The 57,671-nt window shown below is 58.3% G+C and carries 38 protein-coding genes and 4 pseudogenes (1 of these 42 running past the window's edge); 21 read left to right on the top strand and 21 right to left on the bottom strand.

What is annotated here, in order from left to right; translation table 11 throughout:
* The 3 genes from HGP17_RS14705 to HGP17_RS14695 all read left to right on the top strand — a co-directional run.
* On the top strand, positions 1–138 hold the final stretch of the coding sequence (locus tag HGP17_RS14705; protein WP_168810157.1) for a HAMP domain-containing sensor histidine kinase. It extends 1,224 nt beyond the left edge of the window; only the last 138 of its 1,362 coding nucleotides appear in the window; its start codon lies beyond the left edge, outside the window; its stop codon occupies positions 136–138.
* A 99-nt stretch (positions 139–237) separates the two neighbouring features.
* Positions 238–1,755, top strand: coding sequence for a glycine betaine/L-proline transporter ProP (proP, locus tag HGP17_RS14700; protein ID WP_246704101.1), 1,518 nt, complete (start codon positions 238–240; stop codon positions 1,753–1,755).
* Between the two features lie 298 nt (positions 1,756–2,053).
* A complete protein-coding gene (locus HGP17_RS14695) occupies positions 2,054–3,784 on the top strand; it encodes a PAS domain-containing methyl-accepting chemotaxis protein (RefSeq protein ID WP_168810153.1) in 1,731 nt (576 codons plus the stop codon).
* A 123-nt stretch (positions 3,785–3,907) separates the two neighbouring features.
* Here the strand turns inward: HGP17_RS14695 and HGP17_RS14690 are convergent, their stop codons facing one another.
* The 8 genes from HGP17_RS14690 to HGP17_RS14655 all read right to left on the bottom strand — a co-directional run bounded on the left by HGP17_RS14690 (position 3,908) and on the right by HGP17_RS14655 (position 17,093).
* Positions 3,908–4,906, bottom strand: a complete 999-nt coding sequence (locus tag HGP17_RS14690) for an ABC transporter substrate-binding protein (RefSeq protein WP_168810151.1) — start codon at positions 4,904–4,906, stop codon at positions 3,908–3,910.
* Between the two features lie 110 nt (positions 4,907–5,016).
* Positions 5,017–6,354: a dimethylsulfonioproprionate lyase DddP gene (gene dddP / locus HGP17_RS14685; RefSeq protein WP_168810149.1), complete on the bottom strand. Its 1,338-nt coding sequence runs from the start codon at positions 6,352–6,354 to the stop codon at positions 5,017–5,019.
* A gap of 172 nt (positions 6,355–6,526) precedes the next feature.
* Positions 6,527–7,435: a LysR substrate-binding domain-containing protein gene (locus tag HGP17_RS14680; RefSeq protein ID WP_168810147.1), complete on the bottom strand. Its 909-nt coding sequence runs from the start codon at positions 7,433–7,435 to the stop codon at positions 6,527–6,529.
* Positions 7,436–7,834: 399 nt separating this feature from the next.
* Positions 7,835–10,372, bottom strand: a complete 2,538-nt coding sequence (locus HGP17_RS14675; RefSeq protein WP_348648941.1) for an HWE histidine kinase domain-containing protein — start codon at positions 10,370–10,372, stop codon at positions 7,835–7,837.
* Positions 10,373–10,769: 397 nt separating this feature from the next.
* On the bottom strand, positions 10,770–12,326 hold the full coding sequence (locus HGP17_RS14670; RefSeq protein ID WP_168810145.1) for a response regulator: 1,557 nt from the start codon (positions 12,324–12,326) through the stop codon (positions 10,770–10,772).
* Positions 12,327–12,328: 2 nt separating this feature from the next.
* Positions 12,329–12,889: a chemotaxis protein CheB gene (locus tag HGP17_RS14665; RefSeq protein WP_168810143.1), complete on the bottom strand. Its 561-nt coding sequence runs from the start codon at positions 12,887–12,889 to the stop codon at positions 12,329–12,331.
* Positions 12,886–13,731 carry a CheR family methyltransferase gene (locus HGP17_RS14660; RefSeq protein ID WP_168810141.1) on the bottom strand — a complete coding sequence of 282 codons (846 nt, stop codon included), beginning with the start codon at positions 13,729–13,731 and terminating at the stop codon, positions 12,886–12,888. The genes HGP17_RS14665 and HGP17_RS14660 overlap by 4 nt, the downstream gene beginning before the upstream one ends.
* On the bottom strand, positions 13,716–17,093 hold the full coding sequence (locus HGP17_RS14655) for a response regulator (protein WP_246704126.1): 3,378 nt from the start codon (positions 17,091–17,093) through the stop codon (positions 13,716–13,718). Before HGP17_RS14655 ends, HGP17_RS14660 begins: the two co-directional genes overlap by 16 nt.
* Positions 17,094–17,571: 478 nt before the next feature.
* On the opposite strand from HGP17_RS14655, the pseudogene HGP17_RS14650 reads away from it, so the two are divergent.
* The 3 genes and pseudogenes from HGP17_RS14650 (at position 17,572) to HGP17_RS14640 (ending at position 19,389) form a co-directional block, all read left to right on the top strand.
* A pseudogene (locus tag HGP17_RS14650) lies at positions 17,572–18,698 on the top strand (PAS domain-containing protein).
* Positions 18,695–19,121 (top strand): annotated as a pseudogene (locus HGP17_RS14645) (response regulator). The pseudogenes HGP17_RS14650 and HGP17_RS14645 overlap by 4 nt, the downstream one beginning before the upstream one ends.
* A 52-nt stretch (positions 19,122–19,173) precedes the next feature.
* Entirely contained in the window at positions 19,174–19,389 is a 216-nt protein-coding gene (locus tag HGP17_RS14640) for a hypothetical protein (protein ID WP_168810138.1), read from the top strand.
* A gap of 78 nt (positions 19,390–19,467) precedes the next feature.
* On the opposite strand, the gene HGP17_RS14635 is transcribed toward HGP17_RS14640, so the two are convergent.
* Together HGP17_RS14635 and HGP17_RS14630 are read right to left on the bottom strand one after the other, a co-directional pair.
* The gene (locus HGP17_RS14635; RefSeq protein ID WP_246704100.1) at positions 19,468–20,568 is read right to left on the bottom strand and encodes an ATP-binding protein; all 1,101 of its coding nucleotides are present in this window, start codon (positions 20,566–20,568) and stop codon (positions 19,468–19,470) included.
* Complete coding sequence (locus tag HGP17_RS14630) at positions 20,552–21,256, bottom strand: response regulator (protein WP_168810884.1); 705 nt, start codon at positions 21,254–21,256, stop codon at positions 20,552–20,554. The genes HGP17_RS14635 and HGP17_RS14630 overlap by 17 nt, the downstream gene beginning before the upstream one ends.
* Before the next feature lie 429 nt (positions 21,257–21,685).
* Here HGP17_RS14630 and HGP17_RS14625 point away from each other — a divergent pair, with 429 nt between their 5' ends.
* The 6 genes and pseudogenes from HGP17_RS14625 (at position 21,686) to HGP17_RS14600 (ending at position 36,761) form a co-directional block, all read left to right on the top strand.
* The gene (locus HGP17_RS14625; protein ID WP_168810136.1) at positions 21,686–22,432 is read left to right on the top strand and encodes a BPL-N domain-containing protein; all 747 of its coding nucleotides are present in this window, start codon (positions 21,686–21,688) and stop codon (positions 22,430–22,432) included.
* Between the two features lie 139 nt (positions 22,433–22,571).
* Positions 22,572–22,823: pseudogene (locus HGP17_RS14620) on the top strand (hypothetical protein); the annotation flags it as partial.
* A 195-nt stretch (positions 22,824–23,018) separates the two neighbouring features.
* The gene (locus HGP17_RS14615) at positions 23,019–32,882 is read left to right on the top strand and encodes a YDG domain-containing protein (protein ID WP_168810132.1); all 9,864 of its coding nucleotides are present in this window, start codon (positions 23,019–23,021) and stop codon (positions 32,880–32,882) included.
* Between the two features lie 744 nt (positions 32,883–33,626).
* Positions 33,627–34,178: an invasion associated locus B family protein gene (locus HGP17_RS14610; protein ID WP_168810882.1), complete on the top strand. Its 552-nt coding sequence runs from the start codon at positions 33,627–33,629 to the stop codon at positions 34,176–34,178.
* A gap of 196 nt (positions 34,179–34,374) precedes the next feature.
* Positions 34,375–36,138 (top strand): ShlB/FhaC/HecB family hemolysin secretion/activation protein, encoded by a 1,764-nt coding sequence (locus HGP17_RS14605; RefSeq protein WP_348648940.1) that lies wholly within the window; start codon positions 34,375–34,377, stop codon positions 36,136–36,138.
* 128 nt (positions 36,139–36,266) lie between these two features.
* Complete coding sequence (locus tag HGP17_RS14600; RefSeq protein ID WP_168810128.1) at positions 36,267–36,761, top strand: invasion associated locus B family protein; 495 nt, start codon at positions 36,267–36,269, stop codon at positions 36,759–36,761.
* A 112-nt stretch (positions 36,762–36,873) separates the two neighbouring features.
* On the opposite strand, the gene HGP17_RS14595 is transcribed toward HGP17_RS14600, so the two are convergent.
* Genes HGP17_RS14595 through HGP17_RS14565 form a run of 7 tightly spaced genes read right to left on the bottom strand, consistent with a single transcriptional unit; the run spans position 36,874 to position 43,168 of the window.
* Positions 36,874–37,512 (bottom strand): HD domain-containing protein, encoded by a 639-nt coding sequence (locus tag HGP17_RS14595; RefSeq protein ID WP_246704099.1) that lies wholly within the window; start codon positions 37,510–37,512, stop codon positions 36,874–36,876.
* Between the two features lie 12 nt (positions 37,513–37,524).
* Positions 37,525–38,169 carry an HAD hydrolase-like protein gene (locus HGP17_RS14590; RefSeq protein ID WP_168810124.1) on the bottom strand — a complete coding sequence of 215 codons (645 nt, stop codon included), beginning with the start codon at positions 38,167–38,169 and terminating at the stop codon, positions 37,525–37,527.
* Positions 38,169–39,269 (bottom strand): ABC transporter ATP-binding protein, encoded by a 1,101-nt coding sequence (locus tag HGP17_RS14585; RefSeq protein ID WP_168810123.1) that lies wholly within the window; start codon positions 39,267–39,269, stop codon positions 38,169–38,171. Before HGP17_RS14585 ends, HGP17_RS14590 begins: the two co-directional genes overlap by 1 nt.
* 11 nt (positions 39,270–39,280) lie before the next feature.
* Complete coding sequence (locus HGP17_RS14580; protein ID WP_168810120.1) at positions 39,281–40,540, bottom strand: extracellular solute-binding protein; 1,260 nt, start codon at positions 40,538–40,540, stop codon at positions 39,281–39,283.
* A gap of 29 nt (positions 40,541–40,569) precedes the next feature.
* Positions 40,570–41,415 (bottom strand): carbohydrate ABC transporter permease, encoded by an 846-nt coding sequence (locus HGP17_RS14575; protein WP_168810118.1) that lies wholly within the window; start codon positions 41,413–41,415, stop codon positions 40,570–40,572.
* The gene (locus HGP17_RS14570) at positions 41,412–42,335 is read right to left on the bottom strand and encodes a sugar ABC transporter permease (RefSeq protein WP_168810116.1); all 924 of its coding nucleotides are present in this window, start codon (positions 42,333–42,335) and stop codon (positions 41,412–41,414) included. Before HGP17_RS14570 ends, HGP17_RS14575 begins: the two co-directional genes overlap by 4 nt.
* On the bottom strand, positions 42,332–43,168 hold the full coding sequence (locus HGP17_RS14565; protein ID WP_246704123.1) for an MBL fold metallo-hydrolase: 837 nt from the start codon (positions 43,166–43,168) through the stop codon (positions 42,332–42,334). Before HGP17_RS14565 ends, HGP17_RS14570 begins: the two co-directional genes overlap by 4 nt.
* A 176-nt stretch (positions 43,169–43,344) precedes the next feature.
* Here HGP17_RS14565 and HGP17_RS14560 point away from each other — a divergent pair, with 176 nt between their 5' ends.
* From HGP17_RS14560 to HGP17_RS14540, 5 genes are all read left to right on the top strand, one after another.
* A complete protein-coding gene (locus HGP17_RS14560; protein ID WP_168810112.1) occupies positions 43,345–44,244 on the top strand; it encodes a LysR family transcriptional regulator in 900 nt (299 codons plus the stop codon).
* Between the two features lie 874 nt (positions 44,245–45,118).
* Positions 45,119–45,538, top strand: coding sequence for a hypothetical protein (locus tag HGP17_RS14555; RefSeq protein ID WP_246704098.1), 420 nt, complete (start codon positions 45,119–45,121; stop codon positions 45,536–45,538).
* Between the two features lie 501 nt (positions 45,539–46,039).
* Positions 46,040–46,228 carry a multicopper oxidase domain-containing protein gene (locus HGP17_RS34020; RefSeq protein WP_168810878.1) on the top strand — a complete coding sequence of 63 codons (189 nt, stop codon included), beginning with the start codon at positions 46,040–46,042 and terminating at the stop codon, positions 46,226–46,228.
* A 40-nt stretch (positions 46,229–46,268) separates the two neighbouring features.
* The gene (locus tag HGP17_RS14545; RefSeq protein WP_168810110.1) at positions 46,269–47,795 is read left to right on the top strand and encodes a tyrosinase family protein; all 1,527 of its coding nucleotides are present in this window, start codon (positions 46,269–46,271) and stop codon (positions 47,793–47,795) included.
* 32 nt (positions 47,796–47,827) lie between these two features.
* Positions 47,828–48,283, top strand: coding sequence for a hypothetical protein (locus HGP17_RS14540; RefSeq protein WP_168810108.1), 456 nt, complete (start codon positions 47,828–47,830; stop codon positions 48,281–48,283).
* 131 nt (positions 48,284–48,414) lie between these two features.
* On the opposite strand, the pseudogene HGP17_RS14535 reads toward HGP17_RS14540, so the two are convergent.
* From HGP17_RS14535 to HGP17_RS14525, 3 genes and pseudogenes are all read right to left on the bottom strand, one after another.
* Positions 48,415–48,668: pseudogene (locus HGP17_RS14535) on the bottom strand (NAD(P)-dependent oxidoreductase); the annotation flags it as partial.
* Positions 48,669–48,771: 103 nt separating this feature from the next.
* Entirely contained in the window at positions 48,772–49,509 is a 738-nt protein-coding gene (locus HGP17_RS14530) for an SDR family oxidoreductase (protein ID WP_168810106.1), read from the bottom strand.
* 695 nt (positions 49,510–50,204) lie between these two features.
* Positions 50,205–50,843 (bottom strand): glutathione S-transferase family protein, encoded by a 639-nt coding sequence (locus HGP17_RS14525; protein WP_168810104.1) that lies wholly within the window; start codon positions 50,841–50,843, stop codon positions 50,205–50,207.
* Positions 50,844–50,974: 131 nt separating this feature from the next.
* Here HGP17_RS14525 and HGP17_RS14520 point away from each other — a divergent pair, with 131 nt between their 5' ends.
* Positions 50,975–51,892: a LysR family transcriptional regulator gene (locus HGP17_RS14520; RefSeq protein WP_168810102.1), complete on the top strand. Its 918-nt coding sequence runs from the start codon at positions 50,975–50,977 to the stop codon at positions 51,890–51,892.
* A gap of 715 nt (positions 51,893–52,607) precedes the next feature.
* On the opposite strand, the gene HGP17_RS14515 is transcribed toward HGP17_RS14520, so the two are convergent.
* On the bottom strand, positions 52,608–53,177 hold the full coding sequence (locus HGP17_RS14515; RefSeq protein WP_205925990.1) for a TetR/AcrR family transcriptional regulator: 570 nt from the start codon (positions 53,175–53,177) through the stop codon (positions 52,608–52,610).
* 226 nt (positions 53,178–53,403) lie between these two features.
* Between HGP17_RS14515 and HGP17_RS14510 the strand changes: the two genes are divergently transcribed.
* The 3 genes from HGP17_RS14510 to HGP17_RS14500 all read left to right on the top strand — a co-directional run.
* Positions 53,404–54,153 (top strand): glucose 1-dehydrogenase, encoded by a 750-nt coding sequence (locus HGP17_RS14510; protein ID WP_168810099.1) that lies wholly within the window; start codon positions 53,404–53,406, stop codon positions 54,151–54,153.
* A gap of 130 nt (positions 54,154–54,283) precedes the next feature.
* Entirely contained in the window at positions 54,284–54,631 is a 348-nt protein-coding gene (locus HGP17_RS14505) for a hypothetical protein (RefSeq protein ID WP_168810097.1), read from the top strand.
* 1,074 nt (positions 54,632–55,705) lie between these two features.
* On the top strand, positions 55,706–57,671 hold a 1,966-nt coding region (locus HGP17_RS14500), incomplete at its 3' end, for a putative Ig domain-containing protein (protein ID WP_205925989.1).

The following is a 57,671-nucleotide window of genomic DNA, read 5'->3' as shown; positions in this document are numbered from 1 at the left end:
GAGACTGTCCCAGGCCATGGCTTCGGCCTTAGTATCGCAAAGGAACTCTCCGAGCTCTATGGCGGCTCCATCAGCATCCCGTCTGGTCAAGATTCCGGCCTTGTCGTCGTCATTGGTCTTCCCCTAGGAAAGGCCTGACCCCACCTTGAGGATCGCGTGTAAAAGGAACCTTTAGCTAATTCAAGCATTTGCCTTCGCCCTCTAAAAGGGCGATCCAGCATGATTAGAGGCCCAGGCTTGAGCGCACACCGAAATTCCAAAGCACTTACCATCAACGACATCACCGTCATCGAAGACTCCAAACTTAAGAAAGCGATCACCGCAGCTGCTCTTGGCAACGCGATGGAATGGTTCGATTTCGGCGTCTATGGCTTTGTGGCAGCGACCGTCGGCAAGGTTTTCTTTCCCGATGCATCGCCGGCAGTTCAGACGGTCGCTGCGCTTGCGACCTTCTCCGTGCCGTTTCTCGTCCGGCCGCTGGGTGGTTTAGTCTTCGGTGTGATCGGTGACAAATTCGGACGACAGAAGGTCCTGTCCCTGACGATCGTCATCATGGCAATCAGCACCTTCTGCATCGGACTTATTCCCAGCTTTGCAATGATTGGACTTTGGGCACCGATCCTCCTTCTGATCTGCAAGGTTGTTCAGGGCTTCTCGGTCGGCGGCGAATACACGGGTGCGGCTATCTTTGTCGCGGAATATTCACCGGATAGACGTCGCGGCTTTCTTGGCAGCTGGCTGGACTTCGGTTCGATCGCCGGTTTCGTGTTGGGCGCAGGCCTGGTTGTGGTCCTCAGTGCCGCAATGAGCGAGGCCAATTTCATCGCGTGGGGCTGGCGCTTCCCATTCTTCCTCGCGGCCCCGCTCGGCTTGGTCGGTTTATATTTGAGACACGCCGCCGAAGAGACGCCCGCCTTTACCGAGCGCCTGCGCGCCGAGAAGGAGGACAAGGATGCTCTGAGGGAGCGCCCGATGGTCCCGTTCATGGAGATTATCAGGAAGCATCCTCGTTCACTGGCTATTTGCATTGGTATGGTGCTCGTAACGAACGTCACCTACTACATGCTGCTGACCTACATGCCGACCTATATGGCGAAGACCCTCGGCTATAGCGAGGATCATGGTGCTCTCATCATCGTTGCCGTCATGGTTGGCATGTTGTTCGTACAGCCGCTTGTCGGATTTCTAAGCGACCGCATTGGCCGGCGTCCCTTTCTTGCTGTCGGCAGCGCCGTCGTTCTGCTGCTCTCACTGCCTGCGTTTCATCTGATCGCAAGTGGCAACACCATCGGTATCTTCTTCGGGCTATTGATCCTTGCCGTCGGGTTAAACTGCCTTGTTGGTATTCTTGCTGCAACGCTGCCGGCGCTCTTTCCTACCCGCATCCGCTACAGTGCACTGGCGATGTCCTTCAATATCTCGATCGTCGTCGCGGGTCTGACGCCCACAGTGACCGCCTGGCTAGTCGAGGCGACAGATAATATCTACATGCCCGCCTACTACCTGATGATCGCGGCAACGGTCGGCCTGATCACGACTATTTTTCTGAGAGAAACCGCAAACCGACCGCTTTACGGCGATACGCCCAATGCCTCCAACCGGAAGGAAGCAAAAGCCCTTCTTGCCGAACATTATGCCTATATCGAAGAGAGTGTCGAAGAGATCGACGATGCGATAAACGATCTCAAGGAACAAATGGACCTTCTCCAGAAAAAGCGCGACAATCTCGGGGGGCAGCATCCGAAGCTCGCCTGAGCGGCCCGCCCGTCGAGCCGCCGTTCTGCCTCCAGCGCCGACAGCAGTGGGATAAGCCTTGACTGAGAGAACTCCCGTGCGCGTGTTCAAGCTCCACATCAATGAACCATCTTATCGGGGCGCTATTCGATAAGATTAACGGCTTTAGTTGTGTCGATTTCCGCGTATCTCAACAATTATTTGATATTATGATTTAATATACTGAAATACAAATACACTATTAAGTATGATTTAATGGAGGAGGCGTAGATATATCAACATAACTTCAAGGCTGGCGCATTTTATTGAGGGATGCTCAGTGAATATACTTGATCGTGGTGCCAATGCGGTTGCGGTTCTAGCGGCTGTTTCCAGATCCCAGGCGATGATCGAATTCGATCTCTCGGGCAACGTCCTCACTGCAAATGCGAATTTCTGTCAAACGCTCGGATATGAGCTCGACGAGATCCTGGGCAAAAACCACAGAATATTCGTCGAACCCGGCTATGCCGCTTCATCCGACTACAAGGCATTCTGGTCGAAACTTGCCGCGGGCAACTTTGACCGGCAGCAATACAAGCGGATTGGAAAAAGTGGCCGGGAAATCTGGATAGAGGCGTCCTACAATCCCGTTTTCCGCCGAGGCAAACCGGTCAAAATTGTCAAGATCGCGACCGATATTACCTCGCAGAAGATGAAAGCCGTTGAAGATGCGGGAAAGATAGAAGCTCTTTCTCGAGCCCAGGCTCTCATCGAGTTCACGCCGGGTGGAGACATCCTGACAGCCAATGAAAATTTCCTCGCTTCCCTGGGCTATTCTCTTTCTGAGATCCAGGGAAAGCATCATTCGATGTTTTGCGATCCCTCCTACACCGCATCGGATGCCTACAAGCAGTTTTGGACAACACTCGCTGCCGGCGGTCTGGTTGCCGATGAATTCATGCGATTGGGCAAAGGCGGCCGCAAAGTTTTTATCCAAGCCTCCTACAATCCGATATTCGATCTCAACGGCAGGGTATTCAAAGTCGTTAAGTTTGCCACAGACGTCACCGGCCGCGTCGAGAATGTCGAGCGCCTTGCCGATTGCTTGACCAGACTTTCGGACGGCGACCTCTCGCAGGAGATCGAAAAGCCATTCATTCCTTCGCTGGAGAGGCTACGCACTGATTTCAACAGTGCTTCCAATAAGCTCAGCCGAGCAATGACTACGGTCGCCGACAATGCCCACGCAATATCGTCGGGTTCGAATGAAATTCGCACAGCCGCAGACGACCTCGCCAAACGCACGGAACAGCAAGCCGCATCGATCGAACAAACGGCCGCCGCTCTGGAGGAAATTACGCGGACAGTCAAAGATTCCAGCCGTCGTGCCGAAGAGGCGGGTGGCTTGGTTGGCAAAGCACGCAGCCATGCGGAGCATTCGGGTGGGGTCGTGCGCAATGCGATCGGTGCTATGGACCAAATCGAAGCGTCGTCCCGTGAGATTTCGAACATCATCGGCGTTATCGACGAAATCGCTTTTCAGACAAACCTTCTCGCGCTCAACGCCGGAGTCGAAGCGGCAAGAGCAGGGGACGCGGGGAAGGGATTTGCGGTTGTCGCGCAGGAAGTGCGCGAACTCGCACAAAGATCAGCAAAAGCGGCCAAGGAAATCAAGGTGCTGATTACTGCGTCGGGCGCGCAAGTGTCAAATGGTGTTGCGCTTGTCACAGATGCCGGCGCTGCCTTGCAGGAGATAGCCGCCCAGGTGCAGGAAATCGATCTCAACGTCGTGGCGATTGTCGAGGCCGCCCGCGAACAGGCAACGGCTCTCGGCGAAGTTAGCCAAGCCGTGAACACTGTTGATCAGGGAACTCAAAAGAACGCGGCTATGGTGGAGGAGCAGACTGCTGCTAGCCACAGCCTTGCGCGCGAAGCGGCGGCGTTGTTCGATCTACTTGCGCAGTTCGAGTACGATGGGGTTCAACGAAGATCGGACCATGCAAGATCCCGGACGCTTCGCCCGGTATCTTCAGCCTCAGGTCGGCCATTGGCGCATAAGACCGCGTAAGATCGGCAGGCGCGGGGCAGGCTTGGATGCAGCGCAAGGTGCCGATTTGATTGTGGCGAATAAAGCCGTATTCCTGAACAAAGAGAGAGCCGCTGGCGTTTGCAGTGGCTCTCTGCGCACTTGTCAAAGAGCCGCCTTGACCTTTCCGGCGACATCCGGCGGCAACCATTTTGTCCATAGATCAGGGTAGGTATGAAGGAAATATTTAGCCCCATCTTCATTGGTGCCCTGGTTTGCGTCCATCCAGGCCAATATCTTGCCGACGGTCTTGTTGTCCCACTTACGGGTTTTGAGATAGTCCAGCGCCACGCCCGCGCGCTCCGCGAACTGTTTGGTGACCACTGTCAGTACGATCGAAATCGGATAGGAATTCACCTTGGGATCGGGGCAGTCCGCAACCGCTGTGCACCGGTCCCATTCCGCTTTGTCGTTGGGTGTCCCGAAATCGAGTTGCACCATATCGTACTTGCCCATGATCGTGGTCGGTGCCCAATAGTATCCGAGCCATCCCGTCTTCTTCTCGAACGCGTTCGCAATTGAACCATCGAGTGCGGCAGCCGATCCTGTTTCGACGAGATCGAAACCCTTTTGCTGGGCGCCAAGTGCCTTGTAGAGGTTGCTTGTCACGATCTCGCAATTCCAACCAGATGGACAATTCATGATCGCGCCGTGCGACGGATTTTCCGGCGCCGGGAACAACTCCGGATGTTTAAGGGCTTCCTGCACAGTGGTGATCTCAGGATGCGCATCGGCGATGAATTTCGGGATCCACCAACCTTCCACGCCGCCGTCACTCAAGAGCGGCGCAACCTCGATCAGGCGGCCTTCCTTAACCGCTTCGTCCAATGGCGTTCGAACAGCATTGATCCACATCTCCGGCGCAACATCCGGTTCGCCTTTTTCATTCATGGATGTGAATGTCGGCATGGTATCGCCGGTGACCAGCGACACGTTACAGCCATAGCCGTTCTCCAGGATGATCTTGTCGACATGCGCGGCAACGCCTGCGGAACCCCAGTTCATTTCGGCTATCGACACATTGCCGCAATCCGCCGCCTGGCTGACATCCGCCGACGCCCAGGCGCCGACCACAAACATCATAAATGCGATGAACCTGTACATTGATCAACGATCTCCAGTCTTGGTTTCGGAAGTTCAATTCTTTCTGGCCAAATACGGTTGCCAAAGCTGCGTGAGCTCGCAGTCTGGTCCGCCCTTGATGTGGCTGAGGTCTAGGACAACAGTCGGCTGTCGAAGGGATAGCGCGTTAGGTCTTCGTATCCGGTCTCGGTGATGAGCACCTGGTCCTCGAGCTTGATGGAGAAGTCACCACCCTCGGGGCTTACGAGAGCTTCAACGCAGATGGTCATGCCGGGCTCCAGAGCGGCGTCGAAGGCACCCTCCACCCACGCATCCGGGTAGGGTACGAACGGCCACTCGTCGCAGAGGCCTACGCCGTGCATTTTGCAGGAGTATTTCTGCTTCCAATAGCGGTCTTCAAGTTGGTGGCCGCCATGCGTGAGTTCCTTGATCGTGACGCCCGGCTTGAGCATCGCCATGTTCTCGCGGATATGGTCAACGGCGTGCTGCATGGCAGAGACCATGGCGTTGCCCGGGCGCGCATCGCCAATCCACCATGTGCGAGAAATGTCCACGCACATGCCGTAACAGCCGACGAGATCGGTATCGAAGGCGACGATCTCATTGTTGCTGACGATTCGCGGCCCACACTCCTGGAACCAAGGATTGGTTCTCGGTCCCGACGTGAGGAGCCTCGTCTCGATCCATTCGCCGCCACGGCGAATATTGCCTTTGTGAAGCTCGGCCCAGATATCGTCCTCGCTGACATCTCCGTTCGGAACGTTCGCTCGGGTGAAAGCTTCCATTTCCGACAGCGCGTTCTCGCAGGCAACATGGGCGCAGCGGATCGCGTTGATTTCGTCCTGCCCCTTGATCGAGCGGGCGCGTTCGGTCAACGCCTCTCCTTCCATGACCTCAAAGCCGGCTCTTTCCAGAGCGCGCAAGCCATGAACCATGATCTTGTCGACGGCAATCCGTCTGTTCGCGCCGACATGGGAACGCATGACCTCGTCAACCTGGGCTGCGAAGGTGCCGGCGTCGTGCTCTGTGGCGTCGCCGCAGACATTGTAAAAGAAAGAGGCACCGTGCCTGAGCTCTTTGACGAGCGGATTATAGGTCACCAGGAACGGCGCCTGCCTGTACTCCCACATGACCATGTGACCATCGGCGCAAATGAGACAGGCGCGAAACGGATTGTGGCTGTTCCAGAGCTGCATATTGGTCGTATCGGTTGCATAGCGGATATTGAGGGGATCGAACATCAGCAAGCCGCCGATGTCCTTGGAGACTAACCCCTCCACTAGGCGCCGCCAGCGGAAATCGCGCATTCGCGCGAGGTCGGGCAGCACCAGCCCGGCAGCTTCCCATTCCCGGAAGGCAAGTTGGGTTGGGCCAATTTCGATGCGGTCGTTGTCGTTCGGCGTACCGTCACCGAGACGATCTCCCCGCGAAGGATCGATTTTGCGCCGATTGCGGAAATAGTCGTCCATGTTCAGTCCCCTCGACATGACGCCGTATCCATGTGCCGGCGTCTTTTTCTTCAGGGAATGATTGCTGAGCGCGAAGGTGCCGACAAACGGTGATTTCTCGGCCTATGCATGTGTTTTTGGAATGTATAAGGCCGATGAATTGTCCTTGAGGGGCCGCAGTCGGCGAACGAGATCATTCGTCGTTGAACTGCACAGTCTTGCGGATCATGAAGTCCACGAAGGAGGACCGGACCTCCATATCATGCTCGTCATCCCGGGCCCTGATGAAATAGCCGCGGTCGTAGCCCACTGTTATTGGAAATGGGGTCGTGAGAATCCCTGCGGCGAGGTCATCCCGAATATAGGCGTGGTCACCGATCCCGATCCCGGCTCCCTGCTTGACGGCCCTCAACACCAGATCAGCGGTTTCGAACACCAGACCTCGTTCGAAGGGCACGTTCGGATAGCCGGCGGCGGCCAGCCATTTCTTCCAGTCGCCGTATCGATCCTCCCATTGCTGGACATGCAGAAGCGTGGCCGAACGTAGCATCTGCTCGGGCGTGATGCCTGAAAGCCCTGCTGCATAGGCGGGGGAGCAGACCGGTACGAGGCGCTCGGTAAAGAGAAGCCGCGACCCGCGCCGGCGGCGTCTTGCATACGTGAATTCGATCGCGACATCGACTGTGCCGCCATCCAGCGCTGTACCTTCACTATCAACTCGCAGCCGGATTTCTGTGGCGGGATGCAGCTTTTGAAACTCGATGATGCAGGTCGTACCCCAGCGGACAGAAAAGGTTGGCGGCATCGCCACCGTCATGATCGATCGGTCCGTGTGTGTCGATGCTTCGCGCACGCCCTTCTCGATCTCCAAGAACGCGATTCGCCAGTGTGAAAGTAGTATCTGCCCTTGGGGCGTTAGTGCCAGGCGCCGTGTGAAGCGTTCAAACAGCGGAAAGCCCAGTTGCTCCTCCAGACTTTGAACCTGACGGCTCACGGCGCTCTGTGTCAAATGCAGTTCCGCGGCAGCCTTGGTGAAGCTCAAATGCTCGCCCGCAACCACGAAGCATCGCGCTGAATTCAAAGATGGAATTCGCCAGCCCATTCTCATCCCCACATTAGTTTAGCATTCCCGATCCTCATTCATAGAAAGCTTAAGCGTGTGTTGTCCAACGGCGTTTGATGCGCAAAGCAATCGGGCAGATTTTGTGTGTCGCATTTCGGTGGGCGAACAAGTCTCGCGCGGCAGATCGTGATCGCGGTTGGCTGGCTCGGCCTGACCGCGCTTGCTAACATGTCTGGTCGGGTCATGGACTGTGCTGCGTATCGAACGCAAAGCCGACAACAGCCGGATGGACGGCCTAGGTGCGCACGCGACTGCCGGCCACGCCACAGGCTGTGAGCCGGTGAAATCCGCCATAGATTGCTATTGATTGATGACGGATCGTCGCGTTTACAAATAGCCTTTCGGCATCGAGCTAAAGATCAACCAACTGCCTTGACATCATTGCCGGATCAGTTGGCTGAGCTGGGCCAGAATTGCTTCCTTCAAATAGGGTTTTCGCACGACGGGAGCATCGGCAAACAGTTCTTGGACTGCTCCGTGCTCGCCATAACCCGTCGCAAACATGAATGGAATGCCTCGATCAACGAGGAGTTGGGCGATCGGCTCCGACGTACCATCGCCGAGATTGACATCAAGAATTGCAACATCGGGCAGAGGGCTCGAAGAAAGGCAGGCAATCGCGTCCCGCGAGGACGTAACGGTGGCAAGCACAGTCAGGCCGGCATCATCAAGAATTTGTTCAAGGTCCATGGCGATGAGCATCTGATCCTCGACGACCAGGACCGACTTGCCGACGAGATCGACCGGAGGCGCGTTGAAAAGAGGCCTCTCGGTGGAAATCTGCGCGACTTGGCCACCCCGCAAGGAAATAAAGCGAGGCGGTATCCTAAACTTCGCGATGACGCCGTCCGGGTGATACTGGACATTGCTCTCGCCGCCGAGATCGAAAGGCAGGCTCCGGTCGACGAGGACCGTGCCGAAGCCGCGACGGCTTGGAGGCGTCACAACCGGGCCATGGCTTTCAGTCCAGACGATATCGCAAGCCCCGACTGCGTCGACATTCCAGTCAACCTCGAGCCTTCCCCCTGGGCGCGACAACGCACCATACTTCGCGGCGTTCGTCGACAGCTCATGCAGGACCAAGGCCATGACCGAGAAGGAGCGCGCGTCCATCCACACTTCGGGACCATGAAGTTCGATTGCAGTGGTCTTCAGTTGATAAGGTGACAGTTCGGCGTCCAGCAATTGTCTGAGCGCACCACCACCTTCGCCACGTATCACTTGGTCGTGGGCAACCGACAGGGCTTGTATCCGGCCGCGCAGTGCCTCGACATACCCCGTCAGCGATGCGCCCGCGTCTGTTGGGGCTGCAACCAAGGATTTGATCACCGCGAGGATGTTCTTAACACGATGATTCAATTCATCGTTCAACATGCGTTGCCGGACTTCCGCTTTCGCGCGTTCGTCAGCCAAAAGTTCGGAATGTTGAAGGATAACGCTTGTCAGCGTCGTACGCGCGGCTTCGCCAATCTCGCGCTCGCGTTCTGTCCAGGGCAGAGATTGCTGATGAACGGTTTGTTTCCAGATCGCAAAACTCTTGCGTGGCGTCAGCCTTTCTCCCAAGGGACCCGTTTCGTATGCCTTCTCCGGATTTCCTGCCCAGTCCAACGTTTGCACGACTTCCTTGCGAAACAGGAAAGCGTAGTCGCGGGGACGCTGCGACAACGGTATCATGAATATGCCAGAGGCTTCGGCGGCATACTCGTCCGCCCCCGGCACCATCGTTGCGAGAGCGTGCGTTGCCCAAATGCCTCCGTCAGCAACGGTTTGTGCGAACCGGGCGAGGGCTGGTACGGCGATATCGGGGGGTGTGGTGCCCTGACGGGTCAGCTGACCATCGAGCCAGATGGCCACCCCGTCTGCGGCGATGAGGCGAGCGAAATCGTCGATGCGTTCACGCAGAAGGTCATTGATATTTTCAACGCGCGCAGCCTCACTTAACAAGCCGTCGAGCGTAGAGCGGGCGATGGTCGCCGACTCCAGCGTCTGCTTGTGTCCGAGGGCGTTGAGATGCAAGGAGAAAAAATCGCCGAACATTTCGGCGGCAACGCGCTGCGGCATTGAAAGCGTGCGCGGACTGTAGTGATGGCACGCGATCATGCCCCACAATGCGCCGTCGATAATAATTGAGATCGACATCGAGGCGCTGACACCCATATTGCGAAGATATTCGCAGTGAATCGGTGACACGCTCCGCAGATGGGCAAAAGACAGGTCGAGCGGTTCGCCGGAATGATCAAGTGCAGGAACGATTGGCACAGGCTTGAAGTTCGCATCCGAGATGATCCGGATTTTGTTCTTGAGGTAGAGGGCGCGCGCCTGTTGCGGGATATCTCCGGCGGGAAAATACTGACCAAGAAAGCTCTCAAGGTGCGGACGCTTGGCTTCGCTGATTACCTTTCCAGCGCCATCCGGGCCGAATTTATAAATCATCACCCTGTCGTAATTGAGCAAGGCCTGAATGAGGCGTGCCGCGTCTCGGATCAGACGCTCCGTGGACGTGACTGCGGCGATGCGATCGGCCATCGTTCTCGAAAGATCGAGAGGCTCTCCGATTGCACCCTCGGCAGGTTCGATTTCGATGATCGTATAGCCCTTGAAGCGGTGGACGGCGAGGTCGAATTGACCATCGCCTATCTGCCGTCCAAATAGGAGGGCTGGCCGTGCCCCTTCCTGGCTTCGAGCCAAAGCGTTGCGCAGGTCATGACCGACTGCTTCCCCGACAATATCTGTCAGCGCGCGGCCATTGAAATTATCCTCCAAACCCAGCATGCCAGGGGCGTTCACGGAATGACGCATGACTGTTTGGACAGCCATATCGCACGCGATCAAGCAACCGTGCGGTTGAATGCTGCCCGGGATATGAATGGGTTCGATATCGCAATTGGTGAGATCGACGGCAGCGGCTTCAGTCACGTTGGTCCTCCGTCAGGCAAGCACCGCGACCGAACCAGATTTCAGCCTGGAAAAGGTGCGGTCACCAGGTTGCCATTATATCCCTGTCTCGCCTACGAGTTTTGGAGATTGATATCAAGGGCTTCCTCCCCTTACGCCCGTTGACTTTCGCCGCGTCCCACAGGGGTCGATTGTACTTTAGTCGTAGGTATCCGCTTCGTATCGTCGCAATAAACCAACGGTCTCGGTCATGTCAGGGGCGAGTCGGTTTGTGGGGGACAACAATCATGGCTCTTCATACAGCCGTGAGTGCTCTTGTCAGTCTCCTGCAAGAGGCACCATCGCGTGGGCGGCGCTGCTTCGCATTATTGAGTTGAACAACAACCTCATCGACATGGTCTAGGTTACCTTATCGAGCTCAATCGTGTGGTGCGACGTCCGACAATACTTTTTGCAGGTCTGAAAGCGGCACCGGCTTCGTCAGATGAAAGTTGAAACCGGCGTCCTTGGCTAAGGCCTTGTCGCGCTCCTGTCCCCAGCCGGTCTGCGCGATGATTGTGATATGTTCGAACAATGGGTCCTTCCGGAATGCACGGCAAACGTCATAGCCGTCCATTCCTGGCAGGCCGATGTCGAGTAAAATGGCGTCCGGCCGATATTGCTTGGCGAGCTCGAGTGCTTCTTGTCCGTTATGTGCTGCCTGAAATTCGTGGCCAATATCCTCAACCATCATTCCCACTGCGTCTGCGATCAGGGGATTGTCGTCAACGACGAGGATTTTCAACGGTCGATGAGTATGCGGTGATGTGTCAGCTAAAAGCACATCACTTTGTAGCGACGCCGCCGGTGGCGTGGCTAAAGGTAGCCGGACGGTGAAAGTGCTGCCCCGGTTGACGCCTTGGCTCGACGCACTGACGGAACCTCCATGCATTTCAACAAGCTGCTTAACCAGCGCCAAGCCGATGCCGAGGCCGCCTTGTGACCGCTGGCGATGGTCTGCGACTTGCGTGAAGAGCATGAAGACTTCGTTTTGCATTTCCTCCGGAATGCCGATGCCGTTGTCCGAAACCGTTATGACAGCTTCACGAACCGCTGTTGCCAAGGACAATTTGATTCTTCCGCCCGTCGGCGTGTATTTGGCCGCATTATTGAGCAGATTCGAAATCACCTGCGACAACCGCGTTTGATCAGCTTCGATCCAGCAGTCGTCCGATGGTATCTCCAGATCAAGGACCTGCCCGGTCGTTTCGATCAAAGGGGTGCTTGCTTCGACCGCCGAATGGATGACCTGGCTGACCTTGATCGTCTCTTTGCGAAGCTCAATCTTGCCCTGGCTTATTCTGGATACGTCCATCAAATCGTCGATCAAACGCACGAGATGGTTCAGTTGTCGATCCATCATATTTCGGTTTTGGGCCGCCGTGTCTCGATCCGGATTGCGGCGAAGCATGTCGAGACCCGCGCGCAGGGGTGCCAGCGGATTCCGCAGCTCGTGGGCGAGTGTCGCCAGAAATTCGTCCTTGCGCCGATCGGCATCCTTCAGCGCTTCTGCTTGCGCCTGGAGCTGATCGCGTTGTGCTTCGATTTGCTGTCGTTGCAGATAAAGCTCAAAAAATACGTCCGTTTTGCTGCGCAAGACATCGGGCTCGATAGGCTTTTGGATGAAGTCGACCGCACCGGCCTCGTACCCTTGAAACCGGCGTTTTGCGTCGGTGCTGCCTGCAGTGACAAAGATAATCGGGATTCGCCTTGTTCTTTCATTGCCACGCATCAATTCGGCGAGCTCGAAACCGCTAAGACCAGGCATTTGGACGTCAATCAAGGCAAGCGCTACGTCTTGTTCAAGAAGAACTTCCAACGCTTCGTCACCCGAGCGAGTTTTTAGAAGCGTCAGACCGTCTCGACGTAACAGGCCCTCGAGCGAAAGGAGGTTTTCCTCAAGGTCATCGACGAGCAGAAATTGAACCGGCGCCATGCTTAGGCCTCTCGCAGGAATGATGTGATTGAGGCCAAGGGCAAGATGTGAGCCGATGAAACGGCATCGATTGCAGCTTTTGGCATCGTATTTTGAAAGGCCTCTTCTGGATCTTGGGCAATTGCGATGCCTCCGGCATCCGCTACGGCCTTCAGGCCCTTGGCACCGTCCTCGTTCGCGCCAGTAAGGATGATGCCGATCAGGGCCGGGCCATATGCCTCGGCTGCCGTTTCGAAAAGGACATCGATCGACGGCCTGGAGAACAATTCCGGCTCATCGCTCGATAAAGCGATCGATTTATCGACCTCGACGAGCAGATGATAGTCCGGCGGAGCAAAATAGATGGAGCCGCTCCTAATCGGCTCCTTGTCTTCCGCTTCGATGACCCTCAATACGCATTTGCTCGCGAAAAGCTCGGCGAGGACACTGCGTTTGTCGGGCGGAATGTGAACCACGACAATTATCGGCACTCTGAAATCGGCCGGCAACGCCGGAAGGATGACGGAGAGCGCTTCAAGCGCCCCGGCCGATGCGCCGATCACAACCGCCTCGATCTGGCTCATAGGCTTGTCCTTTGGTAAATTTTCTCTTCGCGGACAAAATCCGAGAAGCCGTTTGCGTGCGATGAGAAACGGAGGCTTTCCTTTGCGCCCAACCCGAGAAAACCCTTTCGCATCAGGGAATCTTTAAATAGCCCGATGGCGCGATCCTGAAGCGGTCGATCAAAATAGATCATGACATTCCGGCAGGAGATGACGTTCATCTCTCCGAAGACTGCGTCGGTCACCAGGCTGTGGTCCGAAAAGACGACATGCCGGCGAAGGGTTTTGTCGAATGCTGCGTGTCCGTATCCTGTTTTATAGTAGTCCGACAAAGAGGACTTACCGCCGGATTTTCGATGGTTTTCGGTAAAAAGCTTGATCCGGTCCAGATCGTACACGCCGGTTTCGGCGATCTGCAGTGCGTCCTGATTGATATCCGTCGCATAAAAGATCGTTCTATCCTCCAGACCTTCTTCGCGAAACAGGATAACGAACGAATAGAGTTCCTCGCCGCCGCTGCAGCCAGCAATCCAGATCTTGAGCGACGGATAAGTCCTCAAGTGCGGAACGACCTGCTCACGGATAGCCAGAAAGTAGGATGGATCGCGAAACATCTCGCTTACCTGAACGGTAAGATAGCCAAGGAGGCGTGGCAGCATGGTCTCGTCGTGCAACACGCGCTCCTGAAGAGCTGAGATCGTGACAAAACCCATCTGATCGCGTGCCTGCCTTAGCCGCCGCTTCACTGACGCCATGGCATAATTGCGAAAATCATAATGGTAGCGCACATAGAGCGCCTCCAGAAGAAGGCGAATTTCGATGTCCTCGACCAATTCAACGGACCCGGTCAACGTGGCATCCATACACGCACCAACGATAACAGTTTCTCGACATCAAGTGGCTTTGCCATATAGTCGTCGGCACCGGCATCAATGCACCGCTTTTGGTCGTCTGGCATAGCCTTGGCGGTTAACATGATGATGGGCAGCCGCTTCCAGTGCGGGCTCTTCCGGATTGTCCGTGTGGCCGTCAAACCGTCCATCACGGGCATCATGACGTCCATCAGAACGAGATCGATGCGCCCCGCCGCATCTTCGGTGGACTTTTCCAGAGCGTCGATCGCCTCCTGACCATTGCGAGCAATCTGAATGGTTGCGCCGCGAGGCTCGAGAACGTTGGTCAAGGCGTAGACGTTGCGCACATCGTCCTCGACGACGAGTATGCGCCGGCCTTCGAGGAGGGCGTCCCTGTGTCGGGCCTTGCGGATCATCTTCTGCTGTTCATCCGGCAAATCCGAGACGACCTGATGGAGGAAGAGTGAAACTTCATCAAGCAGGCGTTCCGGGGACTTGGCTCCCTTGATAATGATAGACTTCGAATAGCGGCGAAGCTTCTGCTCCTCGTCCGCAGTCAGAACACGGCCAGTGTAGACGATGACCGGCGGGAAAGAATGCGTCTCGTCCTGGCTGATCGTCTCAAGCAAGACGTAGCCCGATGCATCGGGCAGCGATAGATCCAAAACCATGCAATCGAATGTCTGATCTTTGAGAAGAGCCAGACATTCCGCGGCGGTCCCGGCAGTCATGGTTTCGACGTCATCAGATGCCAAGAGCTTGGCTACAGCCTCTCGTTGCACCTCGTTGTCCTCGACGATAAGGACGCGCCGAACACCTTGGGTGAGCTTCTCTTTCAGTTTTGCCAGAACCTCGACCAGATGCTCGCGTTGAACGGGCTTCAGCATGTACCCAATGGCGCCAAGCGAGAGAGCTGTTTCCGAGTAGTCGCTGGCCGAAACGATATGGATCGGCACATGGCGTGTCCGGACATCGCGCTTCAGGCGATCCAGAATGGAAAGGCCCGATTGATCTGGAAGCCCAACGTCGAGAACTATGGCGCTCGGCATGAATTGTTGAGCAAGGTCGAGTGCGTCCTGGGCCGTTCCGGCAACCAGTGAGCGAAAACCCATTTCGCGCGCCAAGTCGCGCAGAATTGTCGCGAAGCTATGATCGTCTTCTACGATCATCAAGGTTCGCCGGCTGTCGGCCGGCATTGCCCGGTCGTCATCGACGATTTGTCGCGTTGCTGCGGGCGGCGCCGGGATAGGGGCCGCTATCGCATGGCCCGGTTGCGGAACCGCGCTCGAAACGGCATCTCGCGGGACGACCAGCGCCGGATCATAAGATTGAGGGATCGTCAGCGTGAAAGTGCTGCCCTGACCCTCCTGACTTTCGACTTGGATCTTTCCGCCCAACAGGCGGACAAGCTCGCGCGAGATCGACAGTCCGAGCCCCGTACCGCCATATTTACGGCTGATTGTCCCATCCGCCTGGTGAAACGCATCGAAAATCCGCCGTTGCTGCTCGCTGGCGATGCCAATCCCTGTATCGCTGACCGCTAAAATAATCTGCCCATGGTCGGAGACGGTGATCGAGAGGATCACGTTACCATGTTCGGTGAACTTGAATGCATTCGAAAGAAGGTTCTTGAGGACCTGCTCTAATCGCTGGAGGTCGGTCTCGATGATCGGCGGGCATTCCTGCGCGACTTTTACGTCGAATCCCAAACCTTTGTTCCTCGCGACAGGTTCAAAGACTTGGCGCAGGGTATTGGCTAGACGCTCGATGGACACAGGTTCCGGGCGAACATCGATATGACCGGCTTCAATTTTTGAAAGGTCGAGGATATCATTGATAAGATTGAGGAGGTCGTTTCCAGAAGACTGAATGGTCTGAGCATACTTGACCTGTTCGGCCGTAAGATTGTCATCCGAATTGTCGGCAAGCAACTTCGCGAGAATCAGCGACGAGTTGAGTGGCGTCCTCAATTCGTGAGACATGTTGGCGAGGAAATCCGATTTGTACCGGCTTGCCTGCTCGAGTTCACGTGCCTTTAACTGCGCAGAGGTATTGGCGCGCTCGAGATCGTCGCGCTGGGTCTCCAGCTGCTGGGCCTGTTCTTCAAGCTGTGAATTCGTTTGCTCCAATTCCACTTGCTGCTGCTCGAGGCGTGCTTGGGATTCCTTAAGCGCGCGGCTTTGCTCCTCAAGCTCCTCGTTCGACACGCGGAGTTCCTCGCTTTGAACTTGCAGCTCCTCCGATTGACGTTGGGTTTCCTCCAGGAACTTCTGTAACTCATTTCGATAGCTTGCCGAACGGACGGCGGTGGCAATCGTGGTCGACGCCTGGTCAAGGAACGCCAAGATTCGCTCGTCGACTGATTGCACAAAACCGAGCTCGACCACGGTATTGACATTGCTGTCGATCGCCGACGGAACGATGACGAGATGTCTGGGCTTGTTGCGGCCAAGAGCGGAGCCGAATTCGAGGTAGTGTTCCGGTAGGTCGGCGACGATCACCGGACGTCCCTCAATGGCCGCATGTCCCAACAATCCTTCGCCGGGCTTGATTTGCTCGGGTAGCTCGACGTTAGCCGGCACACCGTAGGTTGACGCGCGCCGGTAAGTGTCACGGTCGCCGACGAAAATCGCGCCGGCGACGGCGCCGACATATTGCGCCAGATAGGCAAGAATACTATTTCCCAGCTGCTCCGTCCGCTGATCGCCCATCAGGGCCGACGCCAAACCCAGGCTGCCGGCCTGTAGCCACTCTTCACGTCGTCGAATAAGCGTTGCTCTGCGAATAAGAGTGCCGACTGCCATCGTCAGGAGGATGCCAAGGATGCCGGCAGCGACGCCGCTGACCAGGCTCGTAGTATAGGCGCTGTTCATCTCGTTTAGGCGTTGCGCCCGAAAATTGACCTCTTCCTGAGACATGGTGGCTAACTGGCTGCGAATTGCATCCATTTCCACCTTGCCGCGATCGGAATTGACGACAGCCAGCGCCGCCTCGATGCCGTTGGTTTTACGAAGCTCTATCGTCTGATTGAGTTCAGCAAGCTTGGCGTCCACATGTTGTTTCAGCACGGTCAGACGCTGAACCTGCGTGGGGTTGTCGCTGATAAGCGCTCCGATGTCCTCCAGCTTCTGAGGCATCGTATTCAAGGCCTTGTTATAGGGATCGAGATAGCGTGTGTCGTTGGTCAGGAGAAAACCTCGCTGGCCCGTCTCGGCGTCCTGCGCGTCCGACAAGAGCTCATCGAGGGAAATGATGATCGAATGCGCCTTGACGATCGCATCGGTGTTCCGCTGCAAAGTCTTGAGGTTGAAATACGCAATCGCACCAGTAATCAAAAAGAATATGATCGCCCCAGCCAAGGTAAAGGTCATGATGGGGTCAAGCCCAAGACCTCGTTTGGAAAGGCCTTGCGGTGATGTCTGCGGCATGAGTTCCTCTGGGACGAGCGCGATACGATTGAGATTTAGCGCGTTGTTGGAGCGCAAGATAGTGCGACAGGATGTGTGTTCAAGAATAAATCCACGCAAAGACGAGCCGCAGAAGCCGTATCTTCCGAAGATCTTAATTCTGATCGGGGAGTGTCAATCAATTCTTTTCCGCTGATCTCCTCGACCAAAGGTGCACAGACTTCACCGAGTCAGTCGGTATCTTTCCAAAACGTCGACTGACTCGGGATTGGCTGATGACACGGCGATTGTCTTGCTCCCGTTCACTCTGCGTAAACGAAGGCAATATGCAAAGACAAGCACAGACGTCTTGAATGTCGCCTACCCATATTTGACGCGACATCTCGGGAACCTATTCTTCGACGGCGTCTTATTGCTTCGGGACAAGACGGCCAGGATGAAGATGAAAGAAAAGGACCAGCATACACGCGATGCTCGCAATGCGGGTAGGCAACTCCTCGCCCGGCACGTGAGCGAAGACCCTTTCGCCGCTGCCTTCAAAGCGACGCGTATGCCGATGATCGTCACCGATCCAAATCAGGGCGACAACCCGATCATCTTCAGCAACGAAGCGTTCAGCAAGCTCACCGGCTACACCGATGACGAAACCATTGGTCGCAACTGCCGCATCCTACAGGGGCCGGATACGAACAGCAAACCGTGTCCAAAATTCATGAGTCAATCGAAGCTGGTCGCGACATAGCTGTCGATATCTTGAATTATCGAAAAGACGGAAGTCCGTTTTGGAATGCCTTATTCATTAGTCCCGTTCGGGATGAGGCAGGCAAGATCGTATATTTTTTCGCCTCGCAGCTCGATTTCACCGATGTCAAAAACCGGGAAGCCGATCTGGCGGTCGCGCGCCGTGAAGCGGAGGCCGAGGTTGCCAAACAGACTGCGAACCTGCGTTCGGCGCTCCATGCGCGATTGCTTCTTGTCCACGAGGTGGACCATCGGGTGAAGAACAACCTGCTGACGATGGCATCGATCGTTAAAATGCAGGCCCGTGTGACGAAGGACGACGGCCGACGAGAGGCGCTCATGTCCGTGCTCAATCGTATCGAGGCTTTGAGCACAGTTCAACGAAAGCTCTATACCCTGGATCATGTCTCAAAGTTCGACATGTCGGAATTCACGCGTGAGCTCGTCACGGACCTTGTCGATGCGACCGGTCGCAAAGATATTCGTCTCTCCCTCGATCTGACTCCGCTGCTCGTCCCCGCCGTCAAAGCGACGCCGCTCTCTCTAATCGTCAACGAACTGGTGGGTGATGCAGTTCGCCGTGGTTTAAATGACGGCGGCGGCGATATTCATGTCGTTGTCCGGCGGCTCAACGGTCACTTCCTTATCCGCTTCGAAGATACATCCGAACCCGTGGAACCCGACAGCGAAAGCGCTGAGCTTGGCGGTATGTTGCTTGCGGCGTCGGCTTTGCAGCTCGGCGCCGAAATAAAAAGAACGCATGAAGGCAAGAAGACGATTGTCGATGTCGTATTGCTCGTCGGCGACTATCAGGAGAGCACGCATTGAAAGTCATGATCGTAGAAGACGAAATGCTGTTGGCCATGGAGCTCGAAAGCGAAGTGGAGATGGCAGGTCATGAGGTTACGGGGCTTGCCATGAGCAGTACTCAGGCGCGAGAGCAGATCGGCACGTCGAAGCCCGATTTCGCGTTTGTCGATATTCATCTCATGGACGGCCCAACCGGGCTCCAGGTTGGCCGCGAGCTGGCGGCAGCCGGCATCTGCTATGTATTCGTCACCGGCAATATCAAGAAGATCCCCTTGGATTTTGCGGGAGCTCTCGGTGCGATCGAAAAGCCTTATACGATGAATGGCATGAAAAAACGCGCTTGCCTATGTTTCTGCAATCATCGAGGGCGAAGAGGGCGGCTCGCCCCCTGTCAGCCTTGTCTTAGCGGAAGATGTGAATGTCGGCAGACGCTTTGGCTGAAGCGATTGAAGGCGCACGCCAGGCGTGGGGTTGATGATATCGGAGGAAAGAAATGACAGAGAACCAGAGCATACTGAAAGAGGTGAAGCCACGCTTGCTCTCCTTGGTGAGCGAACTTGTTGAGAAAGGCGCAGAGCGAAACGCCGTCATCTACATGATCGAAAAGGAATCGTTGCAGCTTCGCCATGCCATCGAGTCCGGCCGATCCGGCAACCTAGATTTTGATCGCCAGATCGAGGAGCCTGCTAACGATTGGCCAGCGAGTTGAATTTGATTCCTGGTGCGAAGTTCGAGAAATAAACTCTACCATGGTCTAGGTCATTGCCCTGGGCGAGAACGGTGTCGCTCATAATCCATCATGCGTGCCAATTTCGAGCTTGGGCGTGTCGGGCGTGTCATCGGTCGGTAGCCAAATCTCGATGGAGGTACCTTTTCGATCATTAGGAAAGGCGGTCGCATCGCCGCCGTGCGCTCTTGCGAGCGCGCGAACTATGGGCAACCCGAGACCTGAACCGCCATTGACCCGCGCTCGAGACTGCTCACTTCGCCAGAACCGATCAAACATGCGCCCCGTTGCCTCCAATGAAAGGCCGGGTCCAGTATCGGAGCAAAGGATAGATGCTCTGCCTCCACTGACGCTTGTCTTTATCGTTACGATGCTGCCCGGTGCATACCGACGAGCGTTTTCAAGGATTGCGAACAAGATCTGACGGATCCTGGCTCTATCGGCCATCACGGCTGCGCCCGCTAGGTCAGCGTTGACAGTAATAGCAGCGTTGGACAAATCGTGTTCGATCGCGTCGATGACGGAGCGCACTTCCTCGGCGAGATCGATCCGTCCAAGCTTGAGGTCCAATTGGCCGGCATGGAACACATCGAGCGTTCGCAGATCTTCAACGATGCGTGTCAAATCGTCGACATGGGTGATCAATCGTTCATAAAGCTCCTTACTTGGATGGAAGACGCCGTCCAAGAGCCCTTGGAGCCGTCCCCTCAATATGGTCAGGGGCGTGCGCAGTTCATGGGCGATTGCCGATTTCGAATATTCAAGTTCTGCTTCGGCGCTTTCCAGGCGCGAAGCCATTGTGTTGAAGTCAATCAGCAGAGTTTCAGCTTCTCCAAATGATCCTCGAACGGCTTTGGCGCGTGCGGAGAGGTTTCCACTTGCGATCGCGCGCGCTGCCGCGGCAACACTTTGGATGGGGCGAAGCAGGACTTGCGCCTGTAACCATCCAACAAAAGCTGCCACCGTTAAACCGACAACCAGAATGACGCCGAGGACAATGAAGTCAGCAGTGTTCCAACGATCCGTGTCGGGAATGTCAGGGAAAAGCCAGTCGTAAACAAAGGTCCAATAGACATACCAACCAAAGTGGATCACCGCGAATGCTGCGACCGTCAAGGCGCTCATCACGCGAAAAAGCTGCGAATTAAGGCTTCTGGCCATGGCCATCCGTTAACTTGTAGCCGACCCCGCGGACACCCGTAAGGATAGTTCCGGCCCCGGCGATGGTCAGCTTGCGGCGCAGGTTGCTCATGTGGCTGTCCACCGTGCGCGTGAGAGCGTCACCCTCTGGAAGACAGGCATCGATCAGTTCCGATCGTTCAAAGACGCGGTTTGGAGTTCCGGCCATATAGGCGATAAGCCGGAACTCCGTGCGGGTGAGCTCCAGTAAAATTCGTTCAAACGGGCCATCGATTGATGCCTGATAGGCATCCGGATCAATCAGGAGAGGCCCAACTCGGATTGTTGATCGCGAATGCCCGCCCGTGGCTCGGCGCAGTACCGCCTTCGCGCGTGCAACAACCTCTAAAGGGTTGAACGGCTTGACAACATAATCATCCGCACCGATGCGAAGAGCCTGCAGCTTGTCGAGATCTTCAGCCAAGGCGGTCGCCATGATAACGGGTGTGTCGCCGCGCCGGCGGATGGTAGCCAAAACCTCGTATCCGTCTTGGACAGGGAGCTTCACATCGAGGACTACGAGGTCTGGTTTCAAACGCTGATGGTGAGAAAGTCCGGTGGCGCCGTCCCGAGCGCTGACCGTGCGAAAGCCTTCTCGAGAGAAGTAGCTTTCCAATATCTCCACGATTTCCGGTTCGTCCTCGATAATGAGAACAAGGCTGTTGTCCATGCTATGCTTCACTGTTGATGACGCTGCAACAAAAGAAGAAACCCAAGCGAAGGTCAAGCGTACGGCAATCTCCTCCACCAAACCTCCACACTCCCTCCACTCAAGATGCACGCAAATGACAAAGATGACCCTGTGCATCTCAGGAGCGGAGCCGCAATGACCGTAAAACACGCAACGATAATCTGCATCCTCGTTGTCGCGACTGGCCTTGGCCTTTCGGCCTTCGTCAGCAAGGGTCGCGCGCGCACATGCGGCGGGCTCTGCGATGCATCAGCCATGATTTGCCGTTGCGACATGAGTCGATGAGCGCACGTCAAGCCATCGACGACGCTTCCTTCACATGTTGGCGAGGCAAGCGTCTCAATTCAATCCGCAGCCCCGGGGAGCCCAGCACTTTACGGACATTGCTTACCAGAAAGAGATCGGTCGATGCATCATAACGTTTCAAGATTTGCCTTTGTTGTCGTTCTCGGTGCTGCGATTGCGCCATCGAACGTGAATGCAAATTCAAACGTCGTCAGGGTAGCTGTCTATCGCGGGCCGGCTTCCTGTGACGATTGCTCGGAAACCGCCAAAAAAGCCATCGAAAGCCTGGGAGCCAAATATCGCGTCGACTTCGTTGGGGCGACAGAGAAGATTGACATTACGTCGGCAAATCTCTCGCTTTACGATGTCTATGTTCAACCCGGCGGTGGCCAGGATATTCCAGCTGCGTTCAACAGTCTCGGGGACAAGCGTGTTGAAGCTATTCAACGATATGTCGCGAGTGGGGGCCGCTACCTCGGCCTTTGTATGGGCGCGTATCTTGCAAGCGGCTCCGGATTTGGCTTGGTTCAACAGGAACTGGATTCTGAAATCGGGCGGCCGGGTTTTTCCGTCAAGACAATCGATAGCACTGCAATAAGGGTTCGCTGGGCAGGCAAAAGCGAACCGATGTTCTATCAAGACGGACCTTATATGATGAAGGCAAAGGGAGATCCTGGTTTTCGGTCGATCGCGACGTACCAAAACGGCGACATCGCTGCTGCCCGCTATTCCTTCGGCAAAGGCGTGGTCGTCTTAAGCGGTCCTCATCCAGAGGCCGACAAGAGTTGGTTCGAAGAGGCCGGAATGCCTCTCGAGAAGGCACCCGACAACAAGATCCTTATGTCACTTTTCAAAGAACTCGATCGCTGAGCTAAGCTGATATAACAGGCCAGTACAATGGCCTGTTATAAGCAAAAAGGCGGCCCCCGGCTGACGTGTCGCAAGGGCCGCTCAAGCGTTCAGATCCGCTTTTAGATGAGAAATGGGCTTCTCAAATTAATCTTGGGCGCATGTCAGCCGGAAGATGGCGGCAGCCGAACAGATCGGCGGCATTGGCTGGACGGGAACCGGGAGCCAGTCGCCGATGTGGATCTCGCGCGGCCTTTACGAGGAATATGGAAGAGCGCAGGCGCACAAGCTGCTGATCCTCGCTGCCGCAATTGCAGGAGCACGGGCGTCGCCCTCTCTTGTGGCAAGCTTTGGGGACTCATTCGAGTTGCAAAGCTTACTTGAAAACGCCGCGCCGCTGACGTCGAGCTGAAGCAGGTCGCGGTAGGTATCAGAAATGGACGCAGACAACGGCCCAGAATCTACCTAGCGTCCCCTTCACTTGGATGAACCGATTGATCGGCTGGCCCGGCACGCCTGCCGATTCCCTAGGTTTCAATGAACAACATTCGATGGAACGGGCCGCCTGGCATGGGCCGGGGAGGACCTTCCATCCAGGACGACGACAATGACCCGACAGACGACCCGCATGACGCTCTCGCACAAGACCCGTTCGCACCAGATCAGGCTGGTGGCGCTCTTGGCTTCAACGGCGCTTGTGCATTCGACGGCGGTGCTGGCGCAGTCGTTGCCGACAGGCGGCCAGGTGGCGGCCGGCAGTGCGACGATCGGGTCGCCTTCGGCCGGGGCGCTGACCATCAATCAGACGAGCGGCAGCGCCGTCGTCAACTGGCAGAGCTTTAATGTCGGCAAGGGCAACCGCGTCACCTTCGTCCAGCCGGATGCCAATGCAGCCATCCTCAATCGTGTCACCGGCCAGACGACGTCGACCATCGCGGGGCAGATCAAGGCCAATGGCCAGGTCTACCTGATCAATCCGAACGGCATCGCCATCACCAAGACGGGCACGGTCAAGGCCGGCGGCTTCGTCGCCTCGACGCTCGGCATCTCCGACGACGACTTCATGGGCGGCAAGCGGACGTTTACCGGCAATGGCGCGTCTGCGCCGGTGACCAATGCCGGCGCGATCACCATCAACCGCGGCGGCTATATGGCGCTGATCGGCGGCACGGTTGCCAATACCGGCACCATCACCGTGCCGATGGGCAAGGCGGCACTCGGATCGGGGGAACAGGCAACGCTTGATCTGTCCGGTGACGGCTTCCTGCAGGTGGCGGTCCCGACCAAGGCCGGCGGCAAGCAGGCGCTGGTTGAGAATAGCGGCAGGATCGTAGCCAGAGGCGGCACGGTGCAGCTGACTGCAGCAGCGGCGAGGGACATGGCGCGGCAGGCTGTCAATATGTCGGGCACGATCGAGGCGAAGGGCGTCTCGGGGAGAAGCGGCGACATCATCCTGTCGGGCGGCGATGGCGAGGTTGAAATCACCGGCAGGCTCGATGCCAGCAACAGGCATGGCGCCGGCGGCAAGGTCCAGGTGACGAGCCGCAAGATCACGCTGGCCAATGCGAAGATCAATGCGTCGGGCAAGAGTGGTGGCGGCACGGTCAATATCGGCGGCAACCGTCAGGGCAAGGGACCGCTGCAGCGGGCCGAGACGCTGACGGTCGACGCCAATACGGTCATCAATGCCGATGCGGTCAACACGGGCAATGGCGGCAATGTCGTCTTGTGGTCGGACGATCTCACCCGCTTTGCCGGCACGATCACGGCGAAGGGTGGCGCGCTCTCGGGCAATGGCGGCGAGGTCGAGGTCTCGGGCAAGGCGCTGCTCTCCTATACCGGCCTCACCGATCTGACAGCCACCCATGGTTCCTTCGGCAACCTGCTGCTCGATCCCTACAATGTGACGATCTCGACGGGCACGGACAGCAACTCCTCGGGCTTCACGGCGTCAGGCAATGACAGCATCATCAACGTCAACACGCTGACCAATGCGCTGGCGACGGCGAATGTCACGGTGACGACAGGCTCGTCATCGGATGCAACCAATCCGCAGGCCGGCACCATCACGGTGGCTGCGCCGATCAATTGGAGCGCGCTCACCACACTGACGCTGGCGGCGGCCTCGGACATCAACATCAACAGCGCGATCACCGCGAATGGCGGCCTGATCGTCTCGGCCGGCAGCACCAACACGATTTCGGCAAATGCCGCTGTTAATGTCGGCGCTTTCGTGCTCGCCTCGGGCAACTGGGTTCAAAACGGCGCCACGCTGCCTGCCTTCTCGGCCAAAGACTTCCGCCTCACCGACGGCACCAGTTTCCTGCGCGTCGTCGGCGGCAACGGCGCGAGCGCTGCGACCGCCTATCGGCTCGCCGATGTCTATGGCCTGCAGGGGCTGAGTTCGTCGCTCGCCGCCTACTGGACGCTGGCCAGTGATATCGACGCGTCCGGCACCGCGGTCTGGAACAATGGCGCGGGCTTCAAGCCGCTCTCCAGCTTCAACGGCACGCTCGATGGCAACAGCCATACGATCTCGGGGCTCTCCATCCTGTCACCGGGCGGCAATACCGGCCTGTTCAGTACGATCGGCAGCAGCGGCACGGTAAAAAACCTCAACCTGTCGGATGCCACCGTGACCGGTAGTGGCAACTACGGTGGCGTCCTCGTCGGCGAGAACGATGGCACGGTCAGCAATGTGCATGTCTCCGGCACGCTGGCCGGCAACGGCTCCAGCGGCGTTTACGGTGGGCTCGCTGGAATCAACTACGGCACCATCAGCTCTTCCTACGCCACCGGAGCTGTCAGCGGCGGCAGCTGGGTCGGCGGGCTAGTGGGTGCGAATTACGCCTCTATCGATTCGTCCCATGCCAGTGGTGCGGTCAGCGTTCTGGGCGACGGCGAGATCAACACCACAGGCGGTGGCGGCCTTGTCGGCCGGAATTACAGCGGCGCCACGATCAGCAATTCTTCCGCGAGCGGTGCCGTCAGCGGCGATAATTGGGCCGGCATCGGCGGACTGGTCGGTCAAAATGACGGGCTGGTCACCACCTCCTATGCCACAGGGGTGGTCACCGGCGGCTCGGTCTGGGCTGGCGGGCTGGTCGGCGAAAATTACGGCACGATCCAGTATAGCTACGCCACCGGCGCTGTCAGCGGTGGTGCCGGTGAGTTCGGCGGCCTTGTCGGTGACCATTACGGCACGATCCAGTGTAGCTATGCCACCGGTGCGGTCACCGGTACAGGCAACGACAACGTGGTCGGTGGTCTGGTCGGGCTAACCGCGGGTGAGATTGTCAACAGCTACGCCAGCGGAGCCCTCAGCAACACAAACAGCATTTATACCGGTGGACTTGTCGGGTATGCCGACTTCGGGAATGGAGGCGGTGGCAATTCCTGGGATATCCAGACGACTGGACAATCGAGTGCTATCGGTTACCACTACGTCGGCTCGACCACTGCGATCGGCCTGACCACCGCGCAGGCGCGCACGGCGGCGGCCTATACGGGCTGGGATTTCACCAACATCTGGTACCAGACCGGCGACATGCGGCCGATCCTGCGCTCGGAAGCGGCGACGGTGGATGGCAACGGCGTCATCACCATCACCAACCTGCACCAACTGGCGCTGATGGCGCTCGCTCCGTCCGCCACCTATGTGCTGGCCTCGGACCTCGATGCTTCTGAAACGGCAGGAACCAATGCTTCCGGCATCTGGGGTGCGAACGGCTGGGTGTCGCTGGCGAATTTTGCCGGGACGCTGGGCGGCAACGGCCATGCGATCAGTGGCCTGACCTCCACCACCGGCGGCCTGTTCGCGTCCACCACGTCTGCCGCGACGATCCATGATCTCAGCCTAACCAATGCCAGCATTTCCGGCACCGGCGCCTACACGGGCATTCTCGTCAACGACAATGCCGGCCGCATCACCAATGTCTCGACCGGCGGCACGGTCTCGGGCAGCCAGTCCGCCGGCGGCCTCGCGGGCCAAAGCAGCGGCGCGATCAGCGGCAGCTCGTCTTCGGCTTCGGTCACCGCCAATGCCGGCTCGGGAGGGACTGATTACAATGCCGGAGGCCTGGTTGCCATCCTCACCGCAAGCGGCACCATTTCGCAATCCTATGCCACTGGCGCCGTGACCTCCGATTTGGGCGGTCCGGGCGGGCTGGTTGGCGCCAACTATGGCGCGATCACCTTGTCCTACGCGACCGGCGCTACCTCGGGTATCGATGGCTATAACGGCGGCCTTGTCTCCTATAATCAGGGAACGATCAGCAATTCCTACGCAACCGGCGCAGTCGGTGACACCTATCTGACCTCCGGCGGTCTCGTCGCCTTGAACAGAGGAACGATCAGCACATCCTACGCGACCGGAGCGGTCGATGCCAGCAGCGGCGGTAGTAACGGCGGCTTTGTCGGTTCCAACAACGGCACGATCTCGGCGAGCTTCTGGGACACGCAGGCGAGCGGGCAGAGCACGGGTGCCGCATTCGGCACCGGCACCGGCACTGGCCTCACCGGCCTGACGACGGCGCAGATGCAGACCCCGACCAACTTCATCAATGCCGGCTGGGATTACGGTACTACCTGGGGAACGCTGAAGACCGGCGGCACACCGGTGCTGAGAGCGCTGAACACGGCCCCGCTCATCAGCTACTGTGTGGTCCTGTCCGGCAACACCTCGACCACCTATGGCGACGGCATCACCAGCACCTCCGGCATCACGGTCGGCGGCGACGGTGCCTCGCTCGTGACGGTCGGCTGGGGCAGTGCGATCAATTCTTCCACCAACGCCGGCACCTATGCCTATGGCGATCCCAACGTGCTCTCGCTGACCTATCGGGGCGGTGCTGCCGACGACTTCTTCATCGATTACGGATCGGGCGCGCTGACCGTCAACCAGCGGATCGTCAATCTCTCGGGCAACCAGACCTATAACGGCACGACCAATGTCGCCTCCGGCAACCTGACGCTCTCCAACCTTGCCAATGGCGAGACGCTGACCTTGTCGGGTCTCGGCCAGCTTGCGAGCAAGAATGTCGGCAGCAATCTTGTCTTCTCGTTGGGTACGCTGGCGCTTGGCAATAGTTCGGGCCTTGCGTCGAACTATACGCTTGCCGGCGGAGCCGACACGATCACCATCGGCAAGGCGTTGATCTCATCGATCGGTGGCATTGTCGCCGGCAACAAGACCTATGATGGCTCGAGCGCAGTGACACTCGATGCGTCCGGCGTGGTCCTTAACGGCATGGTCGCCGGAGACGCGCTCACCCTCGGCGCCGGCTTCTCCGGCCTGTTCTCTGACGCCAATGCCGGATCGAACAAGACCGTGACGATCTCTGGGCTCAGCCTCACCGGCACTGACGCCGGCAACTATATGCTCGCGTCGAACACGACCACCACGCTTGCGAATATCAGCCAGCGGATCGTCAATCTGTCGGGCAGCCGGGTCTATGACGGCACGACGGTGCTCGACCACTCGATGCTGACGCTGTCGAACCTTTTGGGCAGTGAGACGCTGACGCTGTCGGGTGCCGGCAGCATGGGCGACAAGAATGCCGGCAATGGCAAGTCGGTGAGCCTCGGCTCGCTCGTCCTTGGTGATGGCACGAATGGTGGCCTGGCCTCGAACTATGTTCTTGGCAGCGGCACGGTCGATATCGCCAGGGCCACCATTTCTGCAATCAGCGGCATTACCGCCAATGGCAAGACCTATGACGGGTCGGCCAATGCGACCCTGAACACCAATGGCGTCACCTTCAACGGCATGGTCGCCGGAGACGCGCTCACCCTCGGCGCTGGCTTCTCCGGTCTGTTCGCCGATGCCAATGCCGGTTCGAGCAAGGCGGTGACGATCTCCGGGCTGTCGCTCGCTGGTGCGGACGTCGGCAACTACACGCTCGCCAATACGACGGCCAGCACCCTTGCCAATATCGCCCAGCGGGTGATCAGTCTCTCGGGCAACCGCATCTATGATGGCACGACGGTGCTCGACCACTCGATGCTGACGCTGTCGAACCTTGTGGGCAATGAGACGCTGACGCTGTCCGGCACGGGTTCGATGGGCGACAAGAATGCCGGCAATGGCAAGTCGGTGAGCCTCGGCTCGCTCGTCCTTGGTGATGGCACGAATGGTGGCCTGGCCTCGAACTATGTTCTTGGCAGCGGCACGGTCGACATCGCCAAGGCCACCATTTCTACAATCAGCGGCATTACCGCCAATGGCAAGACCTATGATGGCTCGGCCAATGCGACCCTGAATACCAATGGCGCCACCTTCAACGGCATGGTCGCCGGAGACGCGCTCACCCTCGGCGCTGGCTTCTCCGGTCTGTTCTTCGATGCCAATGCCGGCTCGAACAAGACGGTGACCATCTCTGGCCTCAGCCTTGCTGGCGCGGATGCGGGGAACTATACGCTGGCCAATACGACTGCGACTACGCTTGCCAATATCGCCCAGCGGGTGATCAGCCTGTCGGGCAACCGCATCTATGATGGCACCACCGCTCTCGACCATTCGATCTTCGCCCTGTCCAACCTCGTCTCGGGCGAGACGCTGTCGCTGTCGGGAACGGGTTCGATGGGTGACAAGAATGCCGGCAATGGCAAGTCGGTGAGCCTCGGCTCGCTCGCCCTTGGTGACGGCACTGGTCTCGCCTCGAACTACGTTCTTGGCACCGGCACGGCCGACATCGCCAAGGCCACGATCACCTCGATCGGTGGCATTACGGCGTCGGGCAAGACCTATGACGGTACGATCAATGCGGCTCTGAACACCAGTGGAGCCAGCTTCACCGGCATGGTCGCCGGCGACGTTCTGACGCTGGGCAATGGTTACGCCGGTGCCTTCGCCGACGCGAATGCCGGTTCGAACAAGACGGTCACCGTTTCCGGTCTCAGTCTCGCTGGCGCTGACGTCGGCAACTACACGCTCGCATCGTCCACGGCGACGACGCTTGCCAATATCGCCCAGCGGGTGGTCAGTCTGTCGGGCAGCCGCACCTACAATGGTTCCACCGATGTCGCTGCCTCAATCTTCACCCTGTCGAACCTCGTGGGCAATGAGAGGCTGACGCTCTCGGGTGCTGGTAGCATGGGTGACAAGAACGCCGGCAACGGCAAATCTGTGGCGCTTTCCTCGCTGTTGCTGGGTGACGGGACGAATGGCGGCCTGGCCTCGAACTATACGCTGGCCGGCGGCACCTATACGGTCGACATCGCCAAGGCGGCGATTTCCTCGATCGGTGGCATCACCGCCAACGGCAAGACCTATGACGGCTCGACCAATGTGACCCTGAGCACAGCCGGCGCGGTCTTCAACGGCATCGCCACTGGCGATGTGCTCACCCTCGGCAACGGCATCACCGCCCAGTTCTCCGATGCCAATGCCGGTTCGAACAAGACGGTGACGATCTCGGGTCTGTCGCTCGGCGGTCCGGATGCCGGCAACTACACATTGGCCAATACGACTGCGACGACGCTTGCCAATATCGCCCAGCGGGTGATCAGCCTGTCAGGCAACCGCATCTATGACGGCACCACGTCGTTTGATCATTCGTTCCTGACACTGTCGAACCTGATCGGCAATGAGACGCTGACACTGTCGGGTAGCGGCAGCATCGCTGACAAGAATGCCGGAATTGGCAAATCCCTGAGCCTCGGTTCTCTGCTGCTCGGGAATGGCACGAATGGCGGCCTTGCCTCGAACTACACGCTGATGGGTAGCAGCAACACGGTCGACATCGGCAAGGCGACCATCTCTGCGATCTCCGGCATCACCGCCAATGGCAGGATCTATGACGGTACCACCAATGCGACGCTGAACAGCAATGACGCCACCTTCACCGGCATGATCGCCGGCGACGTGCTTACCCTGGGGAATGGTCTTACCGGCACCTTCTCCGACAAGAATGCCGGCACCGGCAAGCTGGTCAGCATCTCTGGTCTTTCGCTTTCCGGTGCGGATGCGGGCAATTATACGCTTGCCTCGACGACGGCGACGACGTTTGCCGATATCGCCAAAGCGAGCCTGACGCTGAGCGGCTTTGCCGTGTCGAACAAGACCTATGACGGTAGCGTGAGCGCCGGGATCAGCAATGCCGGGACGCTCGGTGGCATCGTTGCCAACGACACCGTTACCTTCGGCTATGGTGGTGCGACCTTCTCCGACAAGAATGCCGGTTCGGGCAAGGTGGTAACGCTGTCGGGGATCACGCTGTCGGGCATGGATGCCGACAACTACACGATCGCCTCCACCGCCACGACGACGGCCGACATCGCCAGGGCGACGATCTCGTCGATCGGCGGCATTACCGCATCAAGCAAGACCTATGACGGCTCGGCTACCGCCACGCTGGATACCGGCAATGCGACCTTCACCGGTATGGTGACGGGCGATAGCCTGAGCCTCGGCAGTGGATGGAGTGGTGCCTTCGCGGACGCCAATGCCGGTTCGGGCAAGGTCGTGACGATCGCAGGCCTCAGTCTTGCTGGCGCTGACGCCGGCAACTATACGCTCGCCAATACGACGGCGAGCACCCTCGCCACGATCGGTCAGCGGACGATCAGCTTGTCGGGCAGTCGCAGCTATGATGGCACCAGCGCTCTCGACCATTCGATCCTGACGCTGTCGAACCTCGTGGGCAATGAGACGCTGTCGCTGTCGGGCACAGGCAGCATGGGTGACAAGAATGCCGGCAACGGCAAGTCGGTGAGCCTCGGCTCGCTCGCCCTTGGCAATGGCACCGGTCTCGCCTCGAACTACGTTCTCGGCAGCGGCACGGTTGACATTGCCAAGGCTGTCGTCTCCTCGATCGGCGGCATTACGGCTTCGGGCAAGACTTATGACGGTTCGACCAATGCGACCTTGAGCACAGCCGGCGCGGTCTTCAACGGCATGGCCACTGGCGATGTGCTCACCCTCGGCAATGGCTATGCCGGTGCCTTCGCCGATGCCAATGCCGGCTTGGGCAAGGTCGTCACCATCTCTGGCCTCAGTCTCGCTGGCGCGGACGCCGGCAACTACACGCTGGCCGATACGAGCGCGACCGCCCTTGCCGATATCGCCAGGCGCGCCATCACGGTCACGGCGAATGGCGCAACCCGGACCTATGGTGATGCCAATCCCGTGTTCACCTATACCGTCGGCGGCGCAGGGCTGGTCAACAGTGACAGTCTCTCTGGCGCTCTCTCGACCTTGGCCGATGGCACGTCGAATGTCGGTACCTACGGCATCACCCAGGGAACGCTTGGCAATGCCAACTACGATATCAGCTATAGCGGCGCTGACCTGACGGTCACCAAACGTGCGATCACGGTTGCCGCCAACAATGTCAGTCGTGCCTATGGCGATGCCAATCCGCTCCTTACCTATACAGTCGGCGGAGCAGGGCTGGTCAATGGCGATCTGCTGTCGGGCAATCTCGCCACGTCGGCCAATGGCGCCTCCAATGTCGGGATCTATGGCATCGGCCAGGGCTCACTTGCAGCTTCGGGCAATTATGACCTCGCCTTCAGCGGTGCCGATCTGACCGTCACCCGGCGCGCCATCACGGTGGCGGCCAACAATCAAAGCCGCATCTATGGCGATGCCAATCCGCTCCTTACCTACACCATCGGCGGCGCCGGCCTCGTCAATGGCGATCTGCTGTCCGGCAATCTCGCCACATCGGCCAATGGTGCCTCCAATGTCGGGATCTATGGCATCGGCCAGAGCTCGCTTGCAGCCTCTGGTAATTATGACCTCAGCTTCACCGCCGGCAATCTCGCCGTCACCCCGCGGGCGATCACGGTATCGGCCAACAGTGCCAGCCGCAGCTATGGCGACCAGAACCCGCTTCTTAGCTATGTCGCCACCGGCCTCATCAATGGCGACAGCCTGACCGGGGCACTGTCGACCGCGGCCAATCCTGCCTCCAATGTCGACTCCTATGCCATCGACCTCGGCACGCTCGGCAATGGCAACTACACGATCGGCTATACCGGTGCCAACTTGACGATCACGTCACGACTGATCGACGTCATCGCCAGCAACGCCAGCCGGTTTACGGGAGCGGCCAATCCGCTCTTTGCCTACACGATTGGCGGTGCGGGTCTCGCCAATGGTGACCGGCTGTTCGGTGAGCTTGTCAGTGCGGCCAATCCTTTCTCCGCACCCGGCAACTATGCCATCACTCGCGGAAGCCTGACATCGTCGGCCAACTACGCCATGCGCTTCACCGATGGCGTGCTGACGGTCAATGCGGCTCCATCGACCCCGAGCGGAGAGCTTGCCAGCGTCATCATTCCTCGCTCCTACCAACCAGATACCACGCCGCCATTGCCGCCGGCTCAGAGCCAAAGTGATCCGGCATTTGCCGGCGAGGGGCATGGTGACGGAAGTCGCATCCTCATCTCCGATCCACGTTTCGACGGCACCGTCGTCTGCCTCGGGAATGGAGAGGCCTGCGTTGTCCCAAGGGCGGCTCCGTGAGAGCGAACAGATCAGAGGAGAAGGCCGAGTTACGTTGGTCAAAGACACTTCGCGGGACGTCGACTCGTGCCATTGTTCCGGTGACGGCCATTTAACGGGCCAACCACCAAGCGATGCAGAAGAACGGCGATGACCAGATATTGCAGGGGGCGGCGACCAAGAGATCGAGAATTCTCGTCCGCCACTGCGAAAACGGACGCACCACAGGTAGGGCTTCCGATCGGCCGGAGGTTTGCAACGTTTCATACCAACCTTCTCTACCATCCTAAATCTCGTCGTGGCACAGCACGTGTCCGTTCTGCTTTCGCCACTTACATCCATCGTGTCCGCGCCACGGCGCATTGGAAAAATAATGAGGGATGTCACCCATTGTCTGATCTGAGGCAGCAGAGCGGTCGTTCGGTCTCAGAGCCTTGTCAGACAAACCCGCCGTTGGCCGTCGGCTTCAGAAAAAATCAGAAACTTTTCAGATCGATATAGGCCCCGTCTCAGGACGCCGCTCGGGCATCCAAATTATCGTCACGCGGCTCACGGCGCAGGTTCCTGTGTCTGATGGGCATCGTTCGATCGTTGAGAGGCGGCGAGAGGGAGACCACCAATGCGTCAGCTTATCAGAAATGGACGCAGACAATCGATGAGAAGGCGCTTAGCGTCCGTGGCACTTTAGAGGCAGACACGGTGGATGGATGCCAGATGGAAGTAGGAAATCCACTTCCATCTGTTCGCGACGAAGGTATTTACAACATGACGACTATTAGCCTTTTGGATCGGTCAACCCTCACTCTGCCTGGGTGGGCCATTGTTGCCGGACTTGTTCTGGCCGCGTCCGCCGGTTCGGCAGCTCCTCTTCCGGGAGGTGCGGGATCCGCCGTTGAAACCTATCAAGACTGGATCGTCGCATGTCAGACGCAAAGCACTGCGACCCAGTGCGTCATGCGCCAGGTCCAGAGCAACAAGGACAATGGCCAAAACATCCTGACCGTCGAATTTGCCAATGGCACCGATGGCAAGCTGCAGGCCGCGCTGCTGATGCCCTTTGGGCTGGCGCTGGCTCAAGGCGTATCCGTCCGCATCGACGATGCACCGGCGGGCAGTCCGGCCGCCTTTTCGACCTGCATTCCACAAGGCTGCCTTGCGTCAGTTGCGTTCGACGCCGCTCAGGTGTCAAAACTCAAGACGGGTACCAATCTCAATCTGACGGCGACGGCGCTTTCACCCCCACAAGCCGTCGCGCTGAAAGTGTCGCTGAAGGGCTTTTCCGCTGCCCTTGCCCGCGTCGGTGAACTTACCAAATGAGAAACCGCTTCACAGGCGTTCGTCTTCGCTGGTCACAGCAATCGTCGCGGTGTCAAAAATGGACGGAGACCGCATCAAAGAATCCTTTTAGCGTCCGCTCGAAATGTTCGTAGGGGCCATCATAGGAACGCATTGCATGCCGGGAAGACCGAGCCAAGAACGCTGGTGGCAAGGTGCGTTTTGTGCGGGGACGGCCGTGGGCCTGTTTCTCGCAGCTGTCGGATCTGCGTTTGCGCAGACTGCATCTCAGGTGACGCCGCAGACATTCGAGCCGCAGCTGCAGAAGCAGAGCAGTGGCGTCGTCATTCCCGAGGCCTCTGGCCCGGTTGCGCCGAAGGGTGCGAAGAAGCTGACGGTTCGGCTGAAGTCGGTCAAGGTCGACGGTGGTCTTCCAGGCTTTGCCGAGGAGGAGGCGGTTATCGCCAAAAGCCTCAGCGGCAGACAGGTGACGGCGGCGGCCCTGTTTGAGGCGGCTGGTCAGCTGGAGCGGGCCTATTCCGCCAGGGGTTATGGCCTGGTGCGTGTGGTACTGCCAGCCCAGCGCCTGGTGGATGGCGCCGTACTGCGCATTGTCGTCATCGACGGTTTCCTTGAACGCATCGACACGTCGCATCTGCCCGAAGCTGTTCGCGACCGTATAGCCCGGATCCTGTCGCCGCTGGTGGGCAAGAAGGGGATGTCCAACGACGACATCGAGCGCCAGCTGCTGTTGGCCGGCGATCTCCCCGGCACGGTGCTGCGCTCGACACTGTCGCGCGGGACGCAGGACGGCGGCAGCGTGCTGACGATCGAGGCACGCTATAAGCCGGTCACCGGCTTCATTTCCGGCGATAACAATTCCACCGACGCGCTCGGCAAATACAATACCGGCGTCGGGCTCGACTTCAATTCGGTGTTCGGCTTCGGTGAGCTTTTCTATCTACGTGCCTCGGGTGCGCCGCGCTTCGGCGGTGACGAGGGTTACTTTACCGGCTCGCCGCGCAATCGGTCGCTGGCCGGCGGTGTGACGCTGCCGATCGGCATCGACGGGCTGACGCTGAACTTGGAAGGGACTGCCTCGCGCACGACGCCTGAAGCCGGCCTGTTCGGATTGCAGTTCATGTCGGATTTCACCCGCTATTCGGCGCGACTTGCCTATCCGCTGATCCGTTCGCGGGAATTCACCCTCAACGTCAATGGCGGTTTCGATGCGCAGGACGAGGAGCTGGAGCTGCTCAATGGCGGCGGCATAACCCTGTCGAAGGATCGGCTGCGCATCCTGCGCACTGGCGCCGATCTCTCCTGGTATGTGTCGGGCGATGCGCTCGTCACCGCAGGGCTCACCGGTTCCTTCGGCGTCAACGGGCTCGGTGCGCGCAGTGCCGCCGACGCCAATGCCAGCGGCACGCCCTTGTCACGCCAGGGGGCTGACGCCGATTTCCAGAAGCTGGAAGTCAATCTCGGCTACCGCCAGCCGGTCATGGAACACCTGGTCTTCGATCTGCGGGCGCGGGCGCAGACGTCCTTCGGCCAGCCCTTGCTCAATTCGGAGCAGATCGGCATCGTTTCCTCGTCCGGCCTGTCGAGCTTCCCGAACGGCTCGATGCAGGGTGATGCCGGCTTTGTGCTGCGCGCCGAGGCGCAATTCCCGTTCTCCACCAGCTTCACGCTGCCGTTCGGCTGGCCGGAACTCCCGGCTCAGCAGGGTACGAACCTTGCGGACGGGACCAGCACAGCGGGTGCCGTCGTGGTCTCGCCCTATGTGTTCGGCGCCTATGGCGGCGTCAAACTCTACGATCCGACCGCGCTGGAAAGCGGCTTCTCGCGCGGCGCGGCCTACGGTCTGGGTCTGCGCCTGGCGGCGGCCGAACAGGCAAGCTTCAACAGCACAAACGTCAATCTCGAATATGGCCGCATCGAGCGCTTCGGCGACGGCAGCAATGACAACCGTTTCACCGTCTCGGCGGCGTTCCAGTTCTGACGCTCCCGATGACGCGGAGCGGCAGATCAAGCGCCCGGATTCATCTCGATCTTAACGACGCCAATCGGTTGGCGCGACGAGAGCCGACGCCTTGATCTTGGCACAACCATAAAAGGAAGACCTTTGACATGAACGACCAGATAGCCGCCAAACCGATCGTCCGTTTGCCCGGCGGCGCCGACGCATTACGTGAGGTCCATGGCGACTGGCTGCTCATCGGTGCAGTGCAATCCGGCGATTCCGGGGTACAAAAGTCCTGTGTCATCGCTCAAGAGCAGATTCATAACGATACCCGGCAGCGTCTGCTTGTGATTGAGCTGCGGCCAGACGCCGGTCGGATCAAAGGCACGCTGATCCTGCCATTCGGCCTTTCGTTCCAGAAGGGCGTGGTTCTGCAGGTCGATGAAAGCAGTTCGGCACCGGCGGTGCCATTCCGGACGGCACTGCCGATGGGCAGCGTTGTCGAGCTCGACATTGACGCATTGCGCGTTGCGTTGCTGAAAACCGGCAGGACCTTGCATGTTCATGCCGTTGTTGCCGATACGGGTGCACCTATCGCTTTCGGCATTTCGCTCAATGGTTTTGCGACCGCATTGGCACGCGCCGAGGCCATCATGAAGTAGCGCGCATCTTCGAGACGCTCGATTCCGACCATGCTATCGCCGGCGCCTCAAGCCGGCGAACAAATTTCCCGTGCGGGTTCCGTGGCGCAAGCAGATGCGGAGGATCACTACGCTATCCGAGTTCTTCGGCAAGGCTGCGCAAGAAGCGTCTCATCACCTCGGCACGCTCCTCGGCCATTGCGCGGCCCGCCGCGGTCTGCATGGTATCGGGAAGGCGCAGGAGTTTCACTTCGAAATGGTCAACCGCATAACGGCGATCATCCAGAGGGCGATTTTCTGCAAAAGGGTCGTCGCCGTCAAACAAAGAGGAGCCAAGCCGCCCGGCGATCGCGAAGACGCGGGCGAGACCGATTGCGCCCAATGCCTCCAGGCGATCGGCATCCTGGAGCGCCCGCGCCTCCAGCGTGCGCGGCGGAATATTGGCCGAGAAGCTGTGCGCGAGAATGGCGTGGCAGGTGGCCTCTATGCGGTCCGGCGCGAAACCGAGCGCGGCGAGGATCGGCCTTGCGGCATCGGCCGAAAGGGCAGAGGCCCGCGATCTGTTCGGGTCGTTCTTTGGCAAGTTCACCCAATCGTGCAGATAGGCGGCGGCGATGATGACGCCCTCGTCGCCGCCGCCTTCCGCAGCGGCGATCCGCAGTGCTGCGCGCATGACGCGCCGGGCATGGTGGATATCATGGCTCGCGTCGCTGCCGTCGTCATGGGCCAGGAATTCGGCTTCGAGCCGGTCGATCAGGTCTTTATGCGGCATTTCCATCTGCTTCTATCTGGTTTCGAGGATCAATCGGGAGGCATCGGCCAGGCTGTCGACGACAGGTGCGCCGGTCGCGGCGAGTGCGGCGCGCGCCTGCATGCCCGTGGTTACCAGAACCGTGCGGATACCGAGCGGGCTTGCGGCATCAAAATCGTCGACGGTATCGCCGATCATCCAGCAGCACTCGGCGGCAACGCCGAGTGTCTCGCAGTGGGTGAGGAGGCTTTCTCGCTTCGAAGGATGGCCAGTACCGGCAAACCCCTGGATCAGGCTGAAATGCTCGCCAAGGCGATGATGTTCGATGAGTGCCGCGATCTGCGGATGCGGCGCCATGGAGAGCAACGACTGTGTGGCGAAGGGGGCAATGGCCCGAAGCGCGTAAAGCGCATCGGAGGCGAGCGGCAGCTCATGCATCGCCGCTGCATAGCGGGTGGCATATCTGTCGCTGAGATGGTCCAGCTCGTGCGACAGGGCCGTGCGCCCGAGGAGCGCGTTGAAATATCCGGACAGCGGTCGTCGGTAGTGGTCGCGGATATCGTCTTCCGTCACGTCGGGGCAGCCGAGATCATTCAGCGCGTCGATGGTGATGCGCGCGGTAATCGCAAAATCATCGAGAAGCGTTCCGTTCCAGTCCCAGATAACATGCTTGTCCATTAGGTCCGATTCTCCATGCGGTGGCCGTTTGCGTCGAAATAGTGAAGACGCTCGGCGGCAACGAAAAGGTCCACGCTGGCGCCTGGTTCCAGCGCCTCGGAAAGCCTGGCGCGAAACCGCCAATCGCCGCATTCGAGATGTATCAGCCTCTCCACGCCCATCAGTTCCGAACGCCGGACCAGAGCAGTCAGGCGTAATCCTTCTCCTTCCGGGGCAAGCCTCACATCCTCGCTACGAAAGCCCAGGATGAATGTCCGCGAAGGGCCTGCCGATGTCGGCAGTTGAATACTCGTGTCGCCGATTTTCGATATGCCATTTTCGATCTCCACCGGTGCCAGATTCATCGAACCAAGGAAGTCGGCAACAAAGCTATTGGCGGGCTGCGAAAAAATGGTTTCCGGCCTGCCTTGCTGCTCGATATACCCATCGCGCATCACCACCAGATGGTCGGCAAGGGCAAGCGCCTCTGTCTGATCGTGCGTTACATAGACGGTCGTCGCACCGATTTCGCGTTGCAAGGATGCGAGCTCCGCACGCATCTCGATCCGCAATTTCGTGTCGAGATTGGAAAGCGGTTCATCCATCAGAAGTACGCCCGGCCCACGCACTATGGCGCGCGCAATGCCGACGCGTTGGCGCTGGCCGCCCGAAAGCTGGGCAGGCAGACGTTCCAGCAGTGTGTCGATGCGGGCGAGCTGCGCTGCGGCGCGAACACGCCCATCAATCTCCGGCTTGCCAAGTCCGGCCATGCGAAGCGGAAATGCAATGTTCTCGAATACCGTCTTGGCGGGATATAGCGCATAGTTCTGAAACACCATCGCCACTCCACGCCGCTGCGGATCGACCTGTGTCACATCACGCTCGCCGAACAGGATGGCTCCCGATGTCGGCGTTTCAAGTCCGCAGAGGCAGCGCAACAACGTGGTTTTGCCGCAGCCGGATGGACCGACGATGACGGTGACACCGCCCGCCGGGCAATTTACATCAAGCCGGTCGAAGACCGGGCGCTGAGCACCCGGCCAGAGTTTCGTCAGGCCATGGACGCTGACGGCCTGCGGTGCGGAGACACCTGTTGCCCCGGATGTCATGGCAATGGTCATGGGTGCTGCTCTCACTTTGCGCCGTTCAGATCGTCCATGATGCCGGCAAGACGTTTCATGCCATCCTGAGCCGAGGTCGCACCCGTCAGGATCTCGTATTGGGTATCGCCGAAATTGGATTGGAACTCATTGTTTGCTTTGCCGGGCAGGGTGTACCAATTCTGGCTTTTCTGCGTGTTGATGACCTTGAGCTCGGGGTTCTGGGTGTAGAAATCGCCAAGCAGTTCCGGCTTTGCGACCGCCGTCACATTGATGGGCGAAGAGGCTGTCGCCTTGACGGTCAGGGCGACACTTTCTGGAGTGACGAGCGATAGCAGCGCCTTGCAGGTTGCTTCTTTGCGCGCAGGGTCCGTCGCCAACATGACGAAGCCGTTGCCCGATGCCATGGTCACCGTCGTTGCGCCATCCTTCGCCGGCATCGGGGCCAGGGCGACCTTGAAGGAAGCCTTCGAGACGAGGGTGGTATAGCCCGAAGAGGAACTTAGGAGCATCGCCACTTCGCCGGCCTGAAACATCCGGCCGGCCTCACCCCAGAACGTGCCGGGAGAGACGGCTGGCATGTAGCCCTTTTCGACCAGGCCACGCATGTAACTCATCACCTCGACGCCCGCCGCATTGCCGACAGCGGACTTGCCGTCCGTGCCGATCATCGCACCGCCGGCGGAGGCGAGCTGCCCCTCGAACATGTAGGTGTTAGGCATGTACATGAGCACGCCGAACCTGTTGTTGGCCTTGTCCGTGAGCTTGGCGGCGGCAGCCTCCAGTTCCGTCCAATTCTTGGGAGGATTTGACGGATCGAGACCGGCTGCCTTGAATGCGTCCTTATTGATGAACAAGGCGGGCAGGGTGATATACCAAGGCATGGCATAGAGCTTGCCGTTGACGCGGAAGTCGTCCAGCAGCCCCTTGTCCAGCTGCGCTGCAAGCTCCGGCGCAGACGCCAGGCAGTCGTCAAGCGGCTGCGCGCGGCCGGAATCCACGTAAGGGCGAAGAACCGCACCCGTTACGCGCACGGCGTCCGGCGTCGTGCCCGCTACGATATCTGCGAGCACCTTCTGCGTCGTGTCGAGGTCAGACTTGTTGTCAAGCTCAAGCTTCACGGGAGATGCCGGCTTCGTGCCATTGTAGGTATCGAAGATCTGCTTGAGCACGGCGCCGTTCTGCTTTTCCTGACCGGAGACAAAACGGAGGTCCCCGGCTGCCGCTGCAAATGCAGGAAGGAGGGCGAGTGAAATGGTGGCGACCGCAGTGGCCGAAATCAGACGGGTCATTGATAAAACTCCGAAGTGGAAAGGGATTTTCAGTCGACCTGGCCGGATGTCATGGACATGCCGGCAATGAATTGCCGCTGCGCCAGCAGGAAGCCGACCAGCAATGGAAGAACGGTCAAAGTGGCGGCGGCCATCTGCGGCCCGTATTCCGATCCGAGTTCCTGATCGAGAAACCGGACGATGCCGAAAGGTACGGTTGCGGCGGTATCGTTGCGCAGCACGAAGGATGGCCAGAAATAATCGTTCCAGTGCGACACAAAGCTGAAGATGCCGAACGTTGTGATTGCCGGCCGCGCCATTGGGAAGACGATGTACCAAAGAATGCGAAAGGGCGAGGCGCCGTCTAGCCTGGCCGACTCGAACACGGATTGTGGTATCGAGAGAAAGAACTGGCGTAATAGGAAGACGCTGAATGCGGAACTCAAAAAGGGCAGGATGAGCGCGCCGTAGCTGTTGACGAGACCGAGTTGCGACAGCAGCACATAGACGGGAATGGCGGTGACCTGATAGGGCACCATCATCGCGGCGAGCACCAGCCAAAGGCTCAGAGCCTGTCCGGCAAATCGAAGCCTGGACAGCGCATAGGCCGCAGGCACGCAAACGGCGACCTGCCCGACGAAGATGGCGACGACCACAACGATACCGTTTAAATAGTAGCGCAGGATCGGCACGTCCTCGAAGACGCGCACATAATTTTCCAGCGTGAAGGCGGGTAATGCAAGCAGGTTGCCGCGGAAAATATCATCGGGTGGCGTGAACGACGTTCGCAACATCAGCCAGAACGGCAGCAGCATGAACACGGCCCCGATGGTGAGGGCGAGATGAATGCTACCCTGCTGCAGGAGATAGCGACCGCGTGCGGAAGTGGGGATCATCGGGAGCCTGCCTTTTCAAGACGAGCCGTCAGGACGCGCTGAAGGAAGGTGGCGATAAGCGCCAGCGCGACGAGGACCAGGGTGACGACGGAACCGCCGCCAATATCGAAGAAATATATGCCGCGCTCCCACATCAGATGTGCAAGCGTTTGCGAATGACGCGAGGGGCCGCCGCCGGTCATGGTCGACACGCTGTCGAAGACGCGCATGGCGTTTACTGACGTGATGATGCCGGCGAAAACAGTCGTGGGGCCGATGGCTGGCCATGTGACGTGCCAGAAGCGGTTCCAGCCATTGGCGCCGTCGACGCGGGCAGCCTCAAGCTGATGGCGCGGCACGGCGGCGAGTGCTGCAAGATAAAGTATGGCGATGAAGCCAATCTGTTGCCAATTGCCGACGACGGCGACGGCGGGAAGCGCAAGCCCCGGCGAATTCAGCCAATCGGTCACACCGGTCAATGGCCCAAGCATGTGGTCTATCAGACCGCGTCGGCCAACGAACATCCAGCGCCAGACGATCGACATTGCGACCAGCGTCGCGGCGACGGGGAGGAAATAGACGGCCCGCCAGAAGACGCGGCCGTAGCCGAGGCTGTTGATGCCGAGCGCTACGAGCAAGCCGAATATCATCGAAGTGGGGACGGTGAGCGCCATGTAGAGCAGTGTCACGCCTACACTGTTGGCGAGGTCGCCGCGTACAAAAGCTTTGACGAAATTCGAAAAGCCGACGAACCGGACTGTGCCGGCAAGGATGTCGGTTTCGAAGAAAGCCAACACCAATGTCAAGAGACAGGGCAAGATGGTGAAAACGACCAGCAATACCAGCATTGGTGAGACCAGCACGAAGGGTGCGGCACGCTCGCCAATACCGGGTGCGGGCGCCGTGATCGGCGTCAGGATGCGCGCGTTCGACTGCGTCACAGGCTGTACTCCCGCGTATCATAGGCCGTATGAATCACACCGCTGAAATGCGCTGCCGCAGTCTGCCGCGCCGAGGCACAGTCCTCAGGCGTGCCCAGATGGCAAAGAACGAGGCGCTTTGCATTTGCGATCGTCGCGAGACGTCCGGCATCTGCCGGTGTCATGTGCAGGCCGCCGGGAGCCTTCGGGCCTGAGAAATGCGCATCGACAAGGAAGAGGTCGGTGCCGGCGGCAAAATTTCCCAGCGCCGGCAGGAAGCGGGTATCGGCGGAGTAAACGAGATCGGCGCCTTCGAACCTGATGCGCATCGCGGCCGTCGGGATCCGGTGATCGACCGGAAAGGTCGCAACCGTCGTCCCGTCAAGGACGATATCGTCGCCCGGCTCGTATTCACATGCTTCGAATACGGTCAGCAGCCAGTCTTCGCCGCGGGCGAGGGCGGCGCCGAGTGCCCGGTATCCGGCATTGCCGCCACCCTCCTCGAAGCGCCAGTTGCGATGACCGAAGAGGCCAGAAAGCTTCTCTATGAATTCCAAGCCGCCGGGCGGCAGATAAAGCGGGACGCGTTGAGTGCGGCCTTCCGTCAGCCATTCTGTCATCAGCGCATAGGCAAGCGGGATGAGATCAAGCACATGATCGGGATGCAGATGGCTGATGATCACAGCATCCACGCCGGCCGTCGCATCCGCGCCGATCAGCGCGCCGGCAATACCGGGACCGCAATCTAGCAAGAGGCGCTGGCCGGCAATACGCGCGAGATAACCCGAGCAGGCAAAGCCCGAAATCGGAAAGCCTCCCGACGAACCCAACACCGTCAACGAACTGCTTCTCATAGCCACACTTGCATCCTCGATTACGCAACGGGCCTCTATGGATTTAGGATAACCGTATCGTGACAGTTCAATTGTTTTCACATGCGTCTCATAGAAAGTATCTATGATAGGACTCAGGCCCGACCAGGAGACACGCCATAGCCAAGCCCGCTCATTTCTCGCCGAAGGCACAACGATTGCGGCGGATCAGCCTGCGACAACTCATCTACCTCGTGGAGCTGAAACGATGCGGCGGGTTTGGCCGTGCCGCAAACGCTCTGGCCATCACCCAGCCGACGTTGAGCCATCAGATCGCGCAACTCGAAGAAACGCTTGGCGTCGTCTTGGTCGAACGTGGCGCGCGCCTGCTTCGGCTGACGGCCCGAGGCGAATTGCTCGCAGCGCGCGCGAGCCGCATTCTCGGACTTCTGGACGAAACGATTGATCTTCTCGACAGTCACGACGACAAGAAGGAGCTTCGGATCGGAATTCCAAGCTACATGTCCTATCCGGTCGTTACAGAACTGCTCGCTTCCTTTCGCGCGGTAGCAAGAGACGCACAGCTATTCCTTATAGAAATGACGGCGGAGCAGATGAGCGACAAGCTCAACGAAGGAGAGATCGACGCCGGCTTCCTGTCGCTGCCCACACCAGACCGTCTGCTGGATGAAATGATATCGCTGCCGATATGGGAGGCGCCTTACCTCATTTGTCTCCCGAAGCGCCATCCCTTTGCCGGTAAGCCGGTGCTTCATGCCGAGGATTTGGAACAGCTGGACATCGTCCTTGCTCCCCGGGAATATCATCGAGCCCATTACGATCATCAGCTTGAGGCGCTGCGTGCGCTCGGCATTGCGCCACGGATCGTCCATGCCGATGTGGCAACGACGCAGTCGCAGATGGCATTGACGGCCGCGGGCGTGGGAGCATGCCTTCTCTCTGAAGGGGCAAATCCGATTCTGAACGAGCTTGTTCTGAAGAGAACCGAGCCCGTGCTATGCAATCACAGGCTCGCGCTTTTCTGGTCACCTGCCAATCGCAACGCGCTCTTGGAACGTTTCGTCGCAGAAGCGCGGCTTCGACCGGCGCGAAAGTGAAGGGGATCGTACATCACGGATCGAGGTTACTCCGGCCTACCATTGGCCATAGTACGCTGTGACCTCGAAAGATTAGGTGCGTTTCATTGTAACGTCCTCGCAATAGACAACCCATTTGGGTCGCTAGCAAGTCGCACTTCATCCTTGAACGCACTCCGCCAACGCATAAAGTCAGATATTTAACATTATGGAATTAACAATTGGTATTATTGTAATATTTCTCCAAGATTTGGTCCCGATTGATCGGGCGCTCGTCAAGACAGGAAATGGAACCATAGCGATTCCCACCGAAACCAGAAGCTTTTCACGTTGCTCCGTTGCTTCGCTTGATATGCCTACCGTTCCTGCACCGCCTGCGATGTCACCACGACGATCGGCGGAAGAGGTCGCCTCCCAGGCCATGTGGGAGAGGTGAGTGCGTGAATTTCGAAAGCATAACCGCAGAGTTGGCCGTCTTGGTATAGCTCGATAAGCAGGATCTATTCTGGTTTACTCATATCCGCAGGCTATCTGAACCTGGTCGACGGTTTATATCCCTCCAAGAGCTTAGACAATGGATATTGCGATGATGGACCTCCGCGCGGGAGCAAAATTCATTAAGTCTGGCCCTGGGGGCGATCGAAGGTTGGCGTCTGAGGGATGGTCGCACCGCGACGTGTTTGTTTCAGGGTGCGGCTCAGGTTATCACGCGCGAATATCGTATATTTTTAATATTACATATTGCTAATTCAACCTGCTCTATATACTCTCCGAAATTGTAAAATGTCATTTATGTTCTCCTTAATCGTGCTGCCGGATGGCCCGGACGGGACACATAAGAGAGTGTCTCGGTGCCACTGGCAGGCACATCGTTAGAGGCAATTTGGGGGTGTCTATGTCCTTTTTGTTGCAGGGCAGCTGGACGTACAGAAGCTACCGAAACGATCCCGCGCTCATCGGGGACGATGCGCAGAAGGCGCTTCAAAATATATTCGGTGAAGGCGTGTTCAATCTTGCGGTTTCGGGCGGGAAGGTGACCGGTACGCTCGATATGGGCTCGGGCTACCTTCTTGATCTCACCGGAGCCGTGGTGCCGCTGGAGGGCGGGGAAATTCGCATCGAGATTGTGGGTGCCGGGCGATCGGGGACGCCAACGGCAGGTTGGCAATACGACTATCATGGTACGAATGCCTTTGCCTGGCCTAACGGCGTCAACCAGGTCCCGGCCTTTGTCGGCTCGGTCATTCGTGCGAAGCCGCATAACGGGTCTCCCGCCGGTTATGTCGCTTCCTTCATCGCCGTCAGGCAAGCCTGACCAGGAAGCATTTAAATTCAGGATTGAGGTTGCCGGCTTGTTTGCCGCGCTCTCTGCACCGAGGGGCCGAACGCGCGGGGCGAATTGGCGTCGCGGATCCCGAAGATTCGGCCGATATATGGGACACATGCGATGTCGGTGAACACGATGGCAATGGGGTCAATCTGGCGAAATAGGCTGGAGATATCGGCGGCCCGTGCGGCTTGCAGTTTCTCGATGCCAGCTTTCGGTCAGCAGGCGAAACCACTCTTTTCCAACCCCCCGGTCCAGGAAGAAGCGCATCCCGGTGCGGCACCGATGAGCCGGTTACCAACGAACGGGCTTAAGAAGTCACAGGCGGGGGTGTCGACGTCAGCGCGCCCGGGGCGGCCGATCGGGCAGGCGAGACTGTCGCCCCGTAATATCTTGGCCCGAAGGGTGTCTGGAAGGACAGGCTATGGTGAATAGCGTGATCAGCAATCCCGCCGCTTCCAGGCCAAGCCCGCCTCGTCGGCCTGTAAGATCCGGATCTGCGCCAGATATGAGCACTTCATCGGCCACTATGTCCTGCATTGCCATATTCTCGATCATGAGGACCAAGGGATGATGCAGAACGTCTGCATCGAATTGTCTGATGGCGGTGGTGGCGCGAATTGCGCGCGACTGCTGCGCCCCACCGACGGTCCGCAACCGGCCTCCATGCAGCATTGATTTTAGACAGGAAAAGTCTTTGAACCCAAGGGAGAGTAAAATGAGCATCACACGCAGATCTGTCATCGTTCAGGGCGGCGTTATCGGGGCGGGCCTGCTCGCCAGCGGATTGCCGGGCATGAAGGCGTTCGCACAGATACCGCCGGTTCCATGGCGGCGTTCACTTCAGGGATTGGCCTGGAACGATCCGATCGTGGCGACCTATCGTGATGCAGTGCGCCTCCTCAAGGCGGCTTCCCCCGGCGAGAAATTCACCTGGATCAAGCTATCGGAAATCCACGGCAGTGATGCCGGCTTCAAATATTGCCCTCACGGCAACTGGTATTTCCTGCCGTGGCATAGGGCCTATACGGCGATGTACGAACGCATCGTCCGACAGGTAACCAAGAACAACGATTTCGCCATGCCGTTCTGGGACTGGACCGCCAATCCGTATCTGCCGGAAGTGTTCACCATGCAGAAGACGCCTGACGGTAAGGATAATTCCCTTTATGTGCCGACGCGCACCTGGCCGTCCACGCGGCCAATGCCGCCACAAATCGTTGGTCCCGATGTTTTGAAGGCAATCCTTGCGGCCACGCCGTTCGAAGTCTTCGGCACCAGCCGTCCCCGTGGTCAGAACTCGCTCGATCCGTCGTGGATCGTCGGCGGCGGCGGCACGCAGGGGATATTGGAAGCCACACCACACAATCAGGTCCATAACAATATAGGTGGTTTCATGCCAACCGCCTCGTCTCCGCGTGACCCGATCTTCTTCATGCATCACGGCAATATCGACCGCATCTGGGCGACCTGGAATCTGCGCAACGGCAACAGCAACGATCCGCTCTGGACCAACATGCCGTTCAACCAGAATTTCTACAATGTCGACGGCAGCTTCTGGTCTCCTAAAGTGTCCGACCTCTATGTCCCGGAAGAACTCGGATATACATACGGCTTCCGGAACTACTTCAAGGTTGCGACTGCAAGCGCCAAGACGCTGGCCCTGGATGACAAGCTGTCCTCCGTCATTGCGGCGACAGCGCCCGAGGTTGCGGTCGCAGGCTTGACGACTGTTTCGGCAGACAACAGCAAGGCGGCAACGACGAACGCTCCGCTTTCATTGCCGATCAAGCTTCCCGCCGGCGCGTTGCAGAGTATCGTCAGCCAGCCCCCTTTGCCCTCGGGGATGGACATGATGGATTTCGGCGCCGCGCAGGAGCAGGCGGCTTCCACGCCCCGGGTGCTTGCATTCCTGCGTGATGTCGAGATTACCGATCCCAAGACGACCAGCGTTCTCGTCTTCCTCGGCAAGCGCGATCTCACGGCGGATACGCCCGTTACCGATCCACACTATGTGGGGTCCTTCGCTGTTCTCGATCATAGTGGCGAGCATCACGGCGCCCACGGCCATCGGCCGCCGCCCTCGTTTGTTCTCGATCTTACGGATGCGATCCAGCGGGTCTATGGTGCAGGGAATGCGGATGCCGAGGCCATCGACCTGCAGCTGGTCCCCGTCGGAGCGGGTCAAGGCAAGCCGGGCAGCGCCAAGCCCGCAAGGCTCGAAATCGCCATAGTGGCCGCCTAGCATTTCGACTAGGCTGGATAACGGAGAGGTCGATGCGCTATCATCGTTGGGTGCTTATCGCCATTTGCGCGGCGGCATTCTCGATGTTGCGCGTCGCCAGCCCGGCTTACGCCAATGAGGACGCTATGCAAGCGACTGTCGACAAGCCGGTTACGATAGCCATTGCTGGCGCGGCGCAGCACGCGCCAGTCGATGGCCGCAAACGGATTGTCGTGACCGTCAACGCGTATGAACCGTCAACCGCGGGACCTGTGACAATGGTTGTTTCTGTGCACTGCGGCGACGTGCTGAGGGAAATTGGCCGCTTTGGTATTTTTCCAAGCGAAGCTTTCTCTGTGTCACGCAGCGGCAACTCGCAACGCTTCGGCTTTCCGCTGCCCGACGATGCCGTGTGTCGTCAGGTGCGAACGGTAGAAATAGGCCTTGAACCTCAGACGGGTGATGGGATGGGCGCCACTATTACGATCGGTGGCGCAAGCATCGAATAAACTTGTCTGCCGAGGTGCTACGACGACTTTTGACTGTTGCGCGGTTCGTTCGGCCCTGTTGTAAGACGGAGTCGGCTGCGAAAATGTAACGGGCGTGTGGAGTATTTCACCGCTCCGTCTGCCTCTGGGAACACGCCACCGGCGCGGTGGGCCGGCAGAATGAGGTTTTCAAGTGAACGGACAGGGTGATCCTGGCCGAGGGGCTCCTGAGGATAGACATCGCTGACTGCGAGAATGTGTCCGTTTCGGATACTGCCGCCATTGCATCGAAGTCGACAACATCAGCGCGGCTATGGTGAACAACCGCCGCAGCCTTTCGCATTTTTGCAAAGTCTTCGGCGGTAAGGAAGTTTCGGATGTCGGATGTCACCGATGCCATGACAAAGGCGACGTCCATAGCAGAATGTCAACCGGCGCGGAATGTTGCTTCTAGTTAACTGCCAAACGGCACCGGAGCCGGGCGGATAATTGGTCCGCCCGGCGATCGCTCAGTACTGAGCGACACCACCATCGACGTGGATCTCGATACCCGTGATATAGGCGCTATCGTCAGACGCAAGGAAGAGGGCGGTTTTGCCCATATCCTCAGGAGTACCCATACGTCCGAGCGGGATTGTGCCGGTGATTCCTTCGTATGCTTCTGCGGGAATAAGCCCTGACAAGCCAGGCGTCAGTGTGTGACCGGGGCTCAGGACGTTGATGCGGAATCCGCGCTCCTTCGTATCGTTGATCCAGCCGCGAACGAGATTCCGGACTGCTGCCTTAGTCGAAGAATAGACCGACATGTTCGGAATGCCCTTCGACGCGGCGATGGAGCCTGTCAGGATGATCGATGCGCCATCGCGCAAGACCGGCAACGCCTTCTGGAACCCGAAGAGAAGGCCGCGGACGTTGGTATTGTAGGTCTTGTCGAAATGCTCTTCGGTGATTTCGCCGAACTTCATGAACTCATAAAAACCGGCATTGAGGACGAGGACATCGATCTGCCGATTATCTTTCTTCACAACTTCATAGAGCCTGTCCAGCTCGGCGAGCTTCGACGCGTCCGCCTGCACCGCGATTGCCCCGTGGCCGATCGCTGCGACAGCGGTGTCAAGTTCGCTCTGACGGCGACCGGTGATGTAGACAAGTGCGCCTTCCGCCGCGAGTTGCTTTGCAATCCCCAGGCCGATGCCTGCGCTGCCGCCGGTCACGATCGCGACCTTGCCATCCAATTTCATACCCATGGAATTATCCTTCGAACTGATCCGTCATATCCCGCTTGTCGATCACTGATCCTTAGAGCGGGATGGTGCCCGGCGGGCGCCTGGCAATCAGATAAAATCAACAACCGAGATGCTGTAGCCGCGAAATCCGACTAAAGGTTATTCCAATATGGAATGCAGAATGCACCGCAACCCATTTCGACCACGGTTCAAGGCATCGGCTGGGAGATCGGCCGGACGGGGAGGGGCGACGCGCAAGCCCAAGCTATAGTGGATGCCAAATGAGTTGACATTCCCCTGAACGTGGAGGCTATGGACCATGGCTTTATGAAAAAGTCTGTTCGCCGACCGGGCGGCCTGCATCGGGCGGATGTGCGAAGCGATCGCCATCTCGACAGGACCCACAAATCCGTCGGAGACTATTGAAAGGTAAGCGCTGAGGACATCCGGGAGCGGCGGGATGATCGGCAGCCGGAACTGCGCCACTCATTTGGCTGAATGTCACACCGCAGCTTGCAAAGCCGATGCCTTGTGCAATTCCACGTCTGTCAGGACTGGCCGGTTGCTTTATCGTCGCGTTTCGCCGGCTCTGTTAGCGGGGCGAGCTTCCCCGATCCGTCTTGTCTTCACCTCAGCAGGCACCGTTTTTCCGATGTCCGAGTGCCGCCCAGAGGGGTGGAAAACGGGTCGATGACCCGTCTCCCGGCATTGCCGCGTCATGCCGCAGGCACGAGCGCGATAACTTTCGCTATTGCACGTTTGACTGCCGGCCTGCCGTCGATCTCGCCGTACCAGCGCGCGATGTTCGGCCGTCCGTCGAAGTCGATGCCGGCAAAGTCGCGGCGCCACAGCCAGCCGAAATGCACGATGTCAGCAATCGTGAACTCGTTGCCGGCCGCGAACCTTCTCTGACCAAGCAGACCTTCGAGGACAGTAAGGACACGTTCCGACTCGGTTTGGAAGCGCGCGATTGCTAGCGGCATCGGCTCGGAGGCCTGGTGCTTGAAGAAACCGAGCTGCCCGAAAGCCGGGCCAATCCCGGTCAAATGGAAAAACATCTGCTCGAAGACCCGGGCGCGGCCTGCGCCATCCCTGGGAAGCAGCTTGCCTGTCTTTTCGGCAAGGTAGACGAGGATGGCACCTGACTCGCTGATTGTTAGCGGTTTGCCTTCCGGGCCATCGCTGTCGACCAGGAGCGGGACTTTTCCGTTGGGATTGATGGCGAGATAGTCGGGCAGTTTCTGCTCGCCGTTCCTCACATTGACGGGTTTCAATTCATAAGCGAGCCCAAGCTCCTCAAGAACAATAGGAACGCGCACGCTGTTGGGCGTGGCAAAGGCGTAGACTGCGATCATGGTGGCTTCCACTCCAGACGGTTGGTAACGGGACGCTGTTGCATCGGGTACGAAACCGTTATTTGCGAATGTCCGCTTGACGAAGAAAGCCACGATAGAGACATATGCGTCATTCCAAGGAGGAATGACGCATGAACCGACTTGCCGCCATGGACGCATTTGTGCGTGTCGTTGATACCGGATCATTCACGGGTGCCGCGCGGCTGCTGCGCATCGGGCAGCCGGCCGTTTCAAAGATGATCGCTCAACTGGAGGAGCGGGTGGGCACCAAGCTGCTGTTGCGGACGACACAGGGTCTGACGCCGACGGAGGCCGGTGAGAATTTCTATGAGCATGCAAGGCGCGCTGTCGAACAGGCCGATGAGGCCGAAGCAAAGGCACGGGGTTCGGGCGCTGCTCTGAGTGGCCGGTTGCGTATCAGCGGGGCGGTAACATTCGCAAGGCTCCACGTCGTGCCGCTGCTGCCCAAATTCCTGGCGATGCATCCCGATCTCGATATCGAAGTGTTCATGGATGACCAAAATGTCGATCTTGTGGAAGCGGGCATCGACGTCGCGTTACGGATGGGCGATCTGCAGGATTCGTCGCTCACCGCCCGAAAGATCGGCAAAAGTCCACGGGTGGTCGTGGCTTCGCCGCGCTATATCGAAACCTCCGGAGAGCCCGCGTCTCCTGCGGACCTCGCCGCACATCACGCTGTCGTTTACGATCTACGCAGCGGTGGCACGGTTTGGAATTTCAGCCGAGGTTCGGTTCAAAGCGCTGTGACGATCAAGGGACGTATTAGGATGAACGCAGCCGAGGGTGTACGGGAGGCTGTCTTTGCGGGGATGGGACTGGCCGTTGCCTCCGAATGGATGTTTGCTCCCGAACTCGCCTCGGGCAGGGTTCGACGTCTCCTGGAAGATTGGGATCTTCCGCCCGTCGATCTTTGGGCGGCCTTTCCAAGCGGACGCACGGTAAGCAGCAAGGCAAGAGCCTTTGCCAGCTTTATCAAACAGGAGTTGGCTTCCAAATTCAGTAACGGAAGCGACTTGACGGTCGACTGACGGCCAAGCAGCTTAGGCTCAAGGCATATCTTGCCTAGGTGTTCCGATACGACTGATGCCCTACTGATTTTGGTCTTCCAGTCGCAACCATATTCCGGACCGGAATGAACGCTATTCCATTATCGGCCTTACCTGTAAGTCTCTGTCAGCTACATTTTGCTGCAGCAATGCCTCTTCAGGCTCGGTCTCAAGGACCTCAAAGCGGACATTACGCCTTCAACAGCCAGCAGAAAGACATGACGAAAGTCGCGATTTACCTTCAACTGAAGGCAAAGGCTGGCATGGAGAAAGATGCCGCCGCGTTCCTGATGAGTACTCTTAGTCTGCTGTCGTTTGGCATTTAATTGTAAGAATGTGCCCGTTCCGGCCGGTCATGGCATTTAATTTGAGATTCTTCGGTGCGATTTTCGACGCTTGACGCTCCCGGATTCGGAAATAACTTTTATGACATTAGGTATTTTCAGCTGAATCTTGGCCGTAGATGGTCATCTTTTCTACGGCCACGAATCTCACATTAGGTGCCAAAATCGAACCCAGGATCTCAGATTAGGGGCCCGATCTCAATTTAGGTGCCGCCCTATCTTGTTGAAATTATTGGATGCGGAGTCTTGCGATTAAATGCAAACAATCATTATGCGGATAGTGCTGGCTCGCCGCCTCTGGATGAATTCGGCGCCGCGGCAGGAATTGCTAAAGCCGATGGGCGCTTTTTATTTCAGACCGCATATTTCGCAAGTAGTAGGTCGACGGCGCCGTCAACGACTCGCTCTACATCGATATCGCTTCCGCCGCATCCGGCCGCGATCAATTCGGGCCAAAATGTTTGTCCGGTTATAAGTGCCAGGAACTGGTTCGAAGCGATTTCGACGTCTTCGATCTTTAATCTTCCGGCATCGGCTTGAAGGCGAAGGTATTCTTCCAGGCGCTTTAGAAATGGACCCTTCGCCTTTTCGAAAACGGTAAGTCCGAGATTTGGAAATCGCGGCGATTCGGAAATAATCAGACGATAGATCGCCTGCATGTCGGGAGTGCGCAAAAGCTTTGCATAGCTCACACCCATGAAGCGCAGGCCAACGGAGGGGTTCTCGCTCAATGCCCTTCCCGGGCAGGCCGGCGGGATCGCCCAGAAATCCTCGACCATTGCTTCGAAAAGGGTGGCTTTCGTTGGAAACCGCTTGAACAATGTCGCGGTGGATACGTCAGCGAGCTTTCCGATCTGCTGCAAAGACGTTCGTTCGTAACCCTGTTCGAGAAAAAGCTCCATCGCGGCACGGATTACCGCCATGCGCTTTTCTTCTTTGATTCTCTGGTGGTAACCGCCGTCCATGGTCAAGCCTCAAGCAATCCTCGCACGCCCAGTCCTTTGGCGCTGATGTCGTGCTTATACCTCGCAACATTTGGTAAGTCACTCAGCTTGACATCGAAAAATTCCAAATTATGTGTAGTAAGTCACTTAACTTATAATCTGGCTGCGCAGTTTGCAGCCTTAACCTTGCTCAAGGAATGATCTCATGACAGTTCCAGTTGTTTTGATTACCGGCGCGCTCACAGGCATAGGCCGTGAAACTTCCCGCGCCTTTGCCCGCCATGGTGCGGCAGTTGTGGTTTCGGGGCGAAGGGATGATGTCGGTCTCGAACTTGCCAACGAACTTCGAAGTCTTGGCGCTGAGGCCGAATATATCCGAGCCGATGTGCGTCGCGATGAAGAGGTGAGATCCCTCATTGACCAGACGGTGGCCCGTTTCGGCCGCCTGGACGTTGCGGTCAACAATGCCGGCACGGAGGGTACTTTCGGCCCGATTACCATACAAACGGAAGAAAGCTATGCGGCAACGTTCGATACCAACGTGCTAGGAACGTTGTTGAGCATGAAGCACGAACTGCGTGTCATGCAGCAGCAGGGATCGGGAAGTATCATCAACGTCTCTTCCGTGCTTGGAAATATTGGCACCGCCAATGGTTCGGTCTACGTCGCAAGCAAGCACGCTGTTGAAGGCCTGACGAAATCCGCCGCACTCGAGGTGGCCACGACAGGCATTCGCGTCAATGCAGTCGCGCCGGGTCCGATCGACACTGGCTTCCTTGACAGAGTTACAGGTGGGGCCAAGGAGCGTATGGAGTACATGAAAACCTACGCGCCGATGCGTCGCGTCGGTCAGTCGGAAGAGGTCGCGGCTGCAATCCTCTTCCTGGCGTCGCCCCAGGCCGCCTTCATAACGGGCACGTCGCTCGCCATCGACGGCGGTAAACTCGCCGCTTAGTGCTTCGCCGGCTTATGAAAGGCTGATCAGATGGTAAAGACCGCCATCTGATCCCTTCTAAAGGGGCGAGTCCGCCGTTCAAGCAATCGCGCCTATGCGGAGGACCGCTATGATACTGAAATCACTCTAGATGCCTGCAGTTTTCCCGTCGCTTCTTGCTCCGGCACCAGTCCTTGCGGAACACGCATATTCGCCGGAAGAGTTGAGAAACAGGGAAATCGTCCTCGCCTTTTACCATAACGCTCTCAACGAGAAGGATTTTGACGCAGCGTCAAAATACCTCGGCACCTGTATCCAGCACAATCCAGTCTTCCCAGGCGGTCCGGGGAGCTTGCACAAGTTCATCGGCTCTCTGAAGAAGGACGATCCGAACTCAAGAAGCCAGATCGTCCGCGTCATCGTCGATGTCGACAAGGCGGCTTGGCTGTCAAATTCAGTTGCTGGCGTCTGCGGTATCGTCCAGTTGGGAGCAGCTTGAGAATTTCGGGAAACTTGCCTGATGTAGGGGCACACGTTCGATGCCGATGATTACCTCGGAGAATCAGCAAGCCAATCATCTGATACTTGCAAAGGCGTCCCGATTGCAGCCAAGAACCCTTATTGAAGACGGGATGGTGGTGATTCTACCGGACGAAATCGCGAGATTTATCGCGACAGCCCAAGAATATATCGAGCACTAAGCTATCTCCCGACAACTATCTTTCAGATTTGTCCGATCCGACATTAACGTGCATCGCATCACACTTCTGGCTTCGATCTGGAATGAGCAATGGGAGCTTGTTGCAAATTCACAACATTTGATTGAATTGATATTTATCCGCAGACAATTTTGAAGTTTTAGTGTGGGCGGGAATTGCGATGAGCGGTCGAATAATAGTACTCAAAAATAGAAAAGATCGACTCTGAGTTGTATAAAACAAGCCCCTATTGAAAACGGCTATGATCTTGCAACCGATTCGAGCTCGGCGAGGGAATAGGCTAGGGCTTTTAAGTGTTGCAAAACGTCGTTCTATCAAAGCTGCAATGCATAAAAGCATCCAGCCTTATTTTCCTCATGTTGTTGTTGGGGATGTTCTTTGGCGGTGAAAGTAATGCCTTTGCGGCTTGCTCATCTTCACAGACTGCGACTGTTGCTCAGAGCGGATTTGTTACTTTCAGTTGTTCCGTGATCGGCTTTGAGACGCCACCGATCACGGCGCCATCGCATGGAACGTTGGATTTTTCTCAGGATCCTAAAGTTATATATCGCAATAGCGGTGACGGCGCGTCATCGGACACTTTCGCTCTGCAGGATGATGACGCTAGCACGATTATCACATTCAATATTACGATTACCGGTGGCTCTGGTAGGGCGTCGATAACCACTCAGCCTGGGAATGTGTCTGTCAACGCAGGTCAAAACGCGACATTCAGCGTGGGCGCCACGGGCGCGACAAGCTACGTTTGGCAGTATACTTACGAAGAGCCCGCTTGGAGCCCTGTATCGACAGCCGATTTTCCAGGCGCTACCGGTATAAACAGCGCGACCGTATCCATCCCGACTGATGCGGATATGAATGGATTGCGTGTTCGCGCCATTGTGAAAGGGAGCGATGGTGTTGCCGTTGAGTCCTCGGCTGCGACGCTCACCGTAACGGCTTCCGCTCCGACGATTACCTATTCTCCGGCCGCTCCCGCAGCCGCGACGGTCGGCGCGGCGTATAGCCAATCTATCGCGAGCGCGAGCGGCGGCGCTGCGCCTTACACCTATACGATCACCAGCGGGACGCTTCCGGCTGGCCTTTCGCTTGCCTCGAACGGCACGATCAGCGGCACAGCCACGGCGGCCGGTACCTTCCCGATATCGGTCAAAGCAACCGACAGCTCGACAGGCAGTGGTCCTTTCAGCTCGGCCCCGGCCCCCATAACGATTACGGTTGGCTCTCCGGTGATCGTGCTGAGCCCGTCGGCGGGCGCGCTTCCGGGTGGCACGGTCGGGTCTGCCTACAGCCAGACGGTGTCGGCCTCCGGGGGCACCAGTCCGTACAGCTATTCGCTGACGGCAGGTGCGCTTCCGGTCGGGCTCAGCCTCAACAGCTCGACCGGCGGGATTACGGGCACGCCGACGGCCGGCGGCACCTTCAACTTCACGATTACCGCGGCGGACAGCTCGACTGGAACCGGCGCACCCTTTACGACATCCAACGCTTACAGCATCACGACCAGTGCGCCGACGATCACGATTGCGCCTGCGACATTGGCGGACGCGCCGATCAATCATGCCTACAGCGAGACGCTGACGGCGTCCGGCGGCATCAGCCCCTATAGCTTTGCCGTAACGACCGGTTCTCTTCCCGCAGGTCTGACCCTGTCGCCAAGCGGCCTGCTATCCGGCACACCGACGGGTGCCGCTACCACAAACTTCACGGTCACCGCCACCGACAGCTCGACCGGAACGGGGCCTTATACCCAGTCCAAGGCCTATAGTCTGGTGACAACGGCCAATCCACCGGTCGCTGGGAATACAACAGCTGCAGTTGCAGCCAACTCCTCAGCCAATCCGGTCACGCTCAATCTGACAGGCGGAACGGCGACCGCGGTTGCGATCGCAACAGCGCCCAGCCATGGTACAGCGATCGCCTCGGGTACTGCGATCGCCTATACGCCGAACCCGGGCTATGTCGGGTCCGATAGCTTCACCTATACCGCAAGCAACATTGACGGCACGTCTGCGGCTGCGACCGTCAGCGTTACCATCAATGCGCCGACGCTTTCGATCGGTCCGGCATCCCTGCCTGCCGCGGCGATTGCGGCCTCCTACAATGCCACCGTCACCGCTTCCGGCGGCACGTCGCCCTATAGTTATGCGGTGACGGCCGGTTCTCTGCCGGCGGGTCTCAGCCTCAACGCATCGACGGGCGCCATCATCGGCTCGCCGACCGCAGGCGGCGTCTTCAACTTCACCATCACGGCGACGGACAGCTCCATAGGCACAGGCGCACCCTTTACCGTCTCCATCGCCTATAGCTTGAACGTCGCAGCGCCGACCATGTCGATTTCCCCGCCGACGCTGCCAAGCGGCACAATTGCTGCACTCTACAACGAGACGGTGACGGCCTCTGGCGGCAGCACGCCCTACAGCTATGCGGTTTCGGCAGGCGCGCTGCCGGCGGGATTGACACTCAACACCTCGACGGGCGAGATTGCCGGCACGCCGACGGCGGGCGGCAACTTCAACTTCACCATCACCGCGACAGACAGTTCGACGGGAACCGGTGCGCCTTACACGGCATCGCGCCCCTACACGCTGACGATTGCCGCCCCGACGCTTTCGGTGACGCCATCGACGTTGCCGGGTGCGGCGCTGAACGTGGCCTATAGCCAGCCGCTCACCGCCTCTGGCGGCACCAGCCCCTACAGCTATGCCGTGACGGCGGGCGCCCTGCCACAGGGCCTGACCTTGTCGTCCGGCGGCTTGCTTTCCGGCACGCCGACATCGGCCGGCACCTTCAACTTCACCGTCAGCGCAACCGACAGCT

Origin of the sequence: Rhizobium sp. P38BS-XIX, from assembly GCF_012641435.1 — a bacterium.
Lineage (GTDB): Bacteria > Pseudomonadota > Alphaproteobacteria > Rhizobiales > Rhizobiaceae > Rhizobium.
Note: the sequence above shows the minus strand (reverse complement) of the source record. Positions and strands in the feature narration are given on the sequence as shown.

Excerpts from the sequence above, each read along its gene's own strand:
- HGP17_RS14690 (WP_168810151.1), bottom strand. The coding sequence starts at position 4,906 with ATGTACAGGTTCATCGCATTTATGATGTTTGTGGTCGGCGCCTGGGCG.
- dddP (WP_168810149.1), bottom strand. The coding sequence starts at position 6,354 with ATGGACGACTATTTCCGCAATCGGCGCAAAATCGATCCTTCGCGGGGA.
- HGP17_RS14680 (WP_168810147.1), bottom strand. The coding sequence starts at position 7,435 with ATGGGCTGGCGAATTCCATCTTTGAATTCAGCGCGATGCTTCGTGGTT.
- HGP17_RS14670 (WP_168810145.1), bottom strand. The coding sequence starts at position 12,326 with ATGGCGCCGGTTCAATTTCTGCTCGTCGATGACCTTGAGGAAAACCTC.
- HGP17_RS14665 (WP_168810143.1), bottom strand. The coding sequence starts at position 12,889 with ATGAGCCAGATCGAGGCGGTTGTGATCGGCGCATCGGCCGGGGCGCTT.
- HGP17_RS14660 (WP_168810141.1), bottom strand. The coding sequence starts at position 13,731 with ATGGATGCCACGTTGACCGGGTCCGTTGAATTGGTCGAGGACATCGAA.
- HGP17_RS14655 (WP_246704126.1), bottom strand. The coding sequence starts at position 17,093 with ATGACCTTTACCTTGGCTGGGGCGATCATATTCTTTTTGATTACTGGT.
- HGP17_RS14640 (WP_168810138.1), top strand. The coding sequence starts at position 19,174 with ATGACAGAGAACCAGAGCATACTGAAAGAGGTGAAGCCACGCTTGCTC.
- HGP17_RS14635 (WP_246704100.1), bottom strand. The coding sequence starts at position 20,568 with ATGGCCAGAAGCCTTAATTCGCAGCTTTTTCGCGTGATGAGCGCCTTG.
- HGP17_RS14630 (WP_168810884.1), bottom strand. The coding sequence starts at position 21,256 with ATGGACAACAGCCTTGTTCTCATTATCGAGGACGAACCGGAAATCGTG.
- HGP17_RS14625 (WP_168810136.1), top strand. The coding sequence starts at position 21,686 with ATGCATCATAACGTTTCAAGATTTGCCTTTGTTGTCGTTCTCGGTGCT.
- HGP17_RS14615 (WP_168810132.1), top strand. The coding sequence starts at position 23,019 with ATGACCCGACAGACGACCCGCATGACGCTCTCGCACAAGACCCGTTCG.
- HGP17_RS14610 (WP_168810882.1), top strand. The coding sequence starts at position 33,627 with ATGACGACTATTAGCCTTTTGGATCGGTCAACCCTCACTCTGCCTGGG.
- HGP17_RS14600 (WP_168810128.1), top strand. The coding sequence starts at position 36,267 with ATGAACGACCAGATAGCCGCCAAACCGATCGTCCGTTTGCCCGGCGGC.
- HGP17_RS14595 (WP_246704099.1), bottom strand. The coding sequence starts at position 37,512 with ATGCCGCATAAAGACCTGATCGACCGGCTCGAAGCCGAATTCCTGGCC.
- HGP17_RS14590 (WP_168810124.1), bottom strand. The coding sequence starts at position 38,169 with ATGGACAAGCATGTTATCTGGGACTGGAACGGAACGCTTCTCGATGAT.
- HGP17_RS14585 (WP_168810123.1), bottom strand. The coding sequence starts at position 39,269 with ATGACCATTGCCATGACATCCGGGGCAACAGGTGTCTCCGCACCGCAG.
- HGP17_RS14580 (WP_168810120.1), bottom strand. The coding sequence starts at position 40,540 with ATGACCCGTCTGATTTCGGCCACTGCGGTCGCCACCATTTCACTCGCC.
- HGP17_RS14575 (WP_168810118.1), bottom strand. The coding sequence starts at position 41,415 with ATGATCCCCACTTCCGCACGCGGTCGCTATCTCCTGCAGCAGGGTAGC.
- HGP17_RS14565 (WP_246704123.1), bottom strand. The coding sequence starts at position 43,168 with ATGAGAAGCAGTTCGTTGACGGTGTTGGGTTCGTCGGGAGGCTTTCCG.
- HGP17_RS14555 (WP_246704098.1), top strand. The coding sequence starts at position 45,119 with ATGTCCTTTTTGTTGCAGGGCAGCTGGACGTACAGAAGCTACCGAAAC.
- HGP17_RS14545 (WP_168810110.1), top strand. The coding sequence starts at position 46,269 with ATGAGCATCACACGCAGATCTGTCATCGTTCAGGGCGGCGTTATCGGG.
- HGP17_RS14540 (WP_168810108.1), top strand. The coding sequence starts at position 47,828 with ATGCGCTATCATCGTTGGGTGCTTATCGCCATTTGCGCGGCGGCATTC.
- HGP17_RS14530 (WP_168810106.1), bottom strand. The coding sequence starts at position 49,509 with ATGGGTATGAAATTGGATGGCAAGGTCGCGATCGTGACCGGCGGCAGC.
- HGP17_RS14525 (WP_168810104.1), bottom strand. The coding sequence starts at position 50,843 with ATGATCGCAGTCTACGCCTTTGCCACGCCCAACAGCGTGCGCGTTCCT.
- HGP17_RS14520 (WP_168810102.1), top strand. The coding sequence starts at position 50,975 with ATGAACCGACTTGCCGCCATGGACGCATTTGTGCGTGTCGTTGATACC.
- HGP17_RS14515 (WP_205925990.1), bottom strand. The coding sequence starts at position 53,177 with ATGGCGGTAATCCGTGCCGCGATGGAGCTTTTTCTCGAACAGGGTTAC.
- HGP17_RS14510 (WP_168810099.1), top strand. The coding sequence starts at position 53,404 with ATGACAGTTCCAGTTGTTTTGATTACCGGCGCGCTCACAGGCATAGGC.
- HGP17_RS14505 (WP_168810097.1), top strand. The coding sequence starts at position 54,284 with ATGCCTGCAGTTTTCCCGTCGCTTCTTGCTCCGGCACCAGTCCTTGCG.